This window comes from Leifsonia sp. TF02-11 (genome assembly GCF_017565305.1).
GTDB lineage: Bacteria > Actinomycetota > Actinomycetes > Actinomycetales > Microbacteriaceae > Leifsonia.
Map to the genome: position 1 here is coordinate 1 of NZ_JAGEKP010000020.1, position 52,400 is coordinate 52,400.

The window sequence follows — 52,400 nt, forward strand, 5'->3', positions numbered from 1 at the left end:
AACGGCATCGCGCTCGGCGCCATCGCCGCGATCGTCGTCTACCACGTCATGAACAGCATCGCCCGCGTCCGCGGCACGGACTGAGCGCTGCCGCGGTGTCCGCGAGGGGCAGGCTGAGCCCGTGCCAGAAACGGGCGCGGCCACGCGCCGAGGGCGAGCACGGCGAGCACGGTCTGCAGGAGACCCGTCGCGAAGTAGATCCCGTGCAGCGGCGACCAGACGAGCATTATGGCGATCTCGACGAAGATCCAGATCATCATCACCAGCCCCGCGGCGGCGTGCATGCCCCAGGCGAGGCGGTAGCGGCGGTACTGGACGACGAGCGCGAGCGCTTGGACGCCGCCGACCACCACACCGAGGATCACGCCAGGCCAGAGGTACGAGTCGAAGACGCTGCCGTGCAGCCACTCCAGCGGGATGCCCATGCCGCCGAAGACGGTGAGGCCGACCATCCCGACGACTGCGGAGACCAGGTTGAACCAGGCCACGATCGCCAGGGCGATGCGGAGGCCGCGGAGCGGCCGCGACAGTTGCTCGGGGCTCGTCACACCCACATTCTGCACGCCGAGGGGCACGTTGTTGTCCCTTTCGGCCGCCGAAAGGGACAACAACGTGCCCTTCGAAGCCCCGGCTCAGGCGTGGAAGTACGGGATGATCAGGTACAGCCCGTAGAGGACGCCGAGGCCGCACAGCACGAAGCAGGCGTAGGCGCCGGCGAGCGCGGCGCGCTTCTGGCCGTCGCCGAGCGGGTTCTTGCGGCGCGCCTTGTCGGCCTTCTTCTGCGCCTTGGCCGCCTCCTCCGGTGTGATCACCGTGATCGCGTCGGTGAACTCCGCCGGCTCGACGAACAGCGCGCGACCGGCGACCGCGAGCAGCCGGGTGCCGAGCGCGTAGAAGCCGACGATGACGCAGGCGCCGATCAGGGACGCCGCGAAGACGACGACGAACGACAGGAACGCGCTCATGCGGACTCCTTCCTGTCGCGCTCGCGCTTGAGCGGCTTGACCTTCTTGATCTTCACGACCCGGCCGGAGGCCGCGACGTCGCTCTGACCCTGAACGGGCGCCACGGCGTTGGCGCTGGACACCTGGTTGCGGCGCGAACGCCAGAAGATGAAGACGACGACGGCGATGCCGACGATCGTGTCGAACGCGATGCCGACCGGCCCGAGCGCTGCGATCAGGGCGGCAGCGGCTCCGACGATCGCCGCGGACGGCAGGGTGAGCACCCAGCCGATGGCGATGCGACCCGCCGTGCCCCAACGGACCGACGACCCCCGCCGGCCGAGACCGGAGCCGATCACCGATCCGGAGGCGACCTGCGTCGTCGAGAGGGCGAAGCCGAGGTGGCTGGAGGCCAGGATGGTCGCGGCGGTGCTGGTCTCCGCGGCGAAGCCCTGCGCGGGCTTGACCTCGGTGAGCCCGCGGCCGAGCGTGCGGATGATCCGCCAGCCGCCCGAGTAGGTGCCGATCGCGATCGCGAGCGCGCACGAGACGACGACCCAGAACGGCGGCCCGCTGCCCGCCGGGAGCAGGTTCGCAGAGATCAGCAGCAGGGTGATGACGCCCATCGTCTTCTGCGCGTCGTTCGTGCCGTGCGCGAGGGCGACCAGGGACGACGAGAAGATCTGACCGTAGCGGAAGCCTCCTCGCCCGTCGGGCCGGCCGTCGTAGCGGCGCGTGATCCAGTACGCGAGCTTCGTCGCCGCGTACGCGACGACGCCGGCCGTGAACGGCGCGATGACGGCCGGCAGCACGACCTTCTCGAGAACGACGAAGAAGTTCACGGAGTCGATGCCGGCTCCCACGATCGCCGCGCCGATGAGACCGCCGAACAGCGCGTGGCTCGACGACGACGGCAGGCCGTAGAGCCAGGTGACCATGTTCCAGACGATCGCGCCGACCAGGCCGGCGAAGATCAGCTCCGGCGAGATGAGGACGCCGCCCGGTCCTTCGTTGATGATGCCGCCCGAGATGGTCTTGGCCACCTCGGTGGAGAGGAAGGCGCCGACCAGGTTCAGGATCGCGGCGAGCGCGACCGCGACCTTCGGTCGCATGGCTCCCGTGGCGATCGGGGTCGCCATCGCGTTCGCGGTGTCGTGGAACCCGTTGGTGAAGTCGAAGAAGAGGGCCAGCGCGATGACCAGCACGATGATGAGGGTGAGATCCACCGGTTTCTTTCTCGTGTGGAGACGGACCGCCGACAAAAGTTCATCGGAGGTTCATGCGGAGTGCCTGGCGCCGCGAGAGGCGACCGTGTAGATGCTCGCACGCGCGTCTCGCGTGCGTCAAACCGTCACAACCGGTCGACGCCCGTCACCCGGATGACCGCGGCGCCCGTGCGCGCCGAGTCGGCCAGCAGCACCTCGGCGGCGATCCCCCAGTCGTGGTCGCCCGCCGGGTCCGCGAGGATCTGGCGCACCCGCCAGAGACCCTCCGACTCGGCGGGGCTCTCGTCGACGACGATCATCGCCGCGGCTCGTGCCGAGGCGTCGGTGAGGATCTCGTCGTGCTCGGCGTAATACGCCTCCAGCGCCGCGTCCCACTGCAGTTCGGTGAACGACGGGGCCGGCGCCTCCGCGAGCGCCGCCGCCTCGTTCTCGAGGGCGCCGAGCTCCTGCACGCGGTCGAGCGCGGCGAGCTGCACCCGGCGGAACAGCTCGTTGCGCACGAGCACGAAGAACGCGCGGCGGTTGGCCGTGACCGTGCGGGGCGCGGGAGGCGCGAGCTCGCCCGATTCGGCGGCGTGCCTGGCCGCGTCGGGGTGCACCAGCTCCTCCCACTCGTCCAGGAGGCTGGAGTCGACCTGGCGGACCAGCTCGCCGATCCACTCGACGATGTCGCGCAGCTCCTCGGTGCGCAGGTCGAGCGGAACGGTCTGGTTGAGGGCGCGGTAGGCGTCGGAGAGGTAGCGCAGCACGACGCCCTCCGACCGCGCGAGCTTGTAGAAGGAAATGAACTCGCCGAAGGTCATCGCGCGCTCGTACAGGTCGCGGACCACGGACTTGGGGCTGAGCTCGAAGTCGGCGACCCAGGGCTGGCTGGAGGCGTACGTGGCGAAGGCCTCGTGCAGCAGCTCGTCGTGGGGCTTGGGATGCGTCACCGTCTCGAGCGCCTCCATGCGCTCGTCGTACTCGATCCCCTCGGCCTTCATCGCCGCGACGGCCTCGCCGCGCGCCTGGAACTGCTGTGCGGAGAGCACCGGCCTCGGGTCGTCGAGCGTGGCCTCCACGACCGAGACGATGTCGAGGGCGTACGTGGGCGACTCCGCGTCGAATAGCTCGAACGCGGCGAGCGCGAACGGCGACAGCGGCTGGTTGAGGGCGAAGTTGGGCTGGAGGTCGACCGTCAGCCGGATCTCGCCGTCGACGACCTCCACGACTCCGGCGGTCAGGAGCGAGCGGTAGAGCCCGAGCGCGCGGCGGGCGAGGGCCAGCTGCCGTTTCCAGGACTCGTGGTTGTCGAACACCAGGTCGTGCACGTGGCGGAAGACGTCGCCGCCGCGGCCGATGACGTTGATGAGCATCGCGCTGGTGATCTGCATGGACGACGTCAGCGTCTCCGGCTCGGCCTCCACGAGCTTGCGGAAGGACGGCTCGCCCCACGAGACGAAGCCCTCCGGCGCCTTCTTCCGCACGATCTTGCGACGTTTCTTGGGGTCGTCTCCGGCCTTCTCGAGCGCCTTGGCGTTCTCGCTCTCGTGCTCGGGCGCCTGCACGACGACCGTTCCGGCGGTGTCATAGCCTGCGCGTCCGGCACGGCCGGCGATCTGGTGGAACTCCCGCGCGTTGAGCTGCCGCATCCGGGTGCCGTCGAACTTGGTGAGTGCCGTCAGCAGCACGGTGCGGATCGGCACGTTGATGCCGACGCCGAGCGTGTCGGTGCCGCTGATCACCCGCAGCATCCCGCGCTGGGCGAGCTGCTCGACCAGCCGTCGGTACTTGGGCAGCATCCCCGCGTGGTGCACGCCGATGCCCTGGCGCAGCAGCCGCGAGAGCGTCCGCCCGAAGGAGGTCGTGAACCGGAACGCGCCGATCGCCTCGGCGATGGCGTCGCGCTGCTCGCGGCTCGCGATCTTGGCGCTGGAGAGCGACTGGGCGCGCTCCAGGGCGGCGAGCTGCGAGAAGTGGACGATGTAGATCGGCGCCTGACCGGTGTGCAGGAGGTCTTCGACGGTGTCGTGGATCGGCGTCAGCTCGTAGTAGTAGTGCAGGGGCACCGGTCGCTCGACGCCGGTGACCGTCGCGGTCTCGAGGCCGGTGCGGCGGCTCAGGTCGGCGGCGAGCGCCGTCACATCGCCCAGCGTGGCCGACATGAGCACGAACTGCGCGCGCGACAAGATCAGCAGCGGCACCTGCCAGGCCCAGCCGCGATCGGGGTCGGAGTAGAAGTGGAACTCGTCCATGACGACCTGCCCGACAGGGGTGTCCTCCCCCTGCCGCAGCGCGAGGTTGGCGAGGATCTCGGCCGTGCAGCAGATGATCGGCGCGTCGGCGTTGACCGAGGAGTCGCCGGTCATCATCCCCACGTTCTCCGCCCCGAAGACGTCGACCAGCGCGAAGAACTTCTCGGAGACGAGCGCCTTGATCGGCGCCGTGTAGAAGCTGCGATCGCCGCGGGCGAGCGCGGCGAAGTGCGCACCGATGGCCACGAGCGACTTCCCGGTCCCGGTCGGGGTGGACAGGATGAGGTTGGCGCCGCCCGCGATCTCGATGAGCGACTCGTCCTGTGCGGGGTACAGCGTGATGCCCGTTCCCTCGGCCCAGGCCACGAACGCCTCGTACACGGCGTCTTCTCCGACGGAGCCGGGCCCGGTCCAGCCGGGGAGGTCGTCGACGCGCAGGGAGGCCATAGTGCTCAAGCCTGTCACAGGCTGCTCCGACACCCCGCAGGAACCCTCGGCGTATCCACCGGATCGGGTGCGTATCCTTCGGACATGAGAGCGTTCTGGCGGGCCGCCGCGGCCGGGGTCGCGAGCGTGGCCGCCGGCGTCGGTGCGGCGGAGATCGTCAGCGCGATCGGGGTGCAGGACGGCAGCCCGATCCTGGTCGTCGGCTCCCTGGTGATCGACCTCACGCCCGCCTGGCTCAAGAACGCAGTGATCGGGGTGTTCGGCACCGGGGACAAGACATTCCTGATCGTCTCGCTGGCGGTCGTGCTGATCGTGGGCGGGGGCCTGGCCGGCTGGGTCGAGCTGCGCAGGCCGCCCCTCGGCCGGGTGCTGATCGGCGTCGGCGGGGTCGTCGGAGCGTTCGCCGCGATCACCCGCAGCGGCGGCGGGATCGTCGATGTGCTGCCGTCGGCGCTCGCGGCCCTGGTCGGCATCCTCTTCCTCGGCTGGCTCATCGGTCTGCTGCGCGGCACAGAGCCGACGCGGGTCGCGCCGAACGGCAGCGTGTCCCGGCGCCGGTTCGTGACGGCCGCGAGCGGCACAGCGCTCGGCGGCATCCTCGCGGCCGTCGTCGGCCAGGTGGTCGCGTCGGGCTACCGTGCTGCAGCCGCGGCCCGCGCCGCGTTCCACCTCCCGAAGCCCGCCGTCGCCGCGCCTCCCGTGCCGGCCGGCGCCTCGTTCGACGTCGCGGGCCTGTCGCCGATCATCACTCCGAACGCCGACTTCTACCGCATCGACACCGCCCTGCAGATCCCCGGCATCCAGCCGCAGGACTGGCGGCTGAAGATCACCGGGATGGTCGAGACCGAGGTGGAGCTGACCTTCGCCCAGCTGCTCGCCCTCCCGCTGGAGGAGTCGATCACGACCCTCACCTGCGTCTCCAACGAGGTGGGCGGCGACCTGATCGGCAACGCCCGGTGGCTCGGCTACCCGATCCGGCATCTGCTGGCCAGGGCCAAGCCGTCGGCCGACGCCGACATGGTGCTCTCGCACAGTCAGGACGGCTGGACCGCCGGTACGCCGCTGGAGGCTCTCACCGACGGGCGCAACGCCATCCTGGCCGTCGGGATGAACGGCCAACCCCTCCCGCTCGAGCACGGCTATCCCGTGCGGATGGTGGTGCCGGGCCTCTACGGCTACGTGTCGGCGACGAAGTGGGTTGTCGAGTTGGAGGTGACCCGGTTCGACAAGGCGACGTCGTACTGGACCGACCGCGGCTGGTCGGAACGCGGGCCGGTCAAACTCGAGTCGCGCATCGACGTCCCCGCCGACGGCCGCCAGGTGAAGGCGGGGACGGTCGCCGTGGCCGGGGTCGCCTGGTCGCAGCACGTGGGCGTGAGCGCTGTCCAGGTGCAGGTCGACGGCGGCGACTGGCAGCAGGCGACGCTGGCCGACGCGATCTCCGTCGACACCTGGCGGCAGTGGAAATACGCGTGGGACGCGACGCCCGGCTCCCACACGATCAAGGTCAGGGCCACCGACGCCCGCGGGACCGTGCAGACCGCCAAGGTGCAGGACGTCGTGCCCGACGGCGCGACCGGCCTGCACACGATCAGCGTCACCGTCGCCTGATGAGCGACCGCGCGCGAGCGGACGCCTCCCAACGGCGCACGGTGCTTGACTAGGACCATGGCCTCCCCCGAACGTCCCCCCGCCCTCGTGGCGCCCGGGCCCGCCCTCCCGTCGGCGCTCCGGGCGCGGTACGCCCGCACCGAGCAGCTCCCCGGCTTCGGGGAGGCCGCGCAGCGCCGCCTGCGCGCCGCCCGGGTGCTGGTCGTCGGCGCGGGCGGCCTCGGCTCCGCCGTCCTTCCGCTGCTCGCGGGCGCGGGCTTCGGCACGATCGGGGTCGTCGACGACGACAGCGTCGAGATCAGCAACCTCCCCCGGCAGACGATCCACGGCGAGCGCGACCTCGGGCGGCCGAAGACGGCGTCGGCCGCCGACGCGATCCGCGCCATCGACGCCGGGATCGACGTGCGCGTGTTCGCCGAACGGCTCACGTCGGCGAACGCCAAGCGCATCCTGGGCGACTTCGATCTCGTCCTCGACGGCAGCGACAACTTCCCGACGCGCTACCTCGTGGACGACGCCGCCTCCCTGGCCGGCCTGCCCGTGGTCTGGGGCGCCGTGCACCGGTTCGGAGGGCAGGTGGGGCTCAGCTGGGCAGGACGCGGCCCGCACTACCGCGACCTCTTCCCCCAGCCCCCGGAGCCTGGCACGGTGCCGAGCTGCGCGGAGGCCGGCGTGCTCCCGAGCGTGTGCGGGGTGATCGGGTCGCTGATGGCGAGCGAGGCGATCAAGGTCGTGACCGGGGAGGGTGACCTCCTGCTCGGCCGCGTCGTCGTGCACGACGGGCTGCGCGGGACGTTCCGCGAGCTCGCCTACGCGGAGGATCCGGCGGCCGAGCCTGTCACGGAGTTGATCGACTACGACCTGTTCTGCGGAATCGTCGCCGAGCCGGAGCCGGTGCCCGCGGCGTCGGCGACCTCCGTCTCGCCCGGCGAGCTCGCCGCACGGCTCGCGGCCGGCGAGCCGCACACCCTCCTCGATGTGCGCGAACCCTGGGAGGCCGACATCGCCGAGCTGCCCGGCTCGCTGCTGGTGCCGCTGGACGTCGTCGTGCGCGACGCCGCCGGCGTGGCGGAGCGGCTGAGCGACGACCCGATCGTGATCATCTGCCACCACGGCGTGCGCGCGGAGACTGCGCGTCGCGCCCTCGCAGCCGTCGGCGTTCCAGGGATCGTCCTCGAGGGAGGTCTGGATGCCTGGTCGCGCGAGGTCGACCCCGGCCTCCCGCGCTACTGACCGGGCTCCCCTGCGCCGACCCGGCCCGCGCTGCCTCCCCGTCCCCTCGCCGGCGCGGGATACTGAACCCATGACCGCACAACGCAGCGTCGAGGAACACGTCGACCACGTCACCCGGCTGCTGGCGCCGCTGACCGCTGAGCCCGAACGGGAGGCCGTTCCGCTCGCCGAGGCCGCCGGCCGGGTCGCGGCGGTGGACGTGCGCTCGGAGGTCGACCTGCCGCTGTTCCGCAACTCGCAGATGGACGGCTTCGCCGTTCGCGCTGCGGACGTCGCGCACGTCCCCGTCGCGCTCGAGGTCAGCGGCGACGTCCCCGCCGGCCACGAAGTGCCGCTCGTGCTCGCCGCGGGCACCGCCATCCGCATCATGACGGGAGCGCCGGTGCCGAGCGGCGCCGATGCCATCGTGCCCGTGGAGGACACCGAGCTCGTACTCGGCAGGGACGACGATCTCGCCGGCGCTGTCGTCGAGATCCGACGGCCGCGGAAACGCGGGGAGTTCGTGCGCGAGCGCGGGAGCGACCTCCACCGCGGCGAGGTGCTGGTGCGCGCGGGAACGCGCCTGGCCCCGCGGCATCTGGCCGCGCTGGCGGCGGCCGGCGTCACGACGGTCGACGTCCGGGCACGGCTGCGGGTCGCGGTGCTCACCACCGGGTCCGAGCTCGCCACTCCGGGCGAGGGCGTACGGTTCGGCCAGGTCTTCGACGCGAACGGCGTCGCCCTCGCCGCCCTCGTCGAGGAGGCCGGCGCCGTGGTCTCGCTGCGCGCGAGCAGCGACGACGACCCGGAGGCGTTCGCGCGGGTCTTCGACGCCGCCGTCGCTGCCAGCGACCTCGTGGTGACCTCCGGGGGGATCTCGAAGGGCGCATACGAGGTCGTCCGTGAGGTGCTCCTCCCCCGCGGCGCCGAGGTCACGACCGTCGCGATGCAGCCGGGCGGCCCGCAAGCGACGGCGGTCGTCGACGGCGTGCCTGTGCTCTGCTTCCCCGGCAACCCGGTCAGCACCCAGGTGTCGTTCGCCGTCTTCCTGCGTGCAGCGCTGCGCGAAGCGGCCGGCCTCCCCGCGCTGCCGACGCGCCGCCTCCGGCTGGCGGAATCCGTGCGCTCCGTGCCGGGCAAGCGGCAGTTCCTCCGCGGCCGCGTCGGCGCCGACGGCGTCGCGCCGGTGTCCGGTCCCAGCTCGCACCTGGTGGCCGCCATGGCGAACGCGGACGTGCTCATCGACCTGCCCGCCGACGCGGAGGCCGTCGAGGCCGGCGCGGACGTGACAGTCTGGACGCTATGAGCGAGCTCACCCACCTGGACGCCGACGGCCGCGCCCGTATGGTCGACGTCGGCGCGAAACCGGAGACCGACCGGGAGGCCGTCGCGCGCGGCCGCCTCGTGACGACGCCGGAGGTGGTGCGGCTGGTCGCGGCCGACGATCTGCCCAAGGCCGACGTGCTGGCCACCGCGCGCATCGCCGGCATCACGGGCGCCAAGCGCACGAGCGACCTCATCCCGCTCTGCCACCCGCTGCCGCTGACCTCGGTGCGGGTCGATTTCACACTCGACGAGGCGGCGGGTGCCATCGAGGTGGAGGCCGTCGCCCGCACCCGCGGCCGCACCGGGGTCGAGATGGAGGCGCTGACCGCCGTCGCTGTCGCCGGACTGACCCTGCATGACATGGTGAAGGCGGTCGACCCGGCGGCGAGCATGACCGACGTGCGGCTGGTCGCCAAGAGCGGCGGCAAGCGCGGCGACTGGCGCCGGCCCGGTGAGATGGACCTCCCGGCGTCGGCCGCGATCGCTCCGCCCGCGCCTGCTCGACCCGACGACGCCGTCGTCCTCGTCGCCTCCACGCGTGCGGCAGCGGGAGCGGCGGCCGACACGACCGGCCCGGTCATCGCGGACTGGCTCGCCGGGCAGGGCCTGCGGGCCGAGGTGCGCGTCGTCGCCGACGCCGACATCGCGGGCGCCCTGCGCGCAGTGGTCGCCGAGCGACCCGGCGTCGTCATCACCACAGGAGGCACCGGGGTGTCCGCGGACGACCGGACCCCGGAGGCGACCGCCGCGGTGCTCGACCGCGAGCTCCCCGGCCTCGCCGACGCGCTGCGCGCACGCGGCGCCGCCTCCACCCCCCTCGCCGCGCTCAGTCGCGGCCTCGCCGGTGTCGCCGGCACGACCCTCGTCGTGAACCTCCCCGGTTCGCGCGGCGGGGTCGCCGACGGCCTGGCGGTACTGGAGCCCGTGCTCGCGCACCTGCTCGACCAGCTGCGCGGCGGCGACCACGACGGGGCGGCGCGATGAGTGCGGTGTTCGCGGACGTCTCCGACCGTCCCCTCGACCCGTCGACCTTGGACGCGTTCGTCTGGCGCAAGGAGGCTGGGGCGGTGGTCGCGTTCCAGGGCATCGTGCGCGATCACGACGGCGGGCGGCCCGTCGTCTCGCTCGACTACCGCGCACACCCGGAAGCCGCCGCCTTCCTGCAGGCCTGCTGCGAGGAGGTCGCCGAGCGCACCGGCCTCCGGGTCGCCGCCGTGCACCGGGTCGGCTCGCTCACCATCGGCGACCTCGCCCTCATCGCCGCCGTCGCCGCACCGCACCGCGCCGAGGCGTTCGCCGCGTGCGCAGAGCTCGTCGAGCTCATCAAGTCGCGTGTGCCGATCTGGAAACGACAGCACTTCTCCGACGGCGAGTCGGAGTGGGTCGGCCTCTGATCCTTCCTCTCGATTTCTCCGCATCTGCCGGTCTAGAGTTCTTCTCATGCCGCAGATACGGGTACGGGACGCCGCCGCGTTCTTGGGAGTGAGCGACGACACGGTGCGTCGCTGGGTCGACGCCGGTCTCCTTTCGAGCACGAAGGACGAGGGTGGGCGGACCGTCGTCGACGGACTCGAGCTCGCCAGGATGGCCAAGCAGAACGCCGTGCTCCCCGCCGACCCGGCCGGCGTCGGCCGCTCGGCCCGCAACCGGTTCGTCGGAATCGTCACCGACCTCGTCGTCGACAAGGTCATGGCTCAGGTGGAGCTGCAGTGCGGCCCGCACCGCGTCGTGTCGCTGATCAGCAGCGAGGCCGCGCGCGAGCTCGGGCTGGAGCTGGGATCGGTCGCGGTCGCGGTGGTCAAAGCCACCAACGTCATCGTCGAAACCGCGGCGGTAGCCGAATGAGCGGCATCCGCAGGAGAACGGGCAGCAGGCTCGCGATCGCCGGAGCCGCGCTCGCGGCCGTGCTGCTCGCCACGACCGGGTGCTCGGCGGACGCGTCGGCGCCCGCGGCGTCGCCGACGCCAACGAAGCACGCGATCACCGGAACGATCACGGTCTTCGCCGCGGCCTCCCTCACCAAGACGTTCACGGAGCTCGGCCGGGAGTTCGAGAAGACGAACCCGGGCAGCACCGTCACCTTCAGCTTCGCCGGGTCGTCCGACCTGGTCACGCAGCTGACCGGGGGCGCGCCGGCCGACGTCTTCGCCTCGGCGGACGATAAGAACATGAAGAAGGCCATCGGTGCGGGCGTCACCGGCGGCGATCCCGTCGATTTCGCCACCAACGTGCTCGCAATCGCCGTGCCTCCCGGAAACCCCGCGCACATCACCGCGTGGGCGGACCTCGCCAAGCCGGGCGTGAAGACGGTCGTCTGCGCTCCGCAGGTACCGTGCGGTGCCGCGACAGCCACGGTGGAGACGAACACGGGCGTGAAGCTGTCCCCGGTGAGCCAGGAGTCGTCGGTCACCGACGTGCTCGGCAAGGTCTCCTCCGGCGAGGCCGACGCCGGCGTCGTCTACGTGACCGATGTGAAGGGCGCGGGGAAGAGCGTCGACTCCGTACCGTTCCCCGAGGCGGAGGGCGTGGTCAACACCTATCCGATCGTCGCGATCAGGCAGGGACCGAACGTCACGGGGGCCGCCGCCTTCATCGCGTACGTGACGGGGCCGGAGGGCAAGAAGGTGCTCGAGGCGGCCGGCTTCGGCACGCCGTGACCCGCCGGAAGGCGGCGGACGCGTCAGCGACCGGCATCCCGGGCTGGATCCTCGTCGTCGCCGCGCTCGGGGCGCTCTTCGTCCTGCTGCCGATCGTCGCGATGGTGACCCGCGTGAACTGGCCGCAGTTCGGTGCACTCATCACCTCGCAGGAGTCGATCGACGCGCTGCTGCTGAGCCTGCGCACCTCGCTCACCGCGACCCTGGGCTGCCTCGTGCTCGGCATCCCGATGGCGATCGTGCTCGCCCGCGTGCCGTTTCGTGGCAGGGGTCTCGTCCGCGCGATCGTGCTGCTGCCGCTGGTGCTGCCGCCTGTGGTCGGCGGTCTGGCGCTGCTCGCCCTCTACGGCCGGCGCGGCCTCCTCGAGGGAGCCATCCCGATCGCGTTCTCCACCCCCGCCGTCATCATCGCGCAGACGTTCGTCGCCCTGCCGTTCCTCGTGCTGAGCCTGGAGGGGGCGCTGCGGACCACCGGCGAGCGCTACGAGGCCGTCGCCGCCACGCTCGGCGCCGGGCCGTCGTCGGTGTTGTTCCGTGTGACGCTGCCGCTCGTCGCCCCCGCGATCGTCTCCGGGGCGATCCTGTCGTTCGCCAGGGCCCTCGGCGAGTTCGGTGCCACGCTGACCTTCGCCGGCAGCCTGCAGGGGACCACGCGCACCCTTCCCCTGGAGATCTATCTGCAGCGGGAGACCGATCCCGACGCGGCGGTGGCGCTGTCGCTGGTGCTCATGGCGGTCGCGATCGCCGTCGTCGCCGTCGCCCACGGTGCCGGGGAGCCGCTGCGGCGGAGGACGACATGACGCTGCAGTTCTCCGCGCGCGTCGCCGACCGCGATGTCGACGTCGCGCTGAGCCTGGCCTCCGGCGAGACGCTCGCTCTGCTCGGGCCCAACGGGGCGGGCAAGTCGACGGTCCTCGGCGTGCTCGCCGGACTGATCCGACCCGATGACGGACGGGCGACGCTGGCCGACGACACCCTCTTCGACCTCCCGACCAGCTGGCTGGCGCCGCACCGGCGCGCGATCGCACTGCTCGCGCAGGACGCCCTGCTGTTCCCGCACCTGACCGTGCGCCGGAACGTCGAGTTCGCCCCGCGCTCGTCCGGTGTCTCGCGGGCGGCGGCCCGCGCGAAAGCCGACGAGTGGCTGGACCGCACCGGCGTCCGCCCGCTGGCCGACCGCCGGCCGGGCGACCTCTCGGGAGGGCAGGCCCAGCGGGTGGCGATCGCACGCGCGCTCGCCGCCGAACCGGAGCTGATCCTCCTCGACGAGCCACTCGCCTCGCTCGACGTCGCCGTGGCCGGCGAACTGCGCGGGATGCTGGCCGACGTGCTCTCCGGGCGCACCGCGATCGTGGTGACGCACGACGCCCTCGACGCGTACCTGCTCGCGGATCGCGTCGCCGTGCTGCACGGCGGCCGGGTCGTGGAGGAGGGCCCGACACGGGAGGTCCTCACGCATCCGCGCCACCCGTTCACCGCCGAGCTCGCCGGCCTCAGCCTCCTCACCGGAGTGCGAACGGCCGGGGGCCTGGTGACGGACGACGGCCTCGCGCTCGACGGGACGCCGACGGCGCCCATCGCGCCGGGGCGCCCGGTCACCGCGGTGGTGCGGCCGTCGGCCGTGACCCTCCGGGCGGGCGGCGGGCCGGACGGCGGTGCCGGCATCGCCGCCGCCGTGACCGCCTTGGAGCCCCGCGACGACCTCGTGCGGGTCCGCACCGACCGCCTCACCGCGCTCGTGCCCGCCGCCGTCGTCGCGGAACTGCGCCTCACCATCGGAGCCCGCGTCACGCTCACCGTGCCCCCCGCCGAGGTCCGCATCTCCCCCACTTGACGCGCCGCGCCGCGCCGCGCCGCGCACCGCCGCTCCGCACCGCTCGCTTCGCCCCGCACCGAGTTTCGTCACGAATCCCCACATTCGTGCCACGAATCACGACATTCGTCACGAATGTCGACACCCCTGAACACCGCCGGCAGGCACGCGATTCGTCACGAATCCCCACATTCGTGCCACGAATCGCCAAATTCGTCACGAAAACCACGCAGCCTGAGCTCCGCGCCAACCGAGCCTCGCCGACGGGCAGACGATTCGTCACGAATCGCGACATTCGTGGCACGAATCGCGACATTCGTCACGAATCTCACGCGGCCTGAGCCCCGCGCCAGCCGAGCCTCGCGGGCGGGCACGCGATTCGTCACGAATATCGACATTCGTGGCACGAATCGCGACATTCGTCACGAAAGTCGATGCGTCCGAGCGTCGTCGACGGGGGCGCGATTCGTCACGAATCGCGACATTCGTGGCACGAATGTGGGGATTCGTGACGAATGTGGGCGGCGGAAGCGGCGTCAGGAGCCGAGCTTCATGCCGGCGGTGGCGTAGCCGCCGTCGGGGTTCTGCGACGGGCGCGGCTCGCCGAAGGCGGGGTTCGCCTTGCCCGGGAGGCTCTGCGGCGCGACGCGGAGGCGCGCGGCGCCCACGATCGCGGCCACGCACGCCGCGAGCAGCGCCACGCCGGCGACGACGAGCGCCCAGCCGGCCGCCTCCCCTCGGGTCAGCAGCACGATCCCGAACGGCAGAACCGCCCACGCGGCAACGCCGGCGACGACCGCCGCCACCACCGATAGCCGGAATCGCGCCTTGCGGCGGTTGATGCGGTCGAACTCCTGCATGTGTGCGCTCATGGCGACCTCCCCCAGACCAGGTCGAAACCTGTTGGCCGCAGCCTAGCGTACGGTTCCGTCGATCAGCCTCCCGCGAACGGCGGAAGCACGTCCACCCGCTCGCCGATCACGGCCGCCGGGTCTCGTGAGACCACACCGTCGACCAGGAACGAGCCGTTGCGCAGCACCAGCCGCATCGCATCGCCGTAGCGGTGGGCGAGCTCCTCGCGCAGCGCTCCGACGGTCGGTTCGCCCAGCGACAGGCGCTCCTCCTCGCGCCCCGCCGCCTCCTCCGCCGCTGCGAAGTACCGCACCAGCACCGTCGTCTCAGCCACCGATCGCTCCCATGCTCCGCACCGGAGGGACGAATCCGGCGCGTTCCATCCCGTGCCCCGACTGCTTGTTCCACATCGCCCCGCGCCACCACCGGGCGATCTCGGCGTCGTCCGCGCCGCCGCGCAGCAGCGAGCGCAGGTCGGTCTCGTCGTCGCCGAACAGGCACGAGCGCACGGTGCCCTCCGCCGTGATCCTGGTGCGGTCGCACGCCGCGCAGAACGACCGCGTCACCGACGCGATGATGCCGACCGTCGACGGGCCGCCGTCCACCAGCCACTCCTCTGCCGGCGCTGACGGGTCGTCGCGGCCGACCTCAACCAGGTCGAAGCGCGTCCGGAGGACGGCCAGCAATTCTTCGGCGGAGATCATGTTCTCGCGCAGCCAGGTGTGGTCGGCGTCGAGCGGCATCTGTTCGATGAACCGCAGCCGGCAGCCGTGTTCGAGCGCCCAGGCCAGGAGGTCGGGGGCGCCGGCGAGTGTCTGGCGCATCATCACGGCGTTCAGCTTGAGCGGCGTGAGCCCCGCGTCATGCGCTGCGGCGATACCGGCGAACACGGCGGGGAGGCGGTCTCGCCGGGTCAGCTCGGCGAAGTGCTCGCGGTCGACGGTGTCGAGCGAGATGTTCACGCGGTCCAGTCCGGCCGCCACCAGCGCAGGCAACCGGTGGTCGAGGCCGATGCCGTTCGTCGTGATACTGATGTCGATCGCCGGGGCCGCCGCGCGCGTCAAGCCGATGATCTCGGCCAGGTCCGCTCGCATCAACGGCTCGCCGCCGGTGAAACGCACCTCGCGGATACCGAGGTCGTGCACGCCGATGCCGACCAGCCGCGCGATCTCCACCGGCGTCAGCAGCTCGTCGCGCGGGATGGCCGGCAGGCCCTCCTCGGGCATGCAGTACGTGCAGCGCAGCGAGCACTTCTCGGTGACGGAGACGCGGAGGTCGCGGGCCACCCGACCGTGTCGGTCGAGGAGGCCGGGCACGTCGGGGCGCCCATCCACCCGCGGCTCCCCGCTCGCGCGCGCACTGCGCGGGAGTCCGAGATTGACGGCGGCCATGCGTTCAGACTAGACCGACCGGGACATAGACCGTCGGCCGCGGCCCGCATTATGCTGCGCGCATGGGAATCATCTCGTCCGGCTTCCTCGGCCGGCGGCGAACCGAGGATCCGCGCCTCCCGCCCGGCCAGTACATCACGGAGGGTTTCCCCGTGCTGTCCGCCGGGCCGACGCCACGCATCGCGAAAGACGACTGGGCGTTCACGATCACGACGGAGAAGGGTGTCGTGCACCGGTGGAGCTGGGACGAGTTCCTCGCCCTCCCGCAGGCCGACGTCGGCACCGACATCCACTGCGTGACCAGCTGGTCGAAGCTCGGCACCTCGTGGCGCGGGGTCGCCCTCGACACCTTGTTCGAGAACGTCGACACCGACTACGAGTACACGATGGCGCACTCCTACGGCGGGTACACGACGAACGTGCCGCTGAAAGATCTGCTCGACGGCAAGGCCTGGGTCGCCCACACCTTCGACGGCGCCGACCTCGCTCCTGAGCACGGCGGCCCCGCGCGTCTGCTGGTGCCGCACCTGTACTTCTGGAAGAGCGCCAAGTGGGTCAGCGGCCTCGAGATGCTGCCGCAGGACCAGCCGGGCTTCTGGGAGCAGAACGGCTACAACATGTACGGGGACCCCTGGAAGGAAGAGCGCTACTGGTGACGACGGCGTGGCGGGTGGCCGATGTCGTGGCCGCACACGAGGAGACGGCGACGGCGCGCACCATCCGGTTGCGCATCCCGGGGCTCACCGGCCACCTGGCCGGACAGCACGTGGACATCCGGCTCACCGCGCCCGACGGCTATCAGGCGGTGCGCTCCTATTCGATCGCGTCGGCCTCCGGAGCCGGAGGGCTGGCGCCGGACGAGTTCGAGCTGACCGTGGAGGAGCTGCCCGACGGGGAGGTCTCGCCCTATCTCGTGCACGGCCTCGCGGTCGGCGACCAGCTGGAGGTCCGTGGCCCGGTCGGCGGCTGGTTCGTCTGGCGCGCGGGCGACACGGGGCCGGTGCAGCTGATCGCGGGCGGCTCCGGCGTGGTGCCGCTGATGTCGATGGCCCGGGCCCACGCCGCGGCGAACAGCGCCGCACCGTTCCGGCTGCTCTACTCGGCGCGCACGCCGATGTCGGTCTACTACCGCGACGAGCTCCTGGCGCTCGGCGAGGCGACTGCACCGCTGCGCGTCGACTACGTCTACACGCGCGAGGCGCCGCCGGACTGGCCCGTGGCGGCTGGCCGGCTGACGGCGGACGCGCTGAACGCGCTCGTGCTACCGCCCGCGGACTCCCCCGCGTTCTACCTGTGCGGGTCGACCCCGTTCGTCGAGGCCGTCTCTGGATGGCTCGTCGACGCCGGCCACGACCCGGACCGCATCCGCACCGAGCGCTACGGCGGGATCGGAGGGGCACAGTGACCGATATGGACTACCTCGACGGCAACGCGGCCGCCGGGCTCCTCTCCGAGGTGTTCTCGGCCGACATCACGTCGGCGCGCGGCAAGTGCGCCCACTGCGGCGACGTGACCGTGATCGCGCGGGCCCACGTCTACACCGACGACCACGGGATGGTGCTGCGCTGCCGGGTCTGCGGCGACGTCATCGCGATGGCGTCGGAACGCGCCGGGCGGCTGTGCCTCGACCTCCGCGGCCTCGACTGGCTCGAGCTGGAGGTCTGACTCAGCGCGAAGCGACGCCGTGCGGTGGTCCGCGCCCTCAGCACGCGGTCATCCGCTGCCCGTACAATCGTCCGGTGCCAGCCGAAACCTCCGCGAGCCTCGACCCCGACGATCTCGCGACGACCCTCCGCGTCCTCGCCCAGCTCCACGAGCTCGACCAGGAGCACCCGGACTTCATCTCGGTGCGCCGGGCGACCGCGCACATGTTCAAGGCCGTCAAGCAGGCACGGCGTCGCGAGTTGCGGGAGGCCGAGCTCGCCGCCGACCGCGCCGTGATCGCGGCGACCGCGACGGGAGCACCCGACCGCATCGACGACGAGACCCGCGGCCGCGACCTGACCTCCCCGACCACGGGCGCGACGACCGCCGGCACCCTGATCAACTCGCAGGCCTGCTACATCTGCAAGCAGCACTACACGCAGGTCGACTGGTTCTACCACCAGCTCTGCCCGTCGTGCGCCGCCTTCAGCCATGCCAAGCGCACGGCCCGCACCGACCTGTCCGGCAAGCGCGCCCTGCTCACCGGCGGTCGCGCCAAGATCGGCATGCACATCGCGCTGCGCCTGCTGCGCGACGGCGCCGACCTCACCATCACGACGCGCTTCCCGCGCGACGCGGTGCGCCGGTTCTCGCAGCTGCCGGACGCGTCGGAGTGGCTGCACCGGCTGCGCGTGGTCGGCATCGACCTCCGCGACCCCGCGCAGGTGATCGGTCTGGCCGACTCGGTGGCCTCCCGCGGCCCGCTGCACATTCTCATCAACAATGCGGCCCAGACGGTCCGCCGCTCCCCCGGCGCGTACTCGCTGCTGGCGGACGCCGAGTCGCACCCGCTGCCGGACGGTCCGCTGCCCGAGCTCGAGACGTTCGGCCACACCGCCGACCCGCACCCGCAGGCGCTGCAGGCGTCGGTCGCCGCGCATCCCCTGCTCTCGTCGGCGAACGTGCACGGCACGGTCGCCGAGCTGGTCGGCGCAGCAGCCCTGACCGCCGACGACCTGGCGTCGGCTGCGATGGCGGCCGGCTCCTCGTCGCTGGAACGCCACCACGACGGCACCGCCATCGACGCAGGCGGCCTGGTGCCCGACGTGCAGCGCGTCAACACCTGGACCAGGGCCGTCGGCGGGATCGACCCGCTCGAGCTGCTGGAGGTGCAGCTCTGCAACACGACGGCGCCGTTCATCCTCATCGACCGGCTGCGCCCGTCGCTCGCCGCCGCCGGCCGCTCCTACGTCGTCAACGTCTCCGCGATGGAGGGCGTCTTCGGCCGCCGCTACAAGGGCGCGGGACACCCCCACACCAACATGGCCAAGGCGGCGCTCAACATGCTCACGCGCACGAGCGCCCAGGAGATGTTCGACACCGACAACATCCTGATGACGAGCGTCGACACCGGCTGGATCACCGACGAGCGTCCCCACTACACGAAGGTGCGTCTCGCCGAGGAGGGCTTCCACGCCCCGCTCGACCTCGTCGACGGCGCCGCCCGCGTCTACGACCCGATCGTCCGCGGCGAGGCCGGCGAAGACCTGCAGGGCGTGTTCCTGAAGGACTACGCGCCGTCGGCGTGGTGAGGGAGCGGCTCCTGCCGCTGTGAGAACTCTCACTCGTCGCTGATCGGCCCGGCGTTCTGGCTAGAATTGCCCCGGCCATCCGGGGAGGTCGGTCGAGGGCTTCTCCCGAAGCTCTCTTCCAGCCGCCTGCGTGGTCAACGTACAGTGAGCACGAAGGCAAACGAAGGGCAGCCGATGTCGAGCAGTTCCCCGTCTGGCGACAAGGCGCGGGGCAACGGTCCTGCTGCTCAGGACCGTCCGTCTCCGACGATCCTCCCCGACGAGCTCTCCGGGGCCGTCCCGCCGCGGGTGCGGCCGAGGGAGCCCGTCCCGATCCCCGGGCAGGCGCAGCCCGTCGCCGCCCACGAGGTGCACGGCGGCCGGTTCAAGCACTGGCTGCTGCGCGGGATGGTCGACGAGAAGGGCACCCAGCAGGGGCCGCACGGTCAGCATCCCGAGCACCTGCACTCGTGGTGGCGCGTCATGTGCCTCACCGGTCTCGACTACTTCTCGACCCTCGGCTACCAGCCCGCCATCGCCGCCCTCGCGGCCGGCTTGATCTCGCCGTTCGCGACCCTCGTGCTCGTCGCCCTGACGCTGCTCGGCGCGCTCCCGGTGTACCGCAGGGTCGCCAACGAGAGCTTCCGCGGCTCGGGTTCCATCGCCATGCTCGAGCGCTTCCTGCCGTGGTGGGCCGGCAAGCTGTTCGTGCTCGTCCTCCTCGGCTTCGCCGCGACCGACTTCATGATCACGATCACGCTGTCCGCAGCGGACGCGACGGCACACGCCATCGAGAACCCGTTCGCGCCGTCGTGGTTCCACGGCAACAACGTCATCATCACGCTCGTGCTGCTCACCCTGCTCGGCGCGGTCTTCCTCAAAGGCTTCCGGGAGGCCATCGGCATCGCCGTGGTGCTGGTCGGCGTCTACCTCGCGCTGAACGTCGTGGTGGTGTCCACCTCCATCGTGCAGGTGTTCCAGCATCCCACCGCGATCGACGACTGGTGGAACGCCATGTTCCAGCAGAACGGCAACCCGTTCCTCGTCGTGGGTGTCGCGCTGCTCGTGTTCCCCAAGCTCGCGCTCGGCCTCTCCGGCTTCGAGACCGGTGTCGCCGTCATGCCGCAGATCAAGGGCAAGCCGGACGACGACCCCAACCACCCCGTCGGGCGGATCCGCGGCGCGCACAAGCTGCTGACCACGGCCGCCATCATCATGAGCGTGTTCCTCATCACCTCGAGCTTCACGACGACGCTGCTGATCCCGCAGAAGGAGTTCCAGGCGGGCGGCTCCGCCAACGGCCGCGCACTGGCCTACCTGGCGCACGAGTACCTCGGCAACGGTTTCGGCACGGTCTACGACATCAGCACCATCCTCATCCTGTGGTTCGCCGGCGCCTCCGCCATGGCGGGCCTCCTCAACCTGGTGCCGCGCTACCTCCCCCGCTACGGGATGGCGCCGCAGTGGGCGCGCGCTGTGCGTCCGCTGGTCCTGGTCTTCACCGCCATCGCGTTCCTCATCACCCTGATCTTCGACGCGAACGTCGACGCCCAGGGCGGCGCCTACGCGACGGGCGTCCTGGTACTCATCACCTCGGCGTCGCTCGCAGTGAGCCTGTCGGCGTGGCGCAAGAAGCAGCCCAAACGCACCGTCGTCTTCGCGATCATCACCGCGATCTTCGTCTACACCACGGTCGACAACATCATCGAGCGGCCCGACGGTCTGCGCATCGCGACCCTGTTCATCCTGGGCATCCTGATCGTGTCGATCGTGTCGCGCATCGGACGCTCGTTCCAGCTGCGAGCGACCAGCGTCACCTTCGACGTCACGGCGCTCGACTTCATCCTGGAGGACGCTGAGGAGGGCGAGATCCGCATCATCTCGCACGAGCCGGATGTCGACACGACCAAGGAGTACGAGGAGAAGAACAAGGACGAGCGCAAGTACAGCCACATCCCGCAGCGCTCGCGCACGATCTTCCTCGAAGTCCTCAAGTCCGACTCCTCCGACTTCGAGGAAGACCTCGTCGTCCACGGCGTGGTGAAGTACGGCTACCGCGTGCTGCGCGTCACGAGCGGCAACGTGCCGAACACGATCGCCGCCGTCCTCCTCGAGATCCGCGACGTCACCGGAGTGGTGCCGACGGTCTACTTCGAGTGGACGGAGGGCAACCCGATCTCGAACATGTTCCGCTACCTCATCACCGGCGTCGGCGAGGTCGCGCCGGTCACCCGTGAGGTGCTGAGGGAGGCCGAGAAGGACGTCAAGCGGCGCCCCGCCGTGCACGTGGCCTGACCGTACCCCCGCCACTGTGGCACGATGTGCCCATGGACTCGCACGCGATCTTCGAGACGATCGGCATCGCCTTCGAGTTCGTCGGCGTCGCGGCGCTGGCGATCGGCTTCGTGGTCGCCCTCGTCATCGCGCTCACCGTCTGGATCCGCACCCGAAACGGCACGACGGCGTTCCGCACCCTGCGGGAGGCGTTCGGCGGCGTGATCCTGCTCGGGCTGGAGCTGCTGGTCGCGGCGGACCTGGTCAAGACCGTGACCTCGCAGCCCACGCTCACCGACGCACTCGTGCTCGGCATCATCGTGCTCATCCGCACCATCCTCAGCTTCTCGCTGCAGGTGGAGATCGACGGAGTGGCGCCGTGGCGCCGCGCGCTGGTCACCGGTCCGGAGGTGCTGGCGCACGCAGCGAAGAAGGCCGCGAGTGCCGGCCCCGGGCCGGACGCGCCCTCGGCATCCCCCGGGATCTGACGCCGCGCCGCGCGCTCAATCGCGCGCGGCCGCGCGCTCCGCGTTGCGCTGCTTGACCCGGGCGTTCTCGGCGCGCACCTGCGCCTGGGTCGCCCGCTCGGCCACCAGCCACGCGGGAGGCTCGGCGAGGAGCGCCTTGATCTGGGCCGTGGTCAGCGGCTCGGTCACGCCGCCGCGGGCCAGGCCGGAGTTGCTCACGCCGAGCTTGCGGGCGACGACGTCGCGCGGGTGCGGGCCGTCGGCGCGCAGGTCGACCAGCCAGGCGGGCGGGTTCGCGTTCAGCTCGTCGAGCTCGGTGCGGCTGATGTCGCGGTCGCGGAACTCCTCCGGCGCCGCCGACAGCAGGATGCCGAGCTTCTTGGCTGCGGTGGCCGCCTTCATGGTCTGGGCTTTCATGTGTTCAAGGGTATCGTCCGCCGGCGCTCCCGGCCGTTCGATACCCTGGCCTGCATGGCCTCCCGCTTCACCCTCGCGTTCCCGCTCGGCGTCACGATCGGCAAGTGGACGCGTGTCTTCGCCGAGCGGCAGCCCGATGTGGAGCTGGTCGCCGCGCCGTCCGCCGATCCGTTGGCGGCGCTGGCGGCGGGCGAGGCCGACATGGTGTTCGCCCGCGACGCCGAGGCGGCGGACGACCGGCACCTCATCCCGCTGTACTCGGAGGACGTCGTGGTCGTGATGAACCACGAGCACCTCCTGACGCTGGAGGAGAAGCTGCACCTGGCCGATCTCGACGGCGTGCAGCGGGTCGAAGGCGAGCCGTCCGAGGCGCTGATGCGCGAGGTCGCGACGGGCGACGGCATCGCCCTGATGCCGGCCTCGGTCGCCAAGGCGCTGCGTCGCAAGGACGTGGAGGCGATCCGGCTGGAGGACGGCCCGGTCTCTCAGGTGGGTCTGACCTGGCCCCGGGAGGGCCAGCATCCCCTCGTCGACGAGTTCATCGGCATCGTGCGCGGCCGAACGGCGCACAGCTCGCGCAACCCCGAGGTGGCCGCCACGCAGTCCGCACAGGCGACGCAGGATGCCAAGGCGGCCAAGGCCGCGAAGGTGGCGTCCACGCAGTCGGCGCGGGCCGCGAAGCAGGCGAGGCGGGCGGCGGCGGCGAAGCGGTCGTCGGGCAAGCGCCCGCGTCCCAAGCGCTGACGGCCGCGCACCGGCGGCGTGTTCCGCCAGTGGGCCGCGTGGCATGGGCGGGACTTCGGCAGAATGGGATCATGACGGCCAACGACGGCACGACGACCCTCACGACCGATCTCGGCACCAGCATCGGGCGCGCGGCCCAGAGCGCCGTCTACCGCGCCGGCGTGATCGGGGGGCGCCCCGCCGTCCCCGTCGCCTTCCCCGACGTGGAGCGCGCCGCCCGCCGCCGCCTGTCGCGCGCCGCGTACGCCTACATCGCCGGCTCGGCCGGCCTCGAGCGCACCGACGCCGCCGACACCGCCGCCTTCGGCCGGCACCGCATCGTGCCGCGCGTGCTCCGCGATGTCTCCCGTCGCGATCTCTCGATCGAGCTGTTCGGGCGCACCCTGCCCGCTCCCCTGCTGCTGGCGCCGATCGGTGTGCTCGAGCTCGCACGCAGGGGCGGCGACGCCTCCGCTGCGCGCGCCGCCGCGGCGCAGGGGGTGCCGTTCACGATCTCCACACAGGCCTCCGCACCGATGGAGGACATCGCAGCGGCGATGGACGCGACCCGTCCCGGCGCGCCGCGGTGGTTCCAGCTGTACTGGAGCTCGTCCCGCGCACTTGTCGCCAGCCTGGTCGCGCGGGCGGAGGCCTGCGGCTGCGAGGCGATCGTCGTCACCCTCGACACGCATGTGCTGGGTTGGCGGCCACGCGACCTCGCGCTCGGCTACCTGCCGTTCAGCCGAGGGCTCGGCATCGCCCAGTACACCAGCGACCCGGTGTTCCGCGCTCTCGTGCGCGAGCGGATGTCGGCCGCGGGGCCGCGCGAGCGCACGCCCGTCACGCCGGCGGCCGTCGCGTCGTTCGCCAGCATCCTGCGGCACCATCCCGGCGGCCTGCGGGAGTCCCTGCGCTCGGGAGAGCCGCTGGCTGCGGTCGAGACGTTCCTCGACGTGTTCGCCGACCCGTCGCTGGGCTGGGACGACCTGGCGTTCCTGCGCGAGCGCACACGCCTGCCGATCGTCCTGAAGGGCGTGCTGCACCCCGACGACGCCCGGCGCGCGGTCGACGCGGGTGTGGACGCGGTGCAGGTGTCGACCCACGGCGGCCGCCAGATCGACGGCGAGATCGCGGCGCTCGACGCGCTGCCCGGAGTGGTCGAGGCGGTCGACGGCCGCCTCCCCGTGCTGTTCGACAGCGGGATCCGCGGCGGAGCCGACGCCGTCATCGCACTCGCGCTCGGTGCGCGCGCCGTCGCGATCGGGAGGCCGTACGCCTACGCGCTCGCGGTCGCAGGCGAGCGCGGAGTGCGCGAGCTGCTCAGGAACGTCCTGGCGGAGCTCGACATCACGCTGGGCCTCGCGGGAGTCCGACGCGCAGCCGATCTCGACCCGTCCGTGCTGGTGAGCCGACGCTGAGCGTGTCGCCCGGCGGGGCCGCACTCTAGACTCGGGTCATGGCCGCATCGACCTCCGTGTCCGCAGGTCAGGTCGTCGTGCTCGTCCAGCACTGGCCGGATCCGGTGCCGCCCGCCGAGCTCCCGGTCCGCGGCCCGCTGCGGACGACCAGCCGCGTCGTGCTCGTGGCGCTCCTCGTCCTCGCCGCCGCGGTGGCCACCGGAGCGATCGTCGCGCTCTGGATGGCGGAGACCCCCGGCTGGTGGTTCCCCCTCCTCTTCACCGTGGTGTTCATCGCCCTCGTCGTCGCACTGTGGATCGGCTTCGTCGGCGCAGTCGTCCAGAGCTCCGAGCGGGTTCGCGCCCGTGCGCGCTGGGCCGACGCCGCCGGCCGTGTCGAGCGGCTGGACGGCGTGGTCTCCGCGCGGACGGTCTCCACCATCGAAGACGGCGGTGTCGACAGCTTCATCCTGGTCGTCGACACGGCGGAGGGAACGGTGTGCGCACGGTGGGAGCGACCGACCGCGCGATCGCGGATGCTCCTCCAGACCGAGGTGCCGGGTGTCGGCGCACGCGCACGCGTGTGGCGGATCCGCGAAGCGGACGACGACGGACCCGTCGTGGTCGAGGTGCGCGATCCCTCGGTCGAGGGCGGCGGCACGGCCTAGGCGACGGCCGCCGCGATCACCGACAGCAGCGCCTGCGCGTACGCGGTCGCCGCATCGTCCTCCTCGAAGAACCGCTCTGCGCCGTCGAGTTCCAGCGTCACCCGATAGCCGTCAGGGGTGCGTGCGAGATGCCGGAACGATCCGCCGAGCAGCTCCCGGAGCTGATCCTCGCGCGGGATCCACAGTGCGTCTTCGACCGCGAGCGAGTCGAGAGCCCACTCGGTCGTGCCGTTGAACCCCAGGATCGTCCCGGTGTCGAAGTGGTGCGGCTCGATCGTCATCTCGCTGACGGTGAACCGCTCGCCCGCCATCCCCGGCCGGTCGATCGCGAAGGTGTCGCCCGATGCCGGCTGCCAGCGCAGCCCGGCCCCGCGCAGCAGGCGTGCGAGGTCGTCGTCGATCATGCTCGCTCCTCTCCTCAGTCCGTGACGATCACGATCTTGCCGCGCACGTGCCCGGCCTCCAGCCGCCCGTACGCCTCCGCCGTCCGCTCGATCGGGAAGATGGAGTCGATCGGCAGCATGAGCTCGTTGCGCGCCAGGAGGTCGGCCAGCTCGGCGAGCTCGGCGTTGCCCGCCGCGCGGCCGCCCACCGTGCGCGCGCCGCGCGCGGAGGGTCCGAACGCGGCGATCGTGTTGATCCGCTCGGGCGGGACGCCCAGTTCGAGCGCGGCGTCGATCGTGTCGGACCCGTGGTTGTCGAGCACCGCGGTCACCCGCGTGCCGTCGTCGAGGACCTCCCGGACGCGCTCGGCGAGGCCCGGCCCGTAGGCCACCGGGGTGATGCCGAGCGTCTCGAGGAACTCGTGGTTGTCCTCGCTCGCGGTGCCGATGACGGTCGCCCCGCAGTGCACGGCCAGCTGCGCGGCCAGCACCCCGACGCCGCCGGCCGCCGCGCTGACCAGCACCGTGTCGCTCTCTCCCAGGTCGAGGGAGGCCTCGCTGGCCATCGCCGTGCGGCCGACGACGCCGAGCGACCCCGCGACCTCGAAGGTCAGCGGGTCGGGCTTCTCGATGATCTGGCCGTCCTCGGGCACGACCACGAAATCGGCGATCGCGGCGAACGGGGCGGTTCCGAGCACGGCCTGGCCAGGCTGGAAGCGCGAGGCGCCCTCGCCGACCTCCTCCACGAACCCGGCGAAGTCCTGACCCATCCCGCTCGGCAGGGTGACGCCCATCCGAGCGGCGGCCTGCTCGCTGCGGTAGGCCTTGTAGTCCATCGGGTTCAGGCCGGCCGCGAGCACCCGCACGAGGACTTGACCCGGGCCGGGCCACGGCCGTTCCCGCTCCACGAGGTGGAGGTAGTCCCGGGATCCGAACTCCTCGAGCTGGATGAATCTGGGCACGGCCGCTCCCTTCGTCTCGTACGCAGGAGCCTAGACCCGTGCCGCCCTCGATTGCAGGGACGCTGGCCGTCCTCTCAGCGAAGGGCGGCGACGATCGAGGCGACCGTGGCCTCCAGCGCGCCGTTCGCGTCGACCCCGTGGCGCCGTTGATCACGACGAGGCGCGCCACGATCAGCCGAAGAGGAGCGCTGCCTCTTCGTAGCGCGCCGGGGGGACCGTCTTGAGACCGCCGGTGGCGTCGGCGATCGACACGTTGACGACGTCGGTGCCGCGCAGCGACACCATCGAGCCCCAGCGGCCCTCGTAGGCGGCATCCACCGCTGCCATGCCGAGGCGGGTGGCGAGCACGCGGTCGTAGGCGCTCGGGACGCCGCCGCGCTGCATGTGGCCGAGGACGGAGGCGCGCGATTCGATGCCGGTGCGCTCCTCGATCATCGGGGCGAGCATCTCGCCGATGCCGCCCAGGCGCGGGCGGTTGAAGGCGTCGAGGCCCTTGTGCGAGTGCGCCTCCTCCATCGTGTCGAGGTGGAAGCCCTCGGAGACGACGATGACCGGCGCACGGCCGCGGTCGCGCACCGACTCGACCCACTCGCAGATCTGCTCGATGGACTGCGGCTGCTCCGGGATGAGGATGGCGTGCGCTCCGCCGGCCATGCCCGAGTGCAGGGCGATCCAGCCGACATGGCGGCCCATGACCTCCACCACCATGCAGCGCTGGTGCGACTCTGCCGTGGTGCGGAGGCGGTCGATCGCCTCGGTGGCGATCTCGACCGCGGTGTCGAAGCCGAACGAGTAGTCGGTCGCGGCGAGGTCGTTGTCGATGGTCTTCGGCACGCCGACGATCCTCAGGCCGGCGTCGGTGAGCCGTCGGGCTGCGGTGAGCGTGCCCTCGCCGCCGATCGCGATGATCGCGTCGATGCCGTTCTCGTCCATCATCCGCTGGATGTTCTCCGGACCGCCCTTGTCGCCCTCGAACGGGTTGGTGCGGCTGGAGCCGAGGATCGTGCCGCCCTGGCGCGAGAGCCCGCGGACGCTGTGCCGGTCGAGCGGCATGATGTCGCCCTCGACGACGCCGCGCCACCCGTAGCGGAAGCCGGCGAACTCGGAGCCGTACACGCGGTCGCCCTTGAGGACGGCGCCGCGGATGACCGCGTTCAGTCCAGGACAGTCGCCACCGCTCGTGAGGATGCCGATCTTCATGCTGCTCCGTTCTTCGGTGCGCTGCTGTGCCTGTCAGAGCGCGCCGTCTGCTCGTGTTTGACGCCCCTGTGCTGCATTGCACCCCTGAGCATCATGCCCGACGCATACCGGAGCACCAAAATCCAGCCGGTTGCGCGTCAGAGCCCCAGAGCGCGCTGGAGCTTCGACCCGCTCGCCGAGGGACGGGCTCCCGCGGCCAGCAGCTCTGCCTCGATGCCGTCGAGGAGGGCGGTGCGCCGCTCCCGCGAGTCGGGCGCACCGCTGAGCAACTCCACTTCCCACTCCCGCCACGCGTCGCTCGCGCCCGTGCGGAGGTTCTCGCTGTGCACGTGGTCGTCGCACAGTTCGGCCAGCTCGAAGCCGGCCGCGTCGGTGAGCACCCTGGTGTCGCGCACGTTCGTCACACGCGCGACCGGCACCAGCCGGCCGTCGCCGAGTTCGTCGCCGATGACCTCCAGCAGGTCCGCGGGAGGCTGCACGCCGTCGCCGAGCGGCCAGTGCAGTTCGGTCCGGCCCTCCTCACCCGGCGGCAGCTTGACGTGCCAGCCTTCGTCGGAGCCTCCGCGCCGCGCGCGCACGGCGATGCGCTGTCTGGCGAGCCGCAGCTCCTCGGTGTCGTAGTAGGTCGCGACGAGCTCGGCGGTCTGCGGCTCACTCTCCACGGCCACGGCCCCGACGCCGACGAGATGGGGGGTGGGGAGGTCGGCGTCGACGTCGTACTTGCGCTCGATCTCGAGCTGGGAACGGTGCTTCGCCATGTCCCCTGTCTAGTCCACTTCTGCCGAGTCGCGAAATCACGCCCTCGTGTTCGAGCTCGACGGAGCGGTCGCGCCGCGGCTGGACTCTCGTGCCGGCACAGCGTGCGAGGTACTCTGCTGCCATGAGCGACACCGAGCGCGACCAGGAGGACGACGACTTCGTCGAGGCGCAGGAGGGCGACTACGAGCCGAAGGCCGTCATCCACGACCCGGACGACCTCCCCGTCGACGACGACGAGGACGACGACCGCATCCTGCCCGACGACGAGCGGCCGGTACCGCTCGACCCCGACGACGCCGAGATCGCCTGAGTCCAGACGGTCACTCGCCCAGCGCGTCCTCCAGCAGGTGGATGAGGGCGTCCAGCTGCACCGAGTCGGCGGAGCCGATCTCGACGTCGCTGCCGTCGAGCGCGCGCGCCGCCAGCCCCTGCTTGGAGTCGATCAGCTCGGCGATCTTGGAGTCGATCGTCTGCGCGGCGATGATCCGCCACGCCGTGACCGGCTCGTCCTGTCCGATGCGGTGCACGCGGTCGATCGCCTGCGTCTGCTCTGCGGCCGTCCACGAGAGCTCGGCGAGGACGACGTTGGAGGCGGCCTGGAGGTTGAGCCCGACGCCCGCCGCCGTGAGCGAGCAGACCGCGACAGCGACCTCCGGGTCGTTGTTGAACGCGTCGATCTCCTTCTGCCGTGCCAGCGCCGTCTGGTCGCCGCGGATCGAGATCGTCTTCAGATCCCGGGCGGCGAAGGCCTCTTCTGCGGCGTCCATCACGTCGATGTGCTTGGCGAAGAACACCACCTTGCCGACCGACCGGGCCAGCTGCGCGGTGTAGTCGGAGGCCAGCCCGGCCTTCGCCTGGCCGATCTTGCGGACCATCGTGAAGACGTTGTCGCCGGTCTTGGCCGACTTCGACTCCTCCAGCTCCGACTGGGCCACCAGGCGGATGAGGTGCGTGCGGTGGGCTTCGTCGTCGCCGTCGAACGAATCGGGTCGACCGGCCGCCGCGGCGCGCTGGAAGCGGGCGACCAGACGGGCGGCCAGCTCCTTCTCCGCCTGCTTGATCGAACGTCCCAGATCGTCGTCCAGCTCGACGGGGAGGTCGACGACACGGCGGCTCGGGAGGTCGGCCGCGACGTCGACCTTGCGCCGGCGGACGATGCCGAGATCGATGACCGACTCGCGAGCTGCGGCGTAGAAGCCGAAGTCGGCGGGGGTCAGCCCGGTCTCCTCCAGGCTCTCCATCAGCTCGGCGGTGGGCTTGTTGCCGTCGATCCAGCCGAGGAACTGCCAGATCGCCTTGAAGTCGTCGATGTCGTTGATCAGCGGCGTTCCGGTGAGCGCGATCAGCAGCGGGTCCGCCGCCTTGTCGCGGATCGCCTCTGCCAGGCCGAGCACGAGCCGGGAGCGCTGGGAGTGCAGGTTCTTGATGAAGTGCGCCTCGTCGACGACCATGCCCTGGAAGCCGAGCGTGCGCAGCCAGGAGAGGTGCCGGTCCAGCACCTCGTAGTTGACGATGACCACATCGGCGAACGCGTCGAGCCCTTCGCCGTCGCCGTGGATGACGGTGGCCCTGCGGTGCGGCGTCCAGCGTTCGACCTCGCGCGCCCAGTTCATCTTCACGACGTTCGGCACGACGGCGAGCAGCGGGTAGGCGTTCGCCACCGACGCGGCGAGGACCGACTGCGCCGTCTTGCCGAGGCCGGGCTCGTCGGCGAGGAGGAACCGGCGGTGCCCCTGCCGGACGCTCTCGATGAAGCGGGACTGGTGGTGCATGAGCTCCAGCCCCGGAGGCGAGTAGCGGTCGATCAGCGGAGCGGGCGGGAGCTCCATGCTCGCGGCTTGGCCTCCCGCGCCGTACTCGAACGACTTGAAGAGCGGGCCGAGGAGCTCCCAGGAGTCGAGGCGGCGTCGCGGCGCGGCGGTGGGGGCGGTAACACGGCTGAAGTCCGGCGCGAGGAACGGGTTGGACAGCTGCCTGGCCTTCACCGATGCGGGAACGACCTGCTTCTCGGCCAGCTCGGGTGGGATGACGCTCTCGGGCGCGGCGGGCCGCTCCACCGTGATGATGAGGTCGTCGGGGCTGAGCTCGGTGCCCGACTCCAGCAGCCAGTCCCTCCGGATCTTCTGGGCCGTGGCCGTCGGCGGCGCCTCGCTCTCGAGGAGCGAGATGAGGGAGGTGTCGCGCGCGGCCGTCTTGGCGAGGATCGTCGCGATGCCGTCGAGCCGCTTGAGCTGCTCGGCACGGGAAGCGTCGCTCAGCTCGGGGTCGGCCTTGGCGCGGGCGCGCTCCTCGCGCATGAGGAAGGCGATCACCTGGAACTTGGTGCGGTTGGTCGGACCGAGCTTCTTGCCGTCCGCCGCCTTCGCCTCCACCTCGCGCACCTTGCGCGCGAGCACGGGGATGAGCCCGTCGTTGTTGGCGTGACGGTTGCGCCGCTGCTGTTGCTGCGGGCGGCTGGCCGTGCGCTGATTCGATGTGCGCTGACCCGACGTGCGCTGACCCGATCGAGACATGGTCCTCCAGTGGAGGCGCCGCGCGCTGACAGAGGACGCGACGCCGTAGAGCGTGAGGGCCGGCGGTGCGGCGGGGTTCGGAACCGAGTGGTCCGTACCGAGCATCGACGAACGCCGGGCGCACGACGCAGGACGGCCGTGCAAGGCCTATTTTACCGTATGGGACGGCCTCAGCGGCGTGTGTCCGCGGGAATCTTGATGGTGAGTCCTGCCACGACGAAGACGACGGCCGCCGCGAGGCTGAGCACGGCCAGCGCAGGGGCGAGTCCGGGGATCGGCCAGATCGGGTTCCAGAGCACGGCGATCGGGATCAGCCCGACGAGCCACCACCGCCGCTTCGCCTGCCAGGCGAACACGCAGAGGATCAGCGCGAGGACGCAGACCGCGTACTGCACCCAGACGTACCACGGTTCGAGGCCGAGGCCGAACAGCAGCGCGAGCGCACCGATGAGTCCTGGCGCGAGGGCGGCGCGGTTGTAGGCGGGCGGCTGCGGGGTGTAGGGCACCCCACAACTCTAGTGATCCGTCACTGGAGGAGCGGCACAGACCGAGATAGTCCGCGCCCCCGGGACGAGACCTCCCCGGGGGCACGGACAGCGTGTTCGCGGACTACGTCTCAGAGCGCTCCACGGCGGAACAGGAACGCGCACGGCGGCGCGTCCGATCCCACGCGGACGATGACGGCGGAGTGCGACGCGAGCTCGACGAACGGCTCGAGGTCGAGCCGCGTCATCGGGATGCGGCGGAGTTCCGCATCCGAGGCGATGCCGTTCACCGCGAAGGCGACGTCGGGGACGTCGTAGGGCTCGCCGGCCAGGTCGAGGAAGACGATCGGCGACGGGTCTGCGGTGTCGAGCGGAAACACACTGAGGATGGCTTCGGCGGCCGCTTCAGTGGTGACGTCCTCCCCCAGGTGGACGATAGGCGTGGTCAGTGATTCCTCGGGATAGCCGCTGCCGACAAGGGTAAGCGTGTCGCCATCTTGCATCGAGTCGAGCGCGCTCAGAAGCGCACCGGACAGCAGCGGGCTGAGGTTCTTCAGCAAAGTCGGGCCTTTCCTGTAAAACGAATATTTCTCAACCCCTGTAGGGAGGATAGACCCGGCAGTATGTCCTCCCCCACCCCCCGTTAGGGGGTGTCTCGATGACGCGCCGTGTCGCCTCCTGGCGCGGATCCCCGCGATCTGATACGTCTGCATGAATACCGCAGTATATGATCTTTTCTCATTATGCGCCGCTGTGAATACGCGCGGCCACCGGTATACCTCGCAGGGGTATCGTCGGACAGCGGTATCCTGGTGCGGTGATCGCAGACATCAAGAAGCGGGCCCTCCACCGCACGCGCATCCTCGAGGGGCAGCTCCGCGGCCTCGAGAAGATGATCGAGAACGAGGACTACTGCGTCGACATCATCACGCAGTCCCTCGCCATCCAGAAGTCGCTCGGCTCGCTCAACAAGCTCCTGGTCGAGAACCACCTCAAGACCCACGTCTCCACGATGTTCGAGGAGGGCGGGGACCAGCGCGACGATGCGATCCTCGAGCTCCTCAAGGTGTACGAGCTCTCGAACAACCGGGGCTGATGTGTCGGACCCCATCGAGATCGTTCGAGGAGACATCACCGAACAGTCCGTCGACGCCGTCGTCAACGCGGCCAACAACTCGCTGCTCGGCGGCGGCGGAGTGGACGGCGCCATCCACCGCCGCGGCGGACCCGCGATCCTCGCCGCGTGCCGCGAGCTGCGAGCCACGACTCTGCCCGACGGGCTCCCGACCGGCCAGGCCGTCGCGACGACGGCTGGCGACCTCCCTGCCCGGTGGGTCATCCACACCGTCGGGCCGGTCTGGGCGCAGGACGACGATCGCACGCCCGACCTGCAGAACGCCTACCGTTCGTCACTGAGGGTCGCCCGCGAGCTCGGCGCCGTCACGGTCGCCTTCCCCGCGGTCTCGGCCGGCGTCTACGGCTGGCCGATGGAGGATGCGGCGCGCGTCGCGATCAGCACGGTGCGCGCCGTGCTGTCCTCCGGGGTCGGCTCCGTCGAGCTGGTGCGCTTCGTGCTGTTCAGCGACGACGCGCTCTCCGCATTCCGCACGGCGGCCGGCGAGTGACGGACGCACGTACAGCCGACTCGGAGGAGTCCGCGCTCGAACGGTTCCGCACCCTGCTGCGCATCCCCACCATGTCGCGCAACGCGGTCGAGGAGACCGACTGGGCCGCCTTCGACGCGTTCGTGGCCGCGCTCCCCGAGCTCTACCCTCGCGTGCACGCCGCCCTCGACCTCGAGCGGCACGGCGACCACGGGCACGCATTCCTCTACCGTTGGCGCGGGCGCGCAGACGACGCGCCGATCGTGCTCCTGGCGCACTACGACGTCGTTCCTGCCACGTCGGACGGCTGGGAGCACCCGCCGTTCGCCGCCGAGCTGACCGGGCACGGCGCCGACCGCGTGCTGTGGTCGCGCGGCACCCTGGACGACAAGGGAGCCGTCGTCGCCATTCTCGAGGCGGTCGAGGGCCTCCTCGCCGAGGGCTTCACCCCCGGGCAGGACGTGTACCTGTCCTTCGGCAACGACGAGGAGACCGTCGGCTCCGGCGCCCGCGCGATCGTCGAATCCCTGCGCGAACGCGGAGTCCGCCCTGCCCTGGTCATCGACGAAGGCGGCGCGGTCGTGCAGGGGCTCTTCCCCGGTGTGCGTCGCCCGGTCGCCGTCGTCGGAGTGGCCGAGAAGGGCACGACGACGGTGACCATGACCGTCGACCAGCCGGGAGGGCACGCATCGACACCGCCGCGCATGACGGCGACCGTGCGGCTGGCGCGCGCGATCACCCGGCTGAACGCCCGCCCGTTCCCGTCCCGGCTGTCCGAGACCAATCTGCAGATGGTGGAGACCCTCGGCGCCCACGCGACCGGCCTCTACCGTGCAGCCTTCACGCGGGCACGACGCCTCCAGCCGCTGCTGCGTGCGGCATTCGTGCGGATCGGGGACGAGACCAGGGCGGTCGTGCGGACGACGACCGCGGTGACGCAACTGCGCGGCAGCCTGGCCGCGAATGCGCTTCCTGAGACGGCGGAGGCCGTCGTCAACGTCCGCATCGCTGTCGGTTCGAGCGTCGACGAGACCCTCGCCCACCTCCGCAAGGCCGTACACGACCCGCGCGTGCGCATCGAGGCGACCGACGCGAATGAGCCGTCGCCGGTCTCGCCGACCTCGGGTCCGTACTGGGAGCGGATCGCCCGTACCGTCGCGTCGGTGCATCCGGAGGCTGTGTTGACCCCGTACATCATGCTCGGGGCCAGCGACTCACGGCACTTCACGGCCATCTGCGACGCGGTGTACCGATTCACCCCGTTCGACATCAGCGTCGACGAATACCACACCCTGCACGCCAGGAACGAGCGCATCCGCGTCGCCACGTGGCTTCGCGGAATCCGGTTCTACGACGAGCTCATCCGCGCGGTCTGACGGCGGTCAGGCCGCCCCGCCGAGATCCGGCAGCTGGATGGCCCGGCTGTTCGGCGGCAGCTGCCTGGCGCGCTCGAGCCCGGGGACGAGCTCGTTCAGCCACGCCCGGTAGCCCTCCGCGTTGAGGTGCAGGCGGTCGTCGGTGTATGCCGGGTTCAGCTCGCCGTCCTCCAGCGCCATCGCCGGCCACAGGTCGAGCCAGGCGGCGTGCACGGTGGGCGCGAACTGCCAGAGGTGGCGGTTGATGTCGCGGATCTGATCGGCGAACTCGTGCCCGCGCGGAAGCACGGACTGCACGAGGATGCGCGCTTCGGGGAGCTCCTTGCGCAGCGTCACCAGGATCGTCTCGATGTTGCGCACGACGTGCTCCGCCGACCGGCGCCAGGCGAGATCGTTGGTCCCGATAAGCAGTGCGATCGTGGCCGGCTGCGTATCGATCACGGCGCCCAACCGGGCGACGACGTCGTCGGTGGTGTCGCCGGCGACGCCGAAGTTGCGCACGTCCTCGCCGGGAAGCCAGGCCGCCCAATCGCCGCCCTGCGTCAGGCTGTCGCCCACCAGGGCGAGCGCTCCGTGTTCCGATCCCCACCCGTCGCTCATCCTCCCATCCTCCCCCACAAGAGGGGGTGCGGGAAGGGAGCCACAGCTGACTCTAAAGCAGCGACTTGGTGTGCCAGACGGTCTTCGTCTCGGTGAAGAAGGCGATGCGGTCGAGCGAAGGAGCCGCGGCGTCCGGCCCGTTCTCCGGGGCCAGCACGCGCTTGAGCGTGTCCGCAGCGGCGATCTGCAGGTCCACCCATTCGAGAGACCCCGCGCCGACGAGATCGAGCGCGTTCACGTCGGCGTGGGAGGCCAGCCACGGCGCGATCTCCGCCGGCGAGCCGGTGAGGATGTTGACGACGCCGCCGGGGACGTCGCTCGTCGCGAGCACCTCGCTCAGGCTGATCGCCGAGAGCGGGAACCGCTCGCTCGCGACCACGACGACCGTGTTGCCCGCGACCAGCGCCGGCGCGATCGCGCTGACGAAGCCGAGCAAGCTGGAGTCCTGCGGCGCCACGATCGCGACGACGCCCGTCGGCTCCGGCACCGAGATGTTGAAGTAGGGCCCGGCGACCGGGTTGGCGTTGCCGGCGACCTGCGCGAACTTGTCTGCCCAGCCCGCGTACCAGACCCAGCGGTCGATCGCCTCGTCCACCTGGGCGCCGGCGACGGCGGTCGAGACGCCCTCCGAGGAAACGATCTCGTCGACGAACTGGGCCCGGCGGCCCTCCATCAACTCGGCGATCCGGTAGAGCACCTGGCCGCGGTTGTACGCCGTCGCGCCGGCCCAGCCGGACAGCGCGCCGCGCGCGGCGACGACCGCGTCACGGGCGTCCTTGCGGGAGGCCTTGGCGGCGTTCGCCAGGAACGCGCCCTTCGCGGAGGCGACCTCGTACGTGCGGCCCGACTCGGAGCGCGGGAACTTCCCGCCGATGTAGAGCTTGTAGGTCTTCGGCACGGCCAGGCGGCTCATTTCGTCGCTCCCTTGCGGGTCGTGGTGCGGGTGGAGGTGCGGGAGGCCGTCACAGCCGGACGCGCGGCCGGCAGCGAGCGACCGGGGACCAGGTAGGCGCCGAGGCCGTGACGGCCGCCCTCACGGCCGTAGCCCGACTCCTTGTAGCCGCCGAACGGGCTGGCCGGGTCGAAGCGGTTGAAGGTGTTGGCCCAGACCACGCCGGCGCGCAGCTTGTCGGCGACGGCGAGGATGCGGCTGCCCTTGTCGGTCCAGATACCGGCCGAGAGGCCGTACGGCGTGTTGTTCGCCTTGGCGATCGCCTCGGCGGGGGTGCGGAAGGTGAGCACCGAGAGCACAGGGCCGAAGATCTCCTCGCGCGCGATGCGATGGCTGGTCGACACATTGTCGAAGATCGTCGGGGCGAACCAGAAGCCGTTCTCGGGGATCGCGCACTCGGCGGTCCAGCGCTCGGCGCCCTCCGCCTCGCCGATGTCGGACAGCTCACGGATGCGCTGCAGCTGCTCCGCACTGTTGATCGCGCCGATGTCGGTGTTCTTGTCGAGGGGGTCGCCCAGGCGCAGCGTCGAGAGCCGGCGCTTCAGGCGCTCGACGACCTCGTCGTGGATGCTCTCCTGCACGAGCAGACGGCTGCCCGCGCAGCAGACGTGGCCCTGGTTGAAGAAGATGCCGTTGACGATGCCCTCGATCGCCTGGTCGATCGGAGCATCGTCGAACACGATGTTCGCGGCCTTGCCGCCGAGCTCCAGCGTGAGCTTCTTCTCGGTGCCGGCCACCGAGCGGGCGATCTCGCGGCCCACGGCGGTCGAGCCGGTGAAAGCGACCTTGTTGACGTCCGGGTGCGCGACCAGGTCGCGCCCGGTCTCCCCCGCACCCGTGACGATGTTGACCACACCGGCAGGGAGGTCGGCCTGCTGCACGATCTCCGCGAACAGCAGCGCGGTCAGCGGAGTCGTCTCCGCCGGCTTGAGGACGACGGTGTTGCCCGCCGCGAGTGCGGGGGCGATCTTCCACGCCAGCATCAGCAGCGGGAAGTTCCACGGGATGACCTGGGCGGCGACGCCGAGCGCGCGCGGCGCGGGCCCGAGGCCGGCGTGCTCCAGCTTGTCGGCCCAGCCGGCGTAGTAGAAGAACCAGGCCGCGACGAGCGGAACGTCGACGTCGCGGCTCTCCTTGATCGGCTTGCCGTTGTCCAGGCTCTCGGCGACGGCGAGCTCGCGGGCGCGCTCCTGGATGAGGCGGGCGATGCGGAACAGGTACTTGCCACGGTCGCTGCCGCTCATGCGCGACCAGACCCGGTCGTAGGCGCGGCGGGCGGAGGCGACGGCCAGGTCGACGTCGGCGGTGTCCGCGGTCGCGATCGTCGCGATGCGCTCCTCCGTCGCCGGAGAGATCGTCTGGAACGGCGTGCCGTGGCCGTCGACGAACTCGCCGTCGATGAAGAGCCCGTACTGGTCGCGCAGGTTCAGGATCGCGCGCGACTCGGGGGCCGGGGCGTACTCGAGGAAGCTCATGATGTTGTCGTCCGTCTCAGTCGATCGTCACGTAGTCGGCGCCGGAGTAGTGGCCTGTGCGCAGCTTCTGGCGCTGCAACAGAACGTCGTTCAGGAGGCTGGAGGCACCGAACCGGAAGAGGTGCGGCTGCAGCCAGCGCTCGCCGACCGTCTCCGCGACGGTGACGAGGTATTTGATGGCGTCCTTCGACGAGCGGATGCCGCCGGCGGGCTTCACACCGATCTCCTCGCCGGTGAGCCGGTGCCAGTCGCGCACGACCTCCAGCATCAGCAGGGTGACCGGGAGCGTCGCGGCGGGCGAGACCTTGCCGGTGGACGTCTTGATGAAGTCCGCGCCGGCGAGGATGCTCAGCCAGGAGGCCCTGCGGACGTTGTCGTAGGTGTTCAGCTCCCCGGTCTCGAGGATCACCTTGAGGTGGGCGTAGCTGCCGTCGTCGCGCCGGCAGGCCTCCTTGACGGCGACGATCTCGTCGAAGACGAGGCCGTAGCGTCCGGAGAGGAACGCGCCGCGGTCGATGACCATGTCGATCTCGTCGGCGCCGGCGGCGACCGCGTCGGCGGTGTCGGCGAGCTTGACCGGCAGGGAGGCGCGGCCGCTCGGGAACGCGGTCGCCACGGCCGCGACGTTGACTCCCCCGGCCTGGCCGGTCTCGCGGGCGACCCGACCGGCGTGCGAAGCGCCGAGCGCTTGCACCGCGTACGGCACCATGTCGCCGTAGACGCAGACGGCAGCGGGCCGCGGCGCCGTCAGGTCGCTCGGGTCGGGCGTGAGCGCCTTCGCGACGAGCGAGCGCACCTTGCCGGGGGTGTCGGCGCCTTCGAGCGTGGTGAGGTCGATGAGCTCGATCACCTTGTCGAGGGCCCACGCCTTGCTGGAGGTCTTGATGGAGCGGGTGCCGAGGCCGGCGGCGCGCTGCTCCAGCCCGACGGCGTCGACGCCGGGGATCCCGCCCAGGTAACGCCGGAGCGACCCTTCGGTGAGGTCGCCGCCCAGCACCTCCACGGCACGGGCCGCCGGCGCGAGCGTGCGCACGGGCGGTGTGGTCTCGATGGTCATATGAGTTCGTTCCTTTCACTCGGCACGGTGCGGCCGAGGAGGTCGTTCGCCGTCGACTCGTCGGTGATGATCGTCGTGCACAGCCCGCTGGCGACGACGGCGTGAGCGACGCCGTGCTTGGCCTGCCCCGCGATGACCGCGATGGACGTCCGGGCATTGCGGAGCTCGTCGAGGCTGAGCCCCAGGGTGCGGCTGTCGAGCTCGGGGTCGGCCACCTGGCCGTCGCCGTCGATGAAGCGGCCGACGACGTCGCCCACGGCGCCCCTCTCGGCCAGTGCCCGGACGTCGTCCGGCGAGAGATAGCCGGAGTCGACGTGCACGGAGCTGGTGTCGACGACTCCCGCGCTGAAGAGGTAGGCGCTGGCGCTGCGTGCCAGCTCGAGGACCGACTGCACCGAGCGGTCGGCCTCGATGGCCCGGCGGGTGGCCGCGTGCTCGAAGATCGCGGGGCTCGGGAGGAGGGTCGCCGTGCCCTGCGCCTTGCGGGCGATCACCACCGCGGTGTCGGCCGCGGCGGTCGCCTGCCGGGTGCTCGACACGCTGCCGTTGATCTGCACGGGGTTCACGCCGACGGCCCAGCCCGGGCGCAGCCGTGCGGCGACCGCGTGCAGCGTCCGCCCCCAGCTCACCCCGAGGGTCCGCGGCACCGGACGAAGCGTGGTCAGGTAGTCGGCTGCGGCCTGCGCGACCCGCGCCTGCACGTCGGAGTCGGCCTCCGCGGCGGGCACGACGACGGCGTCGTCGAGTCCGTAGAAGCCGCACAGCTCGCGTTCGAGCGAGAACCGACGCGCACTGGGGTGCACGATCTCGATGCGCACGAAACCGTGCTCGCGCGCCGCCACCAGAAGTCGGCCGACCTTCCAGCGCGAGACGTTGAGGGCGACTCCGATCTCGTCTTGGGTCTTGCCGGCCTCGTAATAGAGTTCTGCGGCTTTGACGGCGAGGATCTCGTCGGTATCGTTCAGGGCCACCCGACCAGCTTAGGGCGGCCTGCAACGCTTGCGCACTGCCCGCTCAAATGAGCAAATGCGGTCTCTCAGCGGTCTTCGAGCGCCACAGGGCGGGCCACGACGGCCCCGGCGGCCGCCGCCGCGAGCGCCGTCGCGGTCAGCACCAGCAGCGGCACGGTCCAGCCACCCGTCAGCTCGTGCAGCACGCCGACCGCGAGCGGGCCGAGAGCGCCGAGCGTGTAGCCGAGCCCCTGCGTGAAGCCGCTGAGCGCCACGGATCCGGCGTGCGTGCGCGTGCGCACGTTGATCAGCACCAGGCTCAGCGGGAAGAGCAGCGGTCCGAGGCCGGCGAGGGCGACCCAGAGCCAGGTCGCCGTGCCAGGCACCACGATGAGGCCCGCGTAGCCGACGAGGAAGAAGGCGACGCCCGCATAGACGAGAAGCGCCACGTTGCGCATCCGAGCGGCGAGCAACGGCACCAGCAGCCCGGCGGGGATGCCCATGCCCGCGTAGAGCGAGAGGAGCGCGCCCGACTCCGCCGGCGGGGTCCCCGCGACGTCGTGGACGATCTGCGGCAGCCAGGCGAACATCGCGTACGCGTTGAGGCTCGAGACGGCGAACACCACCGCCATCGCCCAGGCCAGGCCCGAGCGCCAGACGCGGGCCACCAGCGAGCGGTCGGCCTCCTCGACCTCGACGTCGTGCGCGGGATGCGCCGGCCGGTGCGTGATGACGATGCGCAGCCAGGGGAGGATCGCGAGCACGCTCATCAGAGCCCACATCCCCACGGAGACATGCCAGCCCGCGGCATCCGCCACCGGCACCGCGACCAGGGGCGGCAGCAGCGTGCTCACCGACATCACGGTCGCGTACAGCGCCGTGACCAGGCCGATGCGGTCGGGGAAGTACCGCTTCACCAGCGGGGGCAGGAGGACGTTGCCGACGCCCATCCCCGCGAACGTGACGGCCGAGCCGATCGCGAGAACCGCGAACGAGCCGGCCGTCGCCCGGAGGACGTGCCCGGTCAGCATGACGCCGAGCGCGATCAGCAGCACCGTCTCCAGCGACAGCCGGCGCGTGAAGATCGGCGCGAGGAGGCCGAAGAGCGCGAAGCAGACCGGCGGCAGCATCCCGAGCAGTCCGACCCCGACGGCCGACACCGGGAACTCCGCCCGGATCTCCGAGAAGATCGGCGAGAGCGCCGCGACCGCCGTGCGCAGGTTGGCCGCGACCAGCAGGATGCCGAGCAGGGCGACCGCACGCCCGTGCCAGAGCGGGCGGGTCGCCTGCCCTGTCGTCACGCGGGCTCTGCGGTCAGGATCCGGCGGGCCTCGTCGACGTCGGCGGCGATCTGGGCGATCAGCGGCTCGACGCCGGAATAGGCGACCATGCCGCGGATGCGCTCGGCGAACGCGACATCGACCGTGTGGTCGTAGAGGTCGAGCTCGCGGTCGAGCACGTACGCCTCCACCTGCTTCTGCGGCACGCCCTCGAAGGTGGGGTTGTTCCCCACCGAGATCGCCGCGGGATAGCGGGTGCCGTCGTCGTCGGTCAGCCAGCCCGCATACACGCCGTCGGCGGGGATGAGTCCCTCGTTCTCCGGCGACAGGTTCGCCGTCGGGAAGCCCAGCTCACGGCCGCGTGCGGCACCGTGCACCACCACGCCGCGCACGGTCGGGACGGTGCCGAGCAGCTCGGCCGCGTGCCGTACGTCCCCCTCGGCGAGCAGGTCGCGGATCCAGGTGGACGAGACCCGGCGGCCGTGTTCGGGACGCACGTCGTCGATCAGCTCGACCGTGAAGCCGTAGCGCTCGCCCAGCGCCGTCAGCATCGCGACGTCGCCCGCTCCCCTGGCGCCGAACCGGAAGTCGCTCCCCACCAGGACAGCCGCCGCGTGCAGGCGATCCACCAGGATGCGGTGCACGAACTCCTCGGGAGAGAGGTCGGCCAGAGCGCGGTCGAACGCCACCATCAGCGTCGCATCGATACCTGTCTCCGCCAGGAGCTCGAGCTTCTGCCGGTTGCTCACCAGCGACGAGGGGCACTTCTCCGGGGCGAGCAGCTCCAGCGGATTGCGGTCGAAAGTGATGACCGTCGCGGTCAGTCCGCGCTCGGCCGCGACGCTGCGCAGCCGGTCGATCACCGCGCGGTGCCCGGTGTGGACGCCGTCGAACTTCCCGATCGTGACGGCGCTCGGCCCGAACCCGTCCGGCACCTCCGCGACGGCGTGGAAGACCTTCACGAACGCGCTCCATCGCCGGTCTCCGTCTGGGTGGTCGTGGCCTCCCCGCCCGGGTTGTGCCGCGAGAGCCAGAACAACCCGAGGATCGGCAGGACCAGCGGGATGAACAGGTAGCCCATGCCGAAGACCGACCAGACCGTGGCGTCCCGGCCGAACGGGTCGATGTCGTGGAGGCCGAGGGCCGCGGGCGCGAACAGGCTCAGGGCGCCGATGACCAGCACCCCGGCCAGCTCGAAGCTGATGGTGACCCACGCCACGCGGTACCAGATGCGGCCGGGTGCGACGAGAGCGATGGTGGCGACGATGTACACCGCAGCGGAGAGCGCGGACAGCGTGAACGCCACGGGCGCCTCGTGGAAGCGGTCGATGATCTGGAAGACGCTGCGGCCGGTGGCCGCGAGCGCCAGCACGCCGTAGACGAACACGAGGACGCGGCCGACGCCGGAGATGCGGCGACGCGGACGGTGGCCGTCGGCGTGTTCGCGCGCGGACAGGGTGTGGTGTGACATCGGTATCGATTCTATTCGCGCGCTACCGATGCTGCTGGCGCGGTCAGACGCCCTGGACGAACCAGATCTGCCCCATCCGGTACACCATGACGGCGATGGCCAGGCAGACTCCGCCGAGGATGACGGTGCTCCACCTGTTGCGTTCGATCAGCGCCCAGAAGCCGCCCGCCAGCGGGAGGAGGAGCGCCGAGATCAGGTAGATGTAGAACTCCGCGAGGCTCCCGCTCGGCGAGTTCCCGAGCACCGGTGCGACGATGGCCATCACCAGCTGCACGATCAGGAGCAGCTCGACCAGGGCCACCGCGCCCATCGTCAGGTCGCCGGGAACGCGCCCGGCGAGACCGAGCACCAGGCAGAGCACGCCGGCGATCACGGCGACGCCGACCTGCAGCGCCACGAACCACTCGATCATGACGACGCGATCTCGTCGGTGGGGAAGTTCACGAGCGTCCTGGCTTCCTTTCCACGGAACTCGACGAGTCCCACCAGCGCCCCGCCCGGTGCGATCGCCGCGACGGGTGCACTGGAGGCGCCTTCCCGGTCCGCGACGTGGATGCGGCGACCGTGTGTGAGATCGATCGCCTGCTGCTCTGTCAGCTCCAGCCTCTCGAACAGCTCGGCGGCCGCCCGGGCGGCGGGGATCAGGGCGGCACCGGGATCGAGCGTATCGAGTTCCTCCGCGTCCCGCACATCGAACGGCCCGACGCGCGTCCGGCGCAACGCCGTCAGGTGACCGCCGACGCCGAGCCCGGCGCCGAGGTCGCGCGCGAGCGAGCGGATGTAGGTGCCGGACGAGCAGACGACGCGAACGTCCAGCTCGATCGCCACCGGGGCGTCGTCGCCGGGGAGGCTCCTGGCCTCGAGCAGCTCGAAGCGCTCGATCGTCACCGCGCGCGGCCGGAGGACGACCTCCTCGCCCGCTCGCACGCGGGCATAGGCGCGCTTGCCGTCGACCTTGATCGCGCTGACCGAGCTCGGGACCTGCTCGATCTCGCCGGTGAGCGCGGCGATGCCGTTCGCGATGGCGTCGTCGGTGATCGTGGCGATCGCGCTCGGGTCGGCCTCTGCGGTCACTTCGCCCTCGGCGTCGTCGGTCGTCGTGGTCGCGCCCAGCCGGATGGTCGCCAGGTACTCCTTGTCGGTGCCCACGATGTAGGTGAGCAGCCGCGTCGACGAGTTGAGGCCCAGGATGAGGAGGCCGGTGGCCATCGGGTCGAGCGTTCCGGCGTGGCCGACCTTGCGGGTGCCGGCCAGCCTGCGCACGCGCGCGACGACGTCGTGGCTCGTCCAGCCTCCCGGCTTGTCGACCAGGATGAGACCGCTGCCGGTCATGCGTTCTCGCCGGCGACGTCGAGGACCAGCTGCAGCTTGGTGCGGAACGTGGACTCGATGATTTCGGTGGCGCAGGCGTCCTTGCCGTACTCCGCGGGGAGCTTGAGACCGAGGAGCGTGTTCAGCAGCATGCCCTCTGCGAGGAAGGTGCGCGCCTCGTCGGGCGAGAACCCGACCTGGTCGCGGACCATCTTGTAGATGGCGAGGAAGCCCTCCCTGGCACGCCCGCCGATGACGGCGTCGTTGCCCATGCCGAACGCCTGCATGAGCGAGAGCAGGATGCCGCGGTCCTCGATGAGGTTCACGTACGCGAGCCCGAGCCGGCGGCCGATCTCGTGGTGCTCGCCGACCGCGCCGTCCTCGCCCGCGGGCGAGCCGTCGGCCTTCCAGCCGTCGATCGTGTCCTGGAAGCTCGTCATCAGCTTGTCGAGCGCCCGCTGCAGCACCTCGACGAAGAGGTTCTCTTTGCTGCCGAACATCCGGACGACGTACGGCTGGCTGATGCCGGCCGCCTTGGCGATCTGGTCGGTGGTTGCGCCGAAGTAGCCGCGCTCCCCGAAGACGAGGCTCGCCGCACCGAGGATCTGCTCGCGCCGCTCGGCGGAGGGGATCCGTTCACTGATCGCGGAACTCATGGTTGACAGGTTATCAGCCGATTACTAAAGTTCGTTGTAATCATTCGATTACTAACGAATTCACCCGATTCTTCAGGAAGCGATGCGTCCCATGACCACTACCCGTCCCGGTACCGCAGGCACTCCCGTCCGAGCCTCGCGGCGCATCCCCGTCTGGCTCGCGATCGTCGCGGCCTCCCTCCCGATGTTCATGGCGACCCTCGACAACCTGGTCGTCACCAGCGCCCTCCCCGTGATCGCGCGCGACCTCAGCGCGTCGATCGAAGAGCTGCAGTGGGTGGTCAACGCGTACACGCTGAGCTTCGCGACCCTGATGCTGATGGCCGTCGGGCTCGGCGACCGGCTCGGCCGGCGCTCGGTGTTCCTCGGCGGCATCATCGTGTTCACGCTGGCGAGCGCCGCGAGCGCCCTGGCGACGGAGCCGTGGATGCTGATCGCCGCGCGCGCCGTGCAGGGCGCAGGCGCCGCCGCCCTCCTCCCGCTGTCGCTCACCCTGCTGGCAGGCAGCGTCAGCCAGCGGCTGCGACCGGCCGCGATCGGCATCTGGGGAGGCATCTCCGGCCTCGGCGTCGCCCTCGGCCCGCTGATCGGCGGCGCGGTCGTGCAGGGCTGGAACTGGCAGGCCATCTTCTGGCTCAACGTGCCGCTCGGCGTGATCGCGGTGCCGCTCGTGCTGATCGCCCTCCCGAACAGCTTCGGCGCCCGGGTGCGCGCCGACATCGTCGGCCTGCTGCTGGCGGCACCCGGCGTGCTCGGGCTGGTCTACGGCATCGTCCGCGGCAACGACGCGGGTTGGGACAGCGCGGAGGTGCTGTTCTCGCTGATCGCCGGAGGCGTCCTCCTGATCGCGTTCGTGTTCTGGGAGTCGCGCACCTCCGCACCGCTGCTGCCGCTGCGGCTGTTCCGCGACCGCAGCTTCACGGTGGCCAACCTCGTCGGCATGACGTTCTCCTTCGGCATCTTCGGCGCGATCTTCATCCTCATCCAGTTCCTCCAGGTGGTGCAGGGTCACACGCCGCTCGAGGCCGGCGTCATGACGATGCCGTGGACGCTCGCGCCGATGGTGGTGGCGCCGCTGACCGGGCTGGTCTCCGGGCGCACCGGCACCCGCCTCCCGATCGTCGTCGGACTCGTGTTCCTGGCCGGGGCGATGGCCTGGATCGCCGGCACTCTCGCCGCCGATCTGCCGTACTCGCAGATGTGGCCGCCGTTCCTGCTCGCGGGCGTCGGGATGGGTCTGGTCTTCGCACCGAGCTCGACAGCGGTGTTGGCGAACATGCGCGCCGCCGACCACGCCAAGGCCTCCGGCACCAACTCCACGCTCCGCGAGATCGGGGTCGCCCTCGGTGTCGCCGTGCTCACCGCCGTCTTCACGGGCGCCGGAGGCACGCTGACGCCGACCGGCTACGTCGACGCCGCCATCCCCGCGGTCTGGGTCGGAGCGGGCGCGCTGGCGATCGCCGCGGTGATCGCGCTCGCCCTGCCGAGCCGTCGCCGCGCGGCGGAACTCGCCGCGGCCGTCGCCCACGAAGACGCGGCCGACGTCCTTCCGCCCGCCGCTGCGGCCGAAGCCGTCGCGGAGCCGGCGCCCGTCCTCGCCGACTGATCGCCGCCATTCGCAGCCTAGGCTGGAGGGCGTGCGAATCGGCGTGATCGGAGCGGGAGCCATCGGTGGGACGATCGCGGCGCAGCTCGATCGCGTCGGCCATCTCGTGGAGGTCACGGCGCGCGGCGACCACCTCGCCGCGATCCGCGCCGACGGTTTGAGGCTCGACGGCGGCTGGGGCACGCACACGGCACGCGTCGCCGCGGCCGAGCGGCTGCAGACGCGTCCGGAGCTCGCGTTCGTCTGCACCAAGGCGCAGGACGCCGAGTCGGCCATCCGCGAGAACGCGGACCTCCTCGACGGGATCACCGTCGTCATCGTGCAGAACGGCCTCGCCGGCCTGCGGCTGGCGACAGAGCTGCTCCCCGGCTCGAACTGCGTCGGGGCGCTCGCGCTCTACGCCGCCAGCTACCTGTCCCCCGGCACGGTCAGCGTGACCACCGTCAACAACACCTATCTCGGCGCCGGCGACGGCGAGCCTCCGCAGGCGGCCGTCGACGCAGCGCACATCCTCGACGCCGCCATGCCGAGCTTCGCGGTCGACAACTTCACGGGCTGCCAGTGGACGAAGCTCATGGTCAACCAGGTGAACGCGATGCCCGCAATCACCGGGCTGAGCGCGCAGGAGACGCTCGGCAGCAGGACGCTGCGGCCGATCATCACGGCGAGCCTCCAGGAGGCCGTGCGCGTCGGCATCGCCCGCGGCGTCCGCTTCGGCAGCATCCAGGGCCTCGACGACCGCATCCTGCGATTCGTCGCCTCCTCGCCCCGCTGGGTCGCGCAGCTCGTCCCCCTGGTGATGCGCAGGCGGATGGGCGCGACACCGAACCCGGGATCGACGCTGCAGAGCATCCGCCGCGGGCAACCGAGCGAGATCGACTACCTGAACGGCGCGGTCGTCGCAGAGGCCAGGGCGAACGGCGGCGACGCCCCCGTGAACGCCGCCCTCACCGGACTCGTGCACGAGGTGGAGGCCACCGGGGCGTTCATCGCGCCTGCCGAGGTCGCCCGCCGCGTGCAGACGGTGCTCTGACCAGCGGCGGACGGTCTCCTCGACGCGTCATGCCGACGCGGGTCGCGGCACCCGCACGGGCGCGGCCGGGTCGGAGTCGTCGATGAGGATGGTCGCGACGTCGCGCGGCCGGGCGTCCTCCTCGTAGATCGCGCGTTCGGGCGCGTTGATCAGCAGCACCGACGCGTTCCACTCCCGCCGCAGCTCCGGCCGCAGCAGGAACTCGCCGTCGATCACGAGCACCGCGTCCGGACCGGCGGTCTCCCACCTGCTCTCCACGGGGACATCCCGCGCCTCGTCGAAGGCGGCGGTCTGGAAGCCGGTGCTGCCGGCCATCCGGAACGGGTCGATCAGCACCCGCCGCAGGGTCCCGTAGTCGAAGGAGTCGCGATAGAAGCCCGTCGGGGTCTCCGGGCCGAGCAGCGTGCGATCCGCGCGCGAGCGATGGAAGTCGCGGACCGACGCCCGATGGGTGTCGGAGCCGGCCTCCCGGAACACGGCGGCGAGGTCGTCGGCGAACTCCGCCGTGCCCCCGCCTCCGTCGACCGCGACGATCACGCGCCCCCTCGGCGCCAGCGCACGCACGTCGCCGACGATCTCGCGCAGCGCGAGGACCCGCGGAGTCGGAGGCAGCATCATGCGACGAGCATAAGCCGTGGGCGACGGCCGCGAACCGGTAGCCTCGAAGCATGCCGGAGACATTCGCCACCGCGGTGGTGGACTGGTACCACGCCAACCGGCGCGACCTCCCGTGGCGCCGCGACGGCTTCACCCCGTGGGGAACGCTCGTCAGCGAGTTCATGCTGCAGCAGACACCGGTGTCCCGCGTGATCCCGCGGCTCGAAGAGTGGCTGACCCGCTGGCCGACCCCCGCCGATCTGGCGGCCGTGCCCCCAGGGGAGGCGGTGCGCGCCTGGCAGTCGCTCGGCTACCCGCGCCGCGCGCTATGGCTGCACGCGGCGGCCGTGGCGATCACCGAACGGCACGGCGGCGTCGTGCCCGACGACGTGGAGGCCTTGCTGGCGCTCCCGGGGATCGGCGACTACACCGCCCGCGCGGTGGCCGTCTTCGCCTACGGCGCACGCCATCCCGTCGTCGACACCAACATCCGCCGCGTCATCGCCCGGGCCGTCGACGGCCAGGGCGAACCGTCGCCGCCGAGCGCCCGGCGCGACCTCGCGGCGATGTCGGCGCTGCTCCCCCGCGAGCTCCCGGCGGCCGCGGCCTTCAACGCCGGGATGATGGAGCTGGGCGCGATCGTCTGCACGGCGCGGTCGCCGCGCTGCGACGACTGCCCGCTCGCGCAGCGGTGCGCATGGCGAGCGGCCGGCTATCCGGCGTACGAGGGCCCGCGCAAAGCCGTGCAGAAGAAGTACGAGGGCAGCGACCGTCAGGTGCGGGGTCGCATCCTCGCCGAGCTGCGCGCGTCGCACATCCCGGTCACCCCGGAGGAGCTCGAAGACGTCTGGCCTGATGCGGCGCAGCGCGACCGGGCGCTGCGCGGCCTGCTCGACGACGGTCTGGCGGTCACGGAGGGCGGCGGCTACACGCTGCCGTGAGCCCTCCGGCCTGTGGGAACTCAGGACTCCGCGAACACCAGCGGATCCCAGTCGAGGATGCGCGAGCGGTACACCAGCCCCTCCGTCCAGAACGGGTCACCGGCGCGGAACCGCTCCGCGGCCTCCCGCGACCGGAAGATCGCCATCGACCCCTGCGACGCCGGGTCGCCGAACGTGCCGATCATCAGCAGCTCGCCGTCCTTCGCGAACTCGTCCAGGTAGGCCTTGTGGCGCGGGTAGGTGTCGACCAACCGCTGGAAGTGCTCCGGCCCGGCATCGGGGTCGGCATCGTAGAACGAGACGGCGTACATGCGATCAGGCTACGGCGAAGGCCCGGTGGATCACCACCGGGCCCCCTCCGTTCGTGGATGGCTCACTCCTCGTCGTCGACATCCTTCGGCTTCACGTAGGGATCCTCGTCCCCCGCGTAGCTCGCGCCCGCCGCCAGCCCGGCCACCTCGGTGTCGTGCTCGTGCGCCTGACGCAGAAGGTCCTCGATGTGCGCCGCGTTCTCCGGGATGGCGTCGAGCTGGAACTCCAGCGTCGGCGTCAGCCGGGCGGTGATGTTCTTGCCGACCTCGCTGCGCAGCATGCCGGTTGCCGCCTGCAGTGCTGCAGCCGTGTCGGCCCGCTCCTGGTCGGTTCCGTACACGGTGTAGAACACCGTCGCGTGTTGGAGGTCGCCCGTCACCTGGACGTCGGTGATCGTCACGAAACCCAGGCGCGGGTCGCGCAGTCCTCGATCGAGCCGCTTCGCGATGATGACCTTGATTCTGTCGGCGAGCTTCCTCGCCCGTGCCGGATCGGCCATGTGGTCCTCCTTCGGTGATTCCGGTGTCGGAAGCCGAAGGCCCGGCGGTCTCCCGCCGGGCCTTCGTGTCTCCGATCAGACGCGGGGCTTCTCCCGCAGCTCGGTGGTCTCGATCTCATCGCCGACCTGGATGTCGTTGTACTTGCCGAGGCCGATACCGGCCTCGAAGTCCGTACGCACCTCGGTGACGTCGTCCTTGAAGCGACGCAGCGACTCGATGGAGAGGTTGTCCCCCACCACCACGCCGTCGCGGATGACGCGCGCCTTGGCGTTGCGCGTGATCGTTCCGGAGCGGACGATGACACCGGCGATGTTGCCGAACTTGGAGGAGCGGAACACCTCGCGGATCTCGGCGACACCCGACTGGACCTCTTCGAACTCGGGCTTGAGCATGCCCTTGAGCGAGTTCTCGATGTCTTCGATCGCGTTGTAGATGACCGAGTAGAAGCGGACATCCACACCCTCGCGGGCCGCACGCTCGCGCGCCTTCACGTCCGGGCGGACGTTGAAGCCGATCACGATCGCGTTGTCGATGGTCGCCAGGTCGATGTCCGACTCGGTGATCGCGCCGACACCGCGGTGCAGGATGCGCAGGCTGACCGAGTCGTCGACCTCGATCTTCATGAGCGACTCCTCCAGCGCCTCCACGGCACCGGACACGTCGCCCTTGATGATGAGGTTGAGCGCCTCGACCTTGCCCTCTTCCAGAGCGCGGGTGAAGTCCTCGAGCGAGATGCGCTTGCGGGCCTTCGCCAGCTGGGCGTTGCGCTCGGCGGCCTCACGCTTCTCGGCGATCTGGCGGGCGGTGCGGTCCTCCTCGGTGACGATGAAGGTGTCACCGGCGCGCGGAACGCTGGAGAGACCCTGCACCTGCACCGGGCGGGACGGAGCGGCCTCGAGCACCGGGTCGCCGTTCTCGTCGGCCATCGCACGGACGCGGCCGTAGGCCGTGCCCGCGACGATCGCGTCACCGACGCGCAGCGTTCCGGACTGGATGAGCACCGTCGCGACGGCGCCGCGGCCCTTGTCGAGCTTCGCCTCGATGGCGACACCGCGCGCGTCCTTGTTCGGGTTGGCGCGCAGGTCGAGACCGGCGTCTGCGGTGAGCAGCACCGCGTCGAGCAGGTCGTCGATGCCGATGTTGTTGCGCGCGGAGACGTCGACGAACATGACGTCGCCGCCGTACTCCTCCGCCACCAGACCGAACTCGGTGAGCTGCTGGCGCACCTTGGCCGGGTTGGCCTCGGGCTTGTCGATCTTGTTGACCGCGACCACGATCGGGACGCCTGCCGCCTGAGCGTGGTTCAGCGCCTCGATCGTCTGCGGCATGATGCCGTCGTCGGCCGCGACCACGAGGATCGCGATGTCGGTGACCTGCGCACCGCGGGCACGCATGGCGGTGAACGCCTCGTGACCGGGGGTGTCGATGAAGGTGATGGCACGCTCGATGCCGTCGTGTTCCGTCCACACCTGGTACGCACCGATGTGCTGGGTGATGCCGCCGGCCTCGCCCGCGACGACGTTCGCGTTGCGGATGGCGTCGAGGAGGCGCGTCTTACCGTGGTCGACGTGACCCATGACGGTGACGACCGGGGGCCGGATCTCGAGGTCCTCGTCGGACTCGCCCTCCAGCTCGGCGTCGAGGTCGATGTCGAAGCCTTCGAGCAGCTCGCGGTCCTCGTCCTCCGGGGAGACGACCTGGATCTTGTAGCCCAGCTCCTCGCCGAGGATCTGGAAGGTCGCCTCGTCGAGCGACTCGGTCGCGGTCGCCATCTCGCCCAGGTGGAAGAGCACGGTGACCAGCGAGGCCGGGTTCGCGTCGATCTTGTCGGCGAAGTCGGAGATGGAGGAACCACGGCGCAGTCGGATGACCGTGCCGCCGTCACCGCGGGGAACGCTCACGCCGCCCAGCGACGGGGCCTCCCGCATCTCGAATTCCTGACGCTTCGCGCGCTTCGACTTGCGGGCCTTGGACTTGCCGCCGCCACGGCCGAACGCCCCGGCGGTACCGCCGCCGGGGCCACGACCGCGGCCACCGCCGCCGGCCGGACGCGGGGCGCCGAAGCCGCCACCCGTGCCGCCGCCCGGACGCTGGAAGCCGCCGCCCGCGGCGCCACCGGCGCCGCCGGGACGCTGCTGGAAGCCGGGGCGGCCTCCGCCGCCACCCTGGCGCTGGCCGGGCCGGTTGCCGCCGCCCTGGCCGGGCGCGCCGATGCGGGGCGAGCCGGGACGCGGCGGAGCCGGACGCGGGATGTTGCCGGGGCTCGGGCGCTGGCCCATGCCCTGCGAGCTGGAGTAGGGGTTGTTGCCGGGGCGGGGGGCGCTGGGCCGCTGGCCCATGCCCTGGCTCGACGAGAACGGGTTGTTGCCGGGGCGCGGGGCGCCCGGGCGCGGGATGCTGCCGGCGCCGGGAGCCGCACCACCGGGGCGCGGGGCCGACGGCGCGGCCTTCTCGGCCGGAGCCGCGGCCGCGGGCGCGGCGGGCGCCGACTTCTCGGCTGCAGCCTTCTCCGCCGCAGCCTTCTCGGCGGCAGCCTTCTCCGCTGCGGCCTGACGTTCGGCGACCGACATCGGCGCCTGCGGCTTGGGCGCGCCGGACTCGCTCGACGCCGGAGGGCGCGGAGCAGCGGGACGCGGAGCCTCCGCTTTGGGGGCGGCGGCGGCCTTGTCGGCGGTGAAGCCTTCAGCCTCCAGGGCGGCACGCAGCTTGCGCGCTACCGGCGGCTCGATGCTCGAGGACGGTCCCTTGACGAACTCGCCCATCTCTTTGAGTTTCGCGAGCGCGACTTTGCTGTCGACGCCGAGCTCGCTCGCGACCTCGTGTACGCGTGGTTTTGCAGCCACAATTCTCCTGTCTGGGGCCCACCCCGGACAGGGCAGGCGTTAGTAGCGGACGGAACTCATTTCGAGCCGCTCATTTGGTGTCACTCATGTGAAGTCACAGCTTCTTCTGCCTGTTCTCGTAAGTAGGCCCTGAGGGATTCAGCCCACGGGGCCGTCGGGTCGAGGCTCTCCTCCGCTCTCAGCGCCCGCCCGAAGGCCCTGCGCTTGAGTGCGAGATCGAGACACTCGTCGACCGGATGCAGCCACGCGCCCCGCCCGGGAAGAGTGGCGGACGGGTCCGCCACGATTTCCGAATTCCGGAGAACGACCCTCAGAAGTGAGGGCCGGGGAGCGCGAGAACGGCGTCCGACGCACGTTCTGACGGCTTCCATCTTACCCCTCACGCATCCCTGCGCCGAATCAGGACGGAGCGCCGCACACGATCAAACGCTCCGTCCGAGACGAACATTCCTGAAGAATTACTTGTCGTCCAGAATCGAATCGGGCTGGATGTCGTGTTCGTGTGCCTTCGGCAACCGTGTCGCCACGGCTTCGCCGCGTCGGCACGGCGCGAAGATCGACATCCAGCCCTCCCGTTTACTTGTCGTCGAGGATCGAATCGGGCTGGATGTCGATCTTCGCGCCCGTCAGCTTCGCCGCGAGTCGCGCGTTCTGCCCCTC

General features: G+C 71.1%; 57 protein-coding genes. 26 read left to right on the top strand and 31 right to left on the bottom strand.

Features of this window, described 5'->3' with window-relative positions:
• Nucleotides 1-38: 38 nt before the first annotated feature.
• The 4 genes from JNB50_RS19790 to JNB50_RS19805 form a co-directional block, all read right to left on the bottom strand.
• The gene (locus JNB50_RS19790) at nucleotides 39-548 is read right to left on the bottom strand and encodes a hypothetical protein (protein WP_307794810.1); all 510 of its coding nucleotides are present in this window, start codon (nucleotides 546-548) and stop codon (nucleotides 39-41) included.
• Between the two features lie 84 nt (nucleotides 549-632).
• Complete coding sequence (locus JNB50_RS19795) at nucleotides 633-965, bottom strand: peptidase (protein WP_208041869.1); 333 nt, start codon at nucleotides 963-965, stop codon at nucleotides 633-635.
• On the bottom strand, nucleotides 962-2,170 hold the full coding sequence (locus tag JNB50_RS19800) for an inorganic phosphate transporter (RefSeq protein ID WP_208041870.1): 1,209 nt from the start codon (nucleotides 2,168-2,170) through the stop codon (nucleotides 962-964). The genes JNB50_RS19795 and JNB50_RS19800 overlap by 4 nt, the downstream gene beginning before the upstream one ends.
• A gap of 125 nt (nucleotides 2,171-2,295) precedes the next feature.
• A complete protein-coding gene (locus tag JNB50_RS19805; RefSeq protein ID WP_208041871.1) occupies nucleotides 2,296-4,851 on the bottom strand; it encodes an RNA helicase in 2,556 nt (851 codons plus the stop codon).
• Between the two features lie 84 nt (nucleotides 4,852-4,935).
• Here JNB50_RS19805 and JNB50_RS19810 point away from each other — a divergent pair, with 84 nt between their 5' ends.
• From JNB50_RS19810 to JNB50_RS19850, 9 genes are all read left to right on the top strand, one after another.
• Nucleotides 4,936-6,462: a molybdopterin-dependent oxidoreductase gene (locus tag JNB50_RS19810; RefSeq protein ID WP_208041872.1), complete on the top strand. Its 1,527-nt coding sequence runs from the start codon at nucleotides 4,936-4,938 to the stop codon at nucleotides 6,460-6,462.
• A 57-nt stretch (nucleotides 6,463-6,519) separates the two neighbouring features.
• Nucleotides 6,520-7,695, top strand: a complete 1,176-nt coding sequence (locus JNB50_RS19815) for a ThiF family adenylyltransferase (protein WP_208041873.1) — start codon at nucleotides 6,520-6,522, stop codon at nucleotides 7,693-7,695.
• 70 nt (nucleotides 7,696-7,765) lie between these two features.
• A complete protein-coding gene (gene glp / locus JNB50_RS19820; RefSeq protein WP_208041874.1) occupies nucleotides 7,766-8,980 on the top strand; it encodes a gephyrin-like molybdotransferase Glp in 1,215 nt (404 codons plus the stop codon).
• On the top strand, nucleotides 8,977-9,984 hold the full coding sequence (gene moaCB / locus JNB50_RS19825; protein ID WP_208041875.1) for a bifunctional molybdenum cofactor biosynthesis protein MoaC/MoaB: 1,008 nt from the start codon (nucleotides 8,977-8,979) through the stop codon (nucleotides 9,982-9,984). The genes glp and moaCB overlap by 4 nt, the downstream gene beginning before the upstream one ends.
• Entirely contained in the window at nucleotides 9,981-10,394 is a 414-nt protein-coding gene (locus tag JNB50_RS19830; protein ID WP_208041876.1) for a molybdenum cofactor biosynthesis protein MoaE, read from the top strand. The genes moaCB and JNB50_RS19830 overlap by 4 nt, the downstream gene beginning before the upstream one ends.
• Nucleotides 10,395-10,440: 46 nt before the next feature.
• Nucleotides 10,441-10,845 carry a molybdopterin-binding protein gene (locus JNB50_RS19835; RefSeq protein ID WP_208041877.1) on the top strand — a complete coding sequence of 135 codons (405 nt, stop codon included), beginning with the start codon at nucleotides 10,441-10,443 and terminating at the stop codon, nucleotides 10,843-10,845.
• Nucleotides 10,842-11,657 (top strand): molybdate ABC transporter substrate-binding protein, encoded by an 816-nt coding sequence (modA, locus tag JNB50_RS19840; RefSeq protein WP_208041878.1) that lies wholly within the window; start codon nucleotides 10,842-10,844, stop codon nucleotides 11,655-11,657. Before JNB50_RS19835 ends, modA begins: the two co-directional genes overlap by 4 nt.
• The gene (locus JNB50_RS19845; protein ID WP_208041879.1) at nucleotides 11,654-12,457 is read left to right on the top strand and encodes an ABC transporter permease; all 804 of its coding nucleotides are present in this window, start codon (nucleotides 11,654-11,656) and stop codon (nucleotides 12,455-12,457) included. Before modA ends, JNB50_RS19845 begins: the two co-directional genes overlap by 4 nt.
• Nucleotides 12,454-13,491: a sulfate/molybdate ABC transporter ATP-binding protein gene (locus JNB50_RS19850; protein ID WP_208041880.1), complete on the top strand. Its 1,038-nt coding sequence runs from the start codon at nucleotides 12,454-12,456 to the stop codon at nucleotides 13,489-13,491. The genes JNB50_RS19845 and JNB50_RS19850 overlap by 4 nt, the downstream gene beginning before the upstream one ends.
• Before the next feature lie 515 nt (nucleotides 13,492-14,006).
• On the opposite strand, the gene JNB50_RS19855 is transcribed toward JNB50_RS19850, so the two are convergent.
• The 3 genes from JNB50_RS19855 to moaA form a co-directional block, all read right to left on the bottom strand.
• A complete protein-coding gene (locus tag JNB50_RS19855) occupies nucleotides 14,007-14,342 on the bottom strand; it encodes a hypothetical protein (protein WP_208041881.1) in 336 nt (111 codons plus the stop codon).
• A 62-nt stretch (nucleotides 14,343-14,404) separates the two neighbouring features.
• Complete coding sequence (locus JNB50_RS19860) at nucleotides 14,405-14,656, bottom strand: MoaD/ThiS family protein (protein ID WP_208041882.1); 252 nt, start codon at nucleotides 14,654-14,656, stop codon at nucleotides 14,405-14,407.
• On the bottom strand, nucleotides 14,649-15,713 hold the full coding sequence (gene moaA, locus JNB50_RS19865; protein ID WP_208041883.1) for a GTP 3',8-cyclase MoaA: 1,065 nt from the start codon (nucleotides 15,711-15,713) through the stop codon (nucleotides 14,649-14,651). The genes JNB50_RS19860 and moaA overlap by 8 nt, the downstream gene beginning before the upstream one ends.
• A 62-nt stretch (nucleotides 15,714-15,775) precedes the next feature.
• Between moaA and JNB50_RS19870 the strand changes: the two genes are divergently transcribed.
• From JNB50_RS19870 to JNB50_RS19895, 6 genes are all read left to right on the top strand, one after another.
• On the top strand, nucleotides 15,776-16,369 hold the full coding sequence (locus JNB50_RS19870) for a sulfite oxidase-like oxidoreductase (protein ID WP_208041884.1): 594 nt from the start codon (nucleotides 15,776-15,778) through the stop codon (nucleotides 16,367-16,369).
• A complete protein-coding gene (locus JNB50_RS19875) occupies nucleotides 16,366-17,118 on the top strand; it encodes a ferredoxin reductase (RefSeq protein WP_307794811.1) in 753 nt (250 codons plus the stop codon). The genes JNB50_RS19870 and JNB50_RS19875 overlap by 4 nt, the downstream gene beginning before the upstream one ends.
• A gap of 5 nt (nucleotides 17,119-17,123) precedes the next feature.
• Nucleotides 17,124-17,378 (top strand): DUF6510 family protein, encoded by a 255-nt coding sequence (locus tag JNB50_RS19880; RefSeq protein WP_243768747.1) that lies wholly within the window; start codon nucleotides 17,124-17,126, stop codon nucleotides 17,376-17,378.
• A gap of 74 nt (nucleotides 17,379-17,452) precedes the next feature.
• Nucleotides 17,453-18,949: an SDR family NAD(P)-dependent oxidoreductase gene (locus JNB50_RS19885; protein ID WP_208041886.1), complete on the top strand. Its 1,497-nt coding sequence runs from the start codon at nucleotides 17,453-17,455 to the stop codon at nucleotides 18,947-18,949.
• A gap of 387 nt (nucleotides 18,950-19,336) precedes the next feature.
• A complete protein-coding gene (locus JNB50_RS19890) occupies nucleotides 19,337-21,223 on the top strand; it encodes an amino acid transporter (protein ID WP_243768749.1) in 1,887 nt (628 codons plus the stop codon).
• A gap of 32 nt (nucleotides 21,224-21,255) precedes the next feature.
• Nucleotides 21,256-21,690, top strand: coding sequence for a DUF1622 domain-containing protein (locus JNB50_RS19895; protein WP_208041887.1), 435 nt, complete (start codon nucleotides 21,256-21,258; stop codon nucleotides 21,688-21,690).
• A gap of 15 nt (nucleotides 21,691-21,705) precedes the next feature.
• Here JNB50_RS19895 and JNB50_RS19900 read toward each other — a convergent pair whose 3' ends face one another.
• Entirely contained in the window at nucleotides 21,706-22,086 is a 381-nt protein-coding gene (locus tag JNB50_RS19900; protein WP_208041888.1) for a DUF5997 family protein, read from the bottom strand.
• A gap of 54 nt (nucleotides 22,087-22,140) precedes the next feature.
• On the opposite strand from JNB50_RS19900, the gene JNB50_RS19905 reads away from it, so the two are divergent.
• From JNB50_RS19905 to JNB50_RS19915, 3 genes are all read left to right on the top strand, one after another.
• A complete protein-coding gene (locus tag JNB50_RS19905) occupies nucleotides 22,141-22,830 on the top strand; it encodes a LysR substrate-binding domain-containing protein (RefSeq protein ID WP_208041889.1) in 690 nt (229 codons plus the stop codon).
• Between the two features lie 71 nt (nucleotides 22,831-22,901).
• Nucleotides 22,902-24,227 (top strand): alpha-hydroxy-acid oxidizing protein, encoded by a 1,326-nt coding sequence (locus JNB50_RS19910; protein ID WP_208041890.1) that lies wholly within the window; start codon nucleotides 22,902-22,904, stop codon nucleotides 24,225-24,227.
• A gap of 38 nt (nucleotides 24,228-24,265) precedes the next feature.
• Nucleotides 24,266-24,874 carry a hypothetical protein gene (locus tag JNB50_RS19915; RefSeq protein WP_208041891.1) on the top strand — a complete coding sequence of 203 codons (609 nt, stop codon included), beginning with the start codon at nucleotides 24,266-24,268 and terminating at the stop codon, nucleotides 24,872-24,874.
• On the opposite strand, the gene JNB50_RS19920 is transcribed toward JNB50_RS19915, so the two are convergent.
• The 4 genes from JNB50_RS19920 to JNB50_RS19935 all read right to left on the bottom strand — a co-directional run bounded on the left by JNB50_RS19920 (nucleotide 24,871) and on the right by JNB50_RS19935 (nucleotide 28,177).
• On the bottom strand, nucleotides 24,871-25,278 hold the full coding sequence (locus JNB50_RS19920; protein ID WP_208041892.1) for a hypothetical protein: 408 nt from the start codon (nucleotides 25,276-25,278) through the stop codon (nucleotides 24,871-24,873). The genes JNB50_RS19915 and JNB50_RS19920 overlap by 4 nt on opposite strands.
• 14 nt (nucleotides 25,279-25,292) lie before the next feature.
• Complete coding sequence (locus JNB50_RS25845; RefSeq protein ID WP_208041893.1) at nucleotides 25,293-26,219, bottom strand: NADP-dependent oxidoreductase; 927 nt, start codon at nucleotides 26,217-26,219, stop codon at nucleotides 25,293-25,295.
• A gap of 171 nt (nucleotides 26,220-26,390) precedes the next feature.
• On the bottom strand, nucleotides 26,391-27,419 hold the full coding sequence (locus JNB50_RS19930; protein WP_208041894.1) for a 6-phosphofructokinase: 1,029 nt from the start codon (nucleotides 27,417-27,419) through the stop codon (nucleotides 26,391-26,393).
• Nucleotides 27,420-27,556: 137 nt separating this feature from the next.
• Nucleotides 27,557-28,177, bottom strand: coding sequence for a CYTH domain-containing protein (locus JNB50_RS19935; RefSeq protein WP_208041895.1), 621 nt, complete (start codon nucleotides 28,175-28,177; stop codon nucleotides 27,557-27,559).
• Nucleotides 28,178-28,299: 122 nt separating this feature from the next.
• On the opposite strand from JNB50_RS19935, the gene JNB50_RS19940 reads away from it, so the two are divergent.
• Nucleotides 28,300-28,488: a hypothetical protein gene (locus tag JNB50_RS19940; protein ID WP_208041896.1), complete on the top strand. Its 189-nt coding sequence runs from the start codon at nucleotides 28,300-28,302 to the stop codon at nucleotides 28,486-28,488.
• Nucleotides 28,489-28,498: 10 nt separating this feature from the next.
• On the opposite strand, the gene JNB50_RS19945 is transcribed toward JNB50_RS19940, so the two are convergent.
• The 3 genes from JNB50_RS19945 to JNB50_RS19955 all read right to left on the bottom strand — a co-directional run bounded on the left by JNB50_RS19945 (nucleotide 28,499) and on the right by JNB50_RS19955 (nucleotide 31,736).
• The gene (locus tag JNB50_RS19945) at nucleotides 28,499-30,691 is read right to left on the bottom strand and encodes a DEAD/DEAH box helicase (RefSeq protein ID WP_208041897.1); all 2,193 of its coding nucleotides are present in this window, start codon (nucleotides 30,689-30,691) and stop codon (nucleotides 28,499-28,501) included.
• 170 nt (nucleotides 30,692-30,861) lie between these two features.
• Nucleotides 30,862-31,197, bottom strand: coding sequence for a DUF6804 family protein (locus tag JNB50_RS19950; protein WP_208041898.1), 336 nt, complete (start codon nucleotides 31,195-31,197; stop codon nucleotides 30,862-30,864).
• A gap of 110 nt (nucleotides 31,198-31,307) precedes the next feature.
• Nucleotides 31,308-31,736 carry an RbsD/FucU domain-containing protein gene (locus tag JNB50_RS19955; RefSeq protein WP_208041899.1) on the bottom strand — a complete coding sequence of 143 codons (429 nt, stop codon included), beginning with the start codon at nucleotides 31,734-31,736 and terminating at the stop codon, nucleotides 31,308-31,310.
• A 257-nt stretch (nucleotides 31,737-31,993) separates the two neighbouring features.
• On the opposite strand from JNB50_RS19955, the gene JNB50_RS19960 reads away from it, so the two are divergent.
• The 3 genes from JNB50_RS19960 to JNB50_RS19970 are packed head-to-tail and all read left to right on the top strand — an operon-like array spanning nucleotide 31,994 to nucleotide 34,156.
• Nucleotides 31,994-32,272, top strand: a complete 279-nt coding sequence (locus JNB50_RS19960) for a metal-sensitive transcriptional regulator (RefSeq protein ID WP_185277937.1) — start codon at nucleotides 31,994-31,996, stop codon at nucleotides 32,270-32,272.
• 1 nt (nucleotide 32,273) lies between these two features.
• A complete protein-coding gene (locus tag JNB50_RS19965; RefSeq protein WP_307794812.1) occupies nucleotides 32,274-32,801 on the top strand; it encodes an O-acetyl-ADP-ribose deacetylase in 528 nt (175 codons plus the stop codon).
• On the top strand, nucleotides 32,798-34,156 hold the full coding sequence (locus JNB50_RS19970; protein ID WP_307794813.1) for a M20/M25/M40 family metallo-hydrolase: 1,359 nt from the start codon (nucleotides 32,798-32,800) through the stop codon (nucleotides 34,154-34,156). Before JNB50_RS19965 ends, JNB50_RS19970 begins: the two co-directional genes overlap by 4 nt.
• A 6-nt stretch (nucleotides 34,157-34,162) precedes the next feature.
• Here JNB50_RS19970 and JNB50_RS19975 read toward each other — a convergent pair whose 3' ends face one another.
• The 11 genes from JNB50_RS19975 to JNB50_RS20025 form a co-directional block, all read right to left on the bottom strand.
• Nucleotides 34,163-34,756, bottom strand: a complete 594-nt coding sequence (locus tag JNB50_RS19975; protein ID WP_208041901.1) for an SGNH/GDSL hydrolase family protein — start codon at nucleotides 34,754-34,756, stop codon at nucleotides 34,163-34,165.
• A 52-nt stretch (nucleotides 34,757-34,808) separates the two neighbouring features.
• Complete coding sequence (locus JNB50_RS19980) at nucleotides 34,809-35,669, bottom strand: aldehyde dehydrogenase (RefSeq protein ID WP_208041902.1); 861 nt, start codon at nucleotides 35,667-35,669, stop codon at nucleotides 34,809-34,811.
• Entirely contained in the window at nucleotides 35,666-37,183 is a 1,518-nt protein-coding gene (locus tag JNB50_RS19985; RefSeq protein WP_208041903.1) for an aldehyde dehydrogenase family protein, read from the bottom strand. Before JNB50_RS19985 ends, JNB50_RS19980 begins: the two co-directional genes overlap by 4 nt.
• Before the next feature lie 16 nt (nucleotides 37,184-37,199).
• Entirely contained in the window at nucleotides 37,200-38,240 is a 1,041-nt protein-coding gene (gene deoC, locus JNB50_RS19990; RefSeq protein WP_208041904.1) for a deoxyribose-phosphate aldolase, read from the bottom strand.
• Nucleotides 38,237-39,211, bottom strand: a complete 975-nt coding sequence (locus tag JNB50_RS19995; protein WP_208041905.1) for a sugar-binding transcriptional regulator — start codon at nucleotides 39,209-39,211, stop codon at nucleotides 38,237-38,239. Before JNB50_RS19995 ends, deoC begins: the two co-directional genes overlap by 4 nt.
• Before the next feature lie 65 nt (nucleotides 39,212-39,276).
• Nucleotides 39,277-40,491: a CynX/NimT family MFS transporter gene (locus JNB50_RS20000; protein ID WP_208041906.1), complete on the bottom strand. Its 1,215-nt coding sequence runs from the start codon at nucleotides 40,489-40,491 to the stop codon at nucleotides 39,277-39,279.
• On the bottom strand, nucleotides 40,488-41,432 hold the full coding sequence (locus JNB50_RS20005; RefSeq protein ID WP_208041907.1) for a bifunctional riboflavin kinase/FAD synthetase: 945 nt from the start codon (nucleotides 41,430-41,432) through the stop codon (nucleotides 40,488-40,490). The genes JNB50_RS20000 and JNB50_RS20005 overlap by 4 nt, the downstream gene beginning before the upstream one ends.
• Nucleotides 41,429-41,941 carry a hypothetical protein gene (locus JNB50_RS20010; RefSeq protein WP_208041908.1) on the bottom strand — a complete coding sequence of 171 codons (513 nt, stop codon included), beginning with the start codon at nucleotides 41,939-41,941 and terminating at the stop codon, nucleotides 41,429-41,431. The genes JNB50_RS20005 and JNB50_RS20010 overlap by 4 nt, the downstream gene beginning before the upstream one ends.
• A gap of 43 nt (nucleotides 41,942-41,984) precedes the next feature.
• Entirely contained in the window at nucleotides 41,985-42,353 is a 369-nt protein-coding gene (locus JNB50_RS20015; protein ID WP_208041909.1) for a hypothetical protein, read from the bottom strand.
• On the bottom strand, nucleotides 42,350-43,273 hold the full coding sequence (truB, locus tag JNB50_RS20020; protein WP_208041910.1) for a tRNA pseudouridine(55) synthase TruB: 924 nt from the start codon (nucleotides 43,271-43,273) through the stop codon (nucleotides 42,350-42,352). The genes JNB50_RS20015 and truB overlap by 4 nt, the downstream gene beginning before the upstream one ends.
• Nucleotides 43,270-43,908 carry a TetR/AcrR family transcriptional regulator gene (locus JNB50_RS20025; protein WP_208041911.1) on the bottom strand — a complete coding sequence of 213 codons (639 nt, stop codon included), beginning with the start codon at nucleotides 43,906-43,908 and terminating at the stop codon, nucleotides 43,270-43,272. The genes truB and JNB50_RS20025 overlap by 4 nt, the downstream gene beginning before the upstream one ends.
• Nucleotides 43,909-43,999: 91 nt before the next feature.
• On the opposite strand from JNB50_RS20025, the gene JNB50_RS20030 reads away from it, so the two are divergent.
• Nucleotides 44,000-45,514, top strand: coding sequence for a DHA2 family efflux MFS transporter permease subunit (locus JNB50_RS20030; RefSeq protein WP_208041912.1), 1,515 nt, complete (start codon nucleotides 44,000-44,002; stop codon nucleotides 45,512-45,514).
• 31 nt (nucleotides 45,515-45,545) lie between these two features.
• Nucleotides 45,546-46,547 (top strand): ketopantoate reductase family protein, encoded by a 1,002-nt coding sequence (locus tag JNB50_RS20035; protein ID WP_208041913.1) that lies wholly within the window; start codon nucleotides 45,546-45,548, stop codon nucleotides 46,545-46,547.
• Between the two features lie 27 nt (nucleotides 46,548-46,574).
• Here JNB50_RS20035 and JNB50_RS20040 read toward each other — a convergent pair whose 3' ends face one another.
• Nucleotides 46,575-47,165, bottom strand: coding sequence for a hypothetical protein (locus tag JNB50_RS20040; protein ID WP_208041914.1), 591 nt, complete (start codon nucleotides 47,163-47,165; stop codon nucleotides 46,575-46,577).
• Nucleotides 47,166-47,215: 50 nt separating this feature from the next.
• On the opposite strand from JNB50_RS20040, the gene JNB50_RS20045 reads away from it, so the two are divergent.
• Nucleotides 47,216-48,085 carry an A/G-specific adenine glycosylase gene (locus tag JNB50_RS20045; RefSeq protein WP_208041915.1) on the top strand — a complete coding sequence of 290 codons (870 nt, stop codon included), beginning with the start codon at nucleotides 47,216-47,218 and terminating at the stop codon, nucleotides 48,083-48,085.
• 20 nt (nucleotides 48,086-48,105) lie between these two features.
• On the opposite strand, the gene JNB50_RS20050 is transcribed toward JNB50_RS20045, so the two are convergent.
• The 4 genes from JNB50_RS20050 to JNB50_RS20065 form a co-directional block, all read right to left on the bottom strand.
• Complete coding sequence (locus JNB50_RS20050; protein WP_208041916.1) at nucleotides 48,106-48,396, bottom strand: YciI family protein; 291 nt, start codon at nucleotides 48,394-48,396, stop codon at nucleotides 48,106-48,108.
• 62 nt (nucleotides 48,397-48,458) lie between these two features.
• Entirely contained in the window at nucleotides 48,459-48,896 is a 438-nt protein-coding gene (rbfA, locus tag JNB50_RS20055; RefSeq protein WP_208041917.1) for a 30S ribosome-binding factor RbfA, read from the bottom strand.
• A 75-nt stretch (nucleotides 48,897-48,971) separates the two neighbouring features.
• Nucleotides 48,972-51,740 carry a translation initiation factor IF-2 gene (gene infB / locus JNB50_RS20060; protein WP_208041918.1) on the bottom strand — a complete coding sequence of 923 codons (2,769 nt, stop codon included), beginning with the start codon at nucleotides 51,738-51,740 and terminating at the stop codon, nucleotides 48,972-48,974.
• An 80-nt stretch (nucleotides 51,741-51,820) separates the two neighbouring features.
• On the bottom strand, nucleotides 51,821-52,111 hold the full coding sequence (locus JNB50_RS20065) for a YlxR family protein (protein WP_208041919.1): 291 nt from the start codon (nucleotides 52,109-52,111) through the stop codon (nucleotides 51,821-51,823).
• 91 nt (nucleotides 52,112-52,202) lie between these two features.
• Here JNB50_RS20065 and JNB50_RS20070 point away from each other — a divergent pair.
• The coding region (locus JNB50_RS20070; RefSeq protein ID WP_208041920.1) for a hypothetical protein at nucleotides 52,203-52,400 on the top strand (198 nt) is incomplete at its 3' end.

Excerpts from the sequence above, each read along its gene's own strand:
- JNB50_RS19795 (WP_208041869.1), bottom strand. The coding sequence starts at position 965 with ATGAGCGCGTTCCTGTCGTTCGTCGTCGTCTTCGCGGCGTCCCTGATC.
- JNB50_RS19805 (WP_208041871.1), bottom strand. The coding sequence starts at position 4,851 with ATGGCCTCCCTGCGCGTCGACGACCTCCCCGGCTGGACCGGGCCCGGC.
- JNB50_RS19810 (WP_208041872.1), top strand. The coding sequence starts at position 4,936 with ATGAGAGCGTTCTGGCGGGCCGCCGCGGCCGGGGTCGCGAGCGTGGCC.
- JNB50_RS19815 (WP_208041873.1), top strand. The coding sequence starts at position 6,520 with ATGGCCTCCCCCGAACGTCCCCCCGCCCTCGTGGCGCCCGGGCCCGCC.
- glp (WP_208041874.1), top strand. The coding sequence starts at position 7,766 with ATGACCGCACAACGCAGCGTCGAGGAACACGTCGACCACGTCACCCGG.
- moaCB (WP_208041875.1), top strand. The coding sequence starts at position 8,977 with ATGAGCGAGCTCACCCACCTGGACGCCGACGGCCGCGCCCGTATGGTC.
- JNB50_RS19830 (WP_208041876.1), top strand. The coding sequence starts at position 9,981 with ATGAGTGCGGTGTTCGCGGACGTCTCCGACCGTCCCCTCGACCCGTCG.
- JNB50_RS19835 (WP_208041877.1), top strand. The coding sequence starts at position 10,441 with ATGCCGCAGATACGGGTACGGGACGCCGCCGCGTTCTTGGGAGTGAGC.
- modA (WP_208041878.1), top strand. The coding sequence starts at position 10,842 with ATGAGCGGCATCCGCAGGAGAACGGGCAGCAGGCTCGCGATCGCCGGA.
- JNB50_RS19850 (WP_208041880.1), top strand. The coding sequence starts at position 12,454 with ATGACGCTGCAGTTCTCCGCGCGCGTCGCCGACCGCGATGTCGACGTC.
- JNB50_RS19855 (WP_208041881.1), bottom strand. The coding sequence starts at position 14,342 with ATGAGCGCACACATGCAGGAGTTCGACCGCATCAACCGCCGCAAGGCG.
- moaA (WP_208041883.1), bottom strand. The coding sequence starts at position 15,713 with ATGGCCGCCGTCAATCTCGGACTCCCGCGCAGTGCGCGCGCGAGCGGG.
- JNB50_RS19870 (WP_208041884.1), top strand. The coding sequence starts at position 15,776 with ATGGGAATCATCTCGTCCGGCTTCCTCGGCCGGCGGCGAACCGAGGAT.
- JNB50_RS19880 (WP_243768747.1), top strand. The coding sequence starts at position 17,124 with ATGGACTACCTCGACGGCAACGCGGCCGCCGGGCTCCTCTCCGAGGTG.
- JNB50_RS19890 (WP_243768749.1), top strand. The coding sequence starts at position 19,337 with ATGGTCGACGAGAAGGGCACCCAGCAGGGGCCGCACGGTCAGCATCCC.
- JNB50_RS19895 (WP_208041887.1), top strand. The coding sequence starts at position 21,256 with ATGGACTCGCACGCGATCTTCGAGACGATCGGCATCGCCTTCGAGTTC.
- JNB50_RS19900 (WP_208041888.1), bottom strand. The coding sequence starts at position 22,086 with ATGAAAGCCCAGACCATGAAGGCGGCCACCGCAGCCAAGAAGCTCGGC.
- JNB50_RS19905 (WP_208041889.1), top strand. The coding sequence starts at position 22,141 with ATGGCCTCCCGCTTCACCCTCGCGTTCCCGCTCGGCGTCACGATCGGC.
- JNB50_RS19910 (WP_208041890.1), top strand. The coding sequence starts at position 22,902 with ATGACGGCCAACGACGGCACGACGACCCTCACGACCGATCTCGGCACC.
- JNB50_RS19915 (WP_208041891.1), top strand. The coding sequence starts at position 24,266 with ATGGCCGCATCGACCTCCGTGTCCGCAGGTCAGGTCGTCGTGCTCGTC.
- JNB50_RS19920 (WP_208041892.1), bottom strand. The coding sequence starts at position 25,278 with ATGATCGACGACGACCTCGCACGCCTGCTGCGCGGGGCCGGGCTGCGC.
- JNB50_RS19930 (WP_208041894.1), bottom strand. The coding sequence starts at position 27,419 with ATGAAGATCGGCATCCTCACGAGCGGTGGCGACTGTCCTGGACTGAAC.
- JNB50_RS19935 (WP_208041895.1), bottom strand. The coding sequence starts at position 28,177 with ATGGCGAAGCACCGTTCCCAGCTCGAGATCGAGCGCAAGTACGACGTC.
- JNB50_RS19940 (WP_208041896.1), top strand. The coding sequence starts at position 28,300 with ATGAGCGACACCGAGCGCGACCAGGAGGACGACGACTTCGTCGAGGCG.
- JNB50_RS19945 (WP_208041897.1), bottom strand. The coding sequence starts at position 30,691 with ATGTCTCGATCGGGTCAGCGCACGTCGGGTCAGCGCACATCGAATCAG.
- JNB50_RS19975 (WP_208041901.1), bottom strand. The coding sequence starts at position 34,756 with ATGAGCGACGGGTGGGGATCGGAACACGGAGCGCTCGCCCTGGTGGGC.
- JNB50_RS19980 (WP_208041902.1), bottom strand. The coding sequence starts at position 35,669 with ATGAGCCGCCTGGCCGTGCCGAAGACCTACAAGCTCTACATCGGCGGG.
- JNB50_RS19985 (WP_208041903.1), bottom strand. The coding sequence starts at position 37,183 with ATGAGCTTCCTCGAGTACGCCCCGGCCCCCGAGTCGCGCGCGATCCTG.
- deoC (WP_208041904.1), bottom strand. The coding sequence starts at position 38,240 with ATGACCATCGAGACCACACCGCCCGTGCGCACGCTCGCGCCGGCGGCC.
- JNB50_RS20010 (WP_208041908.1), bottom strand. The coding sequence starts at position 41,941 with ATGTCACACCACACCCTGTCCGCGCGCGAACACGCCGACGGCCACCGT.
- JNB50_RS20015 (WP_208041909.1), bottom strand. The coding sequence starts at position 42,353 with ATGATCGAGTGGTTCGTGGCGCTGCAGGTCGGCGTCGCCGTGATCGCC.
- truB (WP_208041910.1), bottom strand. The coding sequence starts at position 43,273 with ATGACCGGCAGCGGTCTCATCCTGGTCGACAAGCCGGGAGGCTGGACG.
- JNB50_RS20025 (WP_208041911.1), bottom strand. The coding sequence starts at position 43,908 with ATGAGTTCCGCGATCAGTGAACGGATCCCCTCCGCCGAGCGGCGCGAG.
- JNB50_RS20030 (WP_208041912.1), top strand. The coding sequence starts at position 44,000 with ATGACCACTACCCGTCCCGGTACCGCAGGCACTCCCGTCCGAGCCTCG.
- JNB50_RS20040 (WP_208041914.1), bottom strand. The coding sequence starts at position 47,165 with ATGATGCTGCCTCCGACTCCGCGGGTCCTCGCGCTGCGCGAGATCGTC.
- JNB50_RS20045 (WP_208041915.1), top strand. The coding sequence starts at position 47,216 with ATGCCGGAGACATTCGCCACCGCGGTGGTGGACTGGTACCACGCCAAC.
- JNB50_RS20050 (WP_208041916.1), bottom strand. The coding sequence starts at position 48,396 with ATGTACGCCGTCTCGTTCTACGATGCCGACCCCGATGCCGGGCCGGAG.
- rbfA (WP_208041917.1), bottom strand. The coding sequence starts at position 48,896 with ATGGCCGATCCGGCACGGGCGAGGAAGCTCGCCGACAGAATCAAGGTC.
- JNB50_RS20065 (WP_208041919.1), bottom strand. The coding sequence starts at position 52,111 with ATGGAAGCCGTCAGAACGTGCGTCGGACGCCGTTCTCGCGCTCCCCGG.